This is a genomic window from Limisphaera ngatamarikiensis (genome assembly GCF_011044775.1).
GTDB classification, from domain to species: domain Bacteria; phylum Verrucomicrobiota; class Verrucomicrobiia; order Limisphaerales; family Limisphaeraceae; genus Limisphaera; species Limisphaera ngatamarikiensis.
This window is the reverse complement of record NZ_JAAKYA010000053.1, coordinates 11,734-69,404: the sequence shown is the minus strand read 5'-3', so window position 1 is coordinate 69,404 and position 57,671 is coordinate 11,734. Positions and strand designations below refer to the sequence as shown.

The following is a 57,671-nucleotide window of genomic DNA, read 5'->3' as shown; positions in this document are numbered from 1 at the left end:
GTTGACCACGTCCCAAACGTCCAGACGACCCGCAAATCGCTTGACAATGTCGCGCACGCGGGCTTCCACGAGTCGGGCCAGTTCGGCGTCGTCCCCGGGCAGCCAGCGGGGAGAGCCGGCCGGATGATCCCAAACCAGCGGATGTCCCTTGCACCGGATGCCCCTGGCGGTGGTCCAGGTCAGGACGCGTTCGATGGATTCGTGGTCGGGCTCGCCAGGTCGCGGCTCATAGCGGGCCCAGTAGAATCCGAGCGTGGCGAAGTTGAACAGTTGGGCGAACCGTTCGCGGTACTCTTGTTCGAGTGTCTCGTCGCGATTGCGGCCGAAACCGAAGCAGTTGCAGCCGAAAAGAAACTCGTGCTGCAGCATTTCAATCCGGACGTGAGCCCCTGCAAGGGGCCGGCCCCCGGTGTCCCTGAGGACCAGAACCCTTCTCCGCGTGCGGTGGCGCCGAATCCGGTTGCGGGCCTCGGCGAGCAGCTCGTCCTCGCCGGAGGAGGCGCCGAGGGCATGCCGGACCATCCAGGGAGCCGCCACCGAACCGGCCAGCCCGCACTTCAGGAACTCGCGTCGTGTCATGCGGGGATGGATGCCGGGAGGAACCGGCCGGTCAAGCACAACCGACCGGGAGTGCGGTTCGTGGAGCGGACCACAAGCCCCGGACCGGGATTTGCCGGCGTCTCGACAACCGCAACCGGATGTTTTAGCCAGTGAGGGCGCATCATGTGTGAACCGGTGATGTCCTCCGTCCGAACCGTGCAGGGTGGTCGCATCCGGGGGATCGGCTCCCTGCCCGGGAATGATTCCCGCTCCCGCGCATACCGCCGGAGTCTCTGCGCGGCGCGGTTGCCGGGTGTGCCGGCAGGTTGGCTCTGGGTGTGGGGCCTGTGGGTCTGCCTGGCCGGCGGAAGTGACTGGCCGGAATACCTCGGCGACGCGGGCCGATCACATTACTCGGGGCTCCGGCAGATCCATCGTCGCAACGTGCATCGGCTGCAGGTGGCCTGGGTGTACCGCACCGGTGATGCGCAGCGGGATCCGCCCTCGCAGATCCAGTGCAACCCGTTGATTGTGGACGGCGTGCTCTACGGGATTTCGCCGGGGCTGAAGTTGTTTGCGCTGGACGCGGCCACGGGGCGCGAGTTGTGGCGGTTCGACCCCGTGCAGGCGGGTTTGTTGGCCTCGGGAAGCGGGATCCAGCGGGGTGTGGTGTTCTGGCGGGAGGGAACCCACGCGCGGGTTTTTTACATGGCCGGGCCCTACCTGGTGGCCGTGGACGCACGCACGGGCCGGTTGATTCCGGGTTTTGGTCGGGAGGGCCGGGTGGATTTGCGGGACGATCTGGGGCGGGACGTGCGGAACCTTTACGTGGTGGGTACGTCGCCCCCGGCGTTGTTTGAGGATTTGTTGATTGTGGGGATGCGCGTGGGTGAGGGGCCCGAGCCGGCGGCGCCGGGCCACATCCGGGCTTATGACGTGCGCACCGGACGGTTGGTCTGGCGGTTTCACACGATTCCGATGCCGGGTGAACCCGGTTACGAAACCTGGCCGCCGGATGCCTGGCGCCATGTGGGCGGAGCCAATTGCTGGGCCGGGATGGCCGTGGACAGGCGGCGCGGGATTGTGTTCGTCCCCACCGGGTCGGCCACCTACGATTTCTGGGGCGGAGATCGCGTGGGACAAAACCTGTACGCCAACTGTCTGTTGGCGCTGGACGCGCGCACCGGGCGCCGGTTGTGGCATTTCCAGTTTGTGCATCACGATTTGTGGGACCGGGACCTGCCGGCGCCGCCCACGTTGTGCACGGTGAGACGGCACGGACGGCGCGTGGATGCGGTGGCCCAGGTAACCAAGTCGGGGCACGTGTTCGTGTTTGACCGCGTCACGGGCGAGCCGCTGTTTCCCGTGGAGGAGCGGCCCGTGCCACCCAGCGATCTGCCGGGGGAATCGGCTTGGCCCACCCAGCCGTTCCCGCTGCGACCGGCCCCGTTTGCCCGGCAACTTTTCACCTACACGGAGATCACCGACCGAACTCCGGCGGCGCGGCGGGCGGTGTTGGACCGGTTTGCGAAACTGCGCCCGCACGTACCGTTTCAGCCGCCCAGCCGCGAAGGAACCATCATCCTGCCCGGGTTTGACGGCGGCGCCGAGTGGGGCGGCGCCGCGGTGGACCCCGAGGGCGTGCTGTATGTGAACGCCAACGAAATGCCATGGGTTTTGACGATGGTGGAGGTGCCCTCTTCGGGCACGGCCGACCAGCCGGACGGGCCCGGACTCTATGTGCAGATTTGCGCGGCCTGTCACGGCATGGACCGCCAGGGCCGCACGGCGCACGGTCAGTCGGTGCCCTCGCTGGTGGACATTGGCCGGAAACTCGACCGCGCGGCGTTTCTGCAACTGTTGGAGACGGGCCGGGGCGGCATGCCCTCGTTTGGGTTTCTGAGCCCGGCACAAAAGGGCGCGCTGGCGGATTATTTGCTCGGCGGACCGGGCTCTGGAAGCCCGGCGTATCCGGACCCACGGGAGGTTCGCACGGTAAATCCGCTGGGCCGGGTACCGTTTGTCTCCACCGGATACCACCGGTGGTTGGACCCGGAGGGCTACCCGGCAATCCGACCGCCGTGGGGCACGCTGACGGCCATTGACCTGAACACCGGCGAATTCCGCTGGCAGGTGACCCTGGGCGAATACCCGGAGTTGACCGCGCAAGGCTGGCCGCCCACGGGCACGGAAAACTATGGCGGGCCCCTGGTGACGGCGGGTGACCTGTTGTTCATTGCGGCCACGCGGGACGAGATGTTCCGCGCCTTTGACCGCCGCACCGGCGCGCTGCTCTGGCAGACACGGTTGCCTGCAGGCGGCTATGCCACACCGGCCACGTATGAGGTCCAAGGACGTCAGTTCGTGGTGATTGCGTGCGGCGGCGGAAAAATGGGCACGCCGGCCGGTGACGCGTACGTGGCCTTTGCCCTGCCGGAGGGACGCTGACCCGCGGGCCGTAGGGTGTGGGAGATGGGCCGGGCCGGCGGCGTGCTGTCAGCGCGGACGATCGGCACCCAGATACTTCACCACCGCCTCGGTCCGCGACTGGACGTGCAGTTTTTCGTAAATCGTGTGCAGGTGGGTGCGGACCGTGCTCAGGCTGATGCCCAGCAGGTCCGCGATTTCCTTGTACAGGTAGCCGCGCGCCAGCAGGGCGAGGATTTCCTGTTCCCGCCGGGTCAACTGTTCCATCTCCGACCGCGGTTGATGGATCTGCTGGAAGTAGGCGACCACTTTGCGCGCGATGCGCATGGACATGGGGGCGCCGCCGGCGTGGACCTGTTCGATGGCCTGGATCAATTCCGAGGCCGGCTGGTTTTTCAGGAGGTAACCGGTGGCACCGGCACGAAGGGATTCGAAGATCAACTCGCTGTCCTCGTACATGGTCAGCATGAGGACCTGCACGGCCGGCCTGCGAAGTTTCATGCGGACCACGCATTCAATGTCGCTCATTCCGGGCAGGTGGATGTCCATGAGGACCACGTCCGGCCGCGCTTGTTCGAAGTGCTGGAGGGCCTCCTCACCGGTGGCGTGCGCACCCACGCAGACCAGTTGCGGTGCGTGGCCGAGCAGGGCCTGCAGGCTTTCCCGCATCCCGGGATTGTCTTCCACAATCAGCACACGGATGGGCATGGTCTCGGTTCCCGGCATGGTCTCGGTTCGGACCCGCGGTTGAGGCTGCCACGGAATCGGGTTCGACGCCATCGGGCGAATGTTCGATTCAGTGTGGCTCGGGCCGCCATGGTACAAACAGCCGTACGTTGGTGCCGCAGCCGGGTCGGCTGAGAATCTCGCAACGACCCCCCACCTCGGTCATCCGCTGTTGCATGTTCCCCAGGCCGTCGCTCCCCGCACCCGGGGGCCCGGAATCGAAACCCCGTCCGTCGTCCTGGATTTCCCAGTAGAGTCCCTCCGGTTCGACGCGTGCGCAGACCCGGACCTCGGTGGCTCCGGCATGTTTCACCACGTTGTGGAGGGCCTCTTTCACGGCCAGAAAACAATGATGGCGGAGGTCCGGCGCCATGGGCCGTTCGGGCACCGGATCGGGAAGTTCCAACCGGCATCGGATGCCGGCCGCGTGCAGGTAATCCACTGCGTACTGGCCGGTGTAGTCAATCATCTGAGCCAGCGTGTCGTTCCGCGGGTTGACCGCCCAAACGATCTCGTCGAGGGACCGCACCGCCTGGCGTGCCGTGGTGGCGATCCGGCTCAACAGAGGGCCCTCCGCAGGTTCGCTCCGGCCCTGCTGGGCCAGGTCGCACAACAACGCGATGCGGGTGAGGCTGGCGCCCACGTCGTCGTGAATGTCCTTGGCAATGCGGGCGCGTTCGCGCAGCAAGGCCGTCTGATGCTCCAGCTCACGCAACCGCCGCCGCAACCGGCGAAACGAAACCCACCGCACGGCTCCGGCCAGCACCAGGGTGAGAACCACCACCGCACCCGCCTGAAACCACCACGTCTGCCACGGGAAGGGTCGGACCACAAAAGCCACGCCGGCCTCGGATTCGCTCCATACCCCGGCTGCCGTCACGGCGGCGACGCGGAACCGGTACCGGCCGGGGGGCAACCGGGGATATCCGGCCACACGTCGCGTGCCGGCCTCCACCCACGCGTCGTCGAACCCGTCCAGGCGATACCGGAAATGCACGTTTTCGGGTGCGGCATAGGTGAGTGCCGTGAACGCGAATTCGACCTTGCGAGGGCCGGGCGGCAACCGCAGTTCGCCGGACAAACCCCGGAGGTCCGTGGGCGGCGCCCCCTCGTAGACCCGTAGGGGAAAGCGACTGTCGTACAGTGCCACGGTCCGGTCATCCACGGTGATCCGCTCCAGGACCACCGGCGGCGGCGCTGCGTCCCGTGCCAGTGCACCCGGATGGATCACCGCCAGTCCCAATCGCGTGGCGATCACCACCCGACCGTCTCGACGCCGCACGGCGGCGGGTGCGCTGTCGTACGTGGCCGGAAGGGCCGGCAACCCTTCACTCCGCCCGTAGGAGATCGAGTGCACATAGCCGGTACCCGCCGCGGCGGCCGTCAGGTCCATCAGCGAGGCCTGAAACACGCCGCGATTGCCTCCGAACCAGAGACGACCCTCTCCGTCGGAGATGATCTGGGAGATGTAATCCTCCCCCAGGCCGTGCGCGGTGGTGAGCCGGGTCCACCGGCCGTCTTTCCACCATCCCAGTCCGTAACCCGCGTAACCGATCCAGAGCGATCCGTCCGGGGTGCTGTGCAGGCAGCGTATCGAGGGGGTTCGACCCTCCACGGGTACGGTTTCATTCCGCAACCGCCCGTTCTCCACCCGCAAGAGCAGTCCGTCGGCGGTGCCGATCCAGAGCCGACCGGCGGAGTCGATGGTCATGGCCCGGATGGACCGCGTGCCCGCCGGCAGCTCAAACGTCTGCCAGTGACCGTCGCGCCAATGCTGAATCCACGGACGCGCCCCGCCGGCGATCCACACCTCCTCCGGCCCGGCCGGGCACAGCGAACGAATCGCATGGTCCCAAAGTCCGTCAGAACGTCGCAAGACGCGAACCCAACCGTCGCGCCAGCGGTACAGGCCCCGTTCGCGTGTACCCACCCAGACACCCCCGGCCGGATCGGCCGCGACGCAAACCGCCCCGCCGCCGGGCCAGTCCTCCCGTTGGGTCAGGGCCTCCCAGCCCCCGTCCCGCTCGCGGACCAACTGGCCGTCCATGGTCACCACCCAGAGCCGGCCTTCGGTGTCTTCACACACCGACCGCACGGCCGCAAATGGCAACCCATGATCCGTGCCCCACAACTCGATCCGGCGCGGTCGCAACCGGTTCAACCCGCCGCCCGCGGTCCCCACCCAGAGGTTGCCCTCGTGATCCTCCGCCAGACACAAAATCTCCGGATGACTCGTTGGAACCCATTCCCAACCTCCCTGCCCGTACCGGCCCAATCCCGCCGTGCCCGTGCCCACCCACACACCTCCGGCCTGGTCTTCCCACAGGAGACGCGGCACCCACGACCGGGCACCTGCCGGCCATCGGAACACCAGGTCGGGTTCGCGCCCCGGTGTGAACCGGTACAACCCCCTGGCGGTACCCAGCCAGAGCCCGTCCGTGCGCCCGCCCGCAAGGCATTCCACCGGCTCGCCCAGTTCGAACTGAACCCGCAACTCCCCGTTTTCCATCAAGCCGACTCGCGGCCCCTGGGCAGCCCAGAGTCGTCCCTTGCGGTCTGTGGCCAGAACAACCCGTCCGCCGGGCCGATCCGTACCCTCGGCCGATCGCTCGACCCGGTTCCCCTCGATCCGCGCCCAACTACCGCTGGCGTACATCACCCAGACAGCGCCCGACGCCTCCTCGACAAACCCGGTGATCCGCAGGTCCGGCAATCCCTCGCGCTCGCCGTACACCCGCACTTTGTCGCGGTCCACGCACACCACCGGACCGCGGTCCATCCCCAACCACAGCCGGCCCGCACGGTCCCGAAACAAAGCCCGCACCACTCGATTGGGCACTCCCGGCAGGTGGGTGAGGGAAAACTCTTCAAATCGCACGCCATCAAACCGGGCCAATCCACCATGGGTGGCCACCCACAGATAACCCACTTCGTCCCGGGCCAGTCCGTACACCGTGTTCTCCGGCAGGCCCTCGTCCGTCTGCCAGACCCGGGCCGCCCACCGCGATTCCTCCGCCGGCAATGCCACGGACCACAGCACCAGCACCGCGGTGATGCGCATCCGCGCCAAAATCCCACTCCACGGTCGCACGTGGGCATCCTACCGGGCCTGCTACGTCCGACAAGACGACAACCACCCGACCCCACCGCCGCCCCAATGCCCGAGGGATCGCTCTCGAAGGGCACACGTCCCGCCCGCCCGACACCGAATTGCACCGGCCTGCAAAGAACGTTGACCCCGGGACTCCCCCGAATGGGGCGAAGAACAGCGTCCGGTCGCACCCGGCCGGGGGATCACTGGAACCACGCGCCGTAAACCAGCCCGCTGAGGGTGGCCAGCAGGATCACCAACCCGACGTAGGTCACGGTTCGCCGGGTCCCGAAGATGCTTCGCAGCACCAGCATGTTGGGGAGCGAAACCGCCGGGCCCGCCAGCAACAACGCCAATGCCGGACCCTTGCCCATGCCGGCTCCCAACAACCCCTGCAGGATCGGCACCTCGGTGAGCGTGGCAAAGTACATGAAAGCCCCCACCACGGCGGCAAACAGGTTGGCCCCCGGTGAGTTCCCACCCACCCAACGGGTCACCCAGGCCTCCGGAATCAACCCTTCATGTCCGGGCCGGCCCAGCAGGAGCCCTGCAATCCATACGCCGGCCAACAGCAGGGGAAGAATCTGCCTGGCCAGGGCCCACGTGGCGTTGAACCATTCCCGGGCCTCGCCCTCGCCGCGCGCCAACATCCACGCCAGGCCCAGCGAGCCAACGGCAAAGGAGATTTGCGGGTGCTCCGGCCACAACCACGCCAGCGCCGTCGTCACCGCCGCCACCGCCACCACCCGACGCCAGGGAAGCCCGATCCACCGGACCAGCACCACCGCCAGCAGCACCGCGCAAGCGCCGGTAAGTCGCCATTTCCAAGCCGCCACCCATGCACTCCAGCCGGTCACGGCCTCCGCGCCGGACCAGTTGGCGAAAACCAACACGCCCACCATCGTCGCAAAAAACCAGGCCGTCTGATGCAGGGGCCGGCCGCCGGTGGGTTCCGGCAACCCGGCTGCCTCGGCCGCCCGTGCCTGTTCCTCGCGCCGGAACAGCCCGTGCATGGCCAGACCCAGCACCACGCTGAAGGACACCGCCCCCACCGCCCGTGCAATCCCCAGGTCCAGCCCCAGAATGCGCGCGGTCAGGATCACCGCCATCACGTTGATCGCCGGCCCGGAATACAGGAACGCCGTGGCCGGCCCCAGACCGGCGCCCATCCGCCAGATCCCGGCAAACAACGGCAGCACCGTGCACGAACAAACCGCCAGAATGGCGCCCGACACGGAGGCCACGCCGTACGCGACCCATCGCGGGGCGCCCGGGCCCAGGTACTTCAGGACCGACGCCTGTTGGACAAACGCGCTGATGGCGCCCGCGATGAAAAAAGCCGGTACCAGACACAGGATCACGTGCTCGCGGGCGTACCATCGCACCAGGGCAAATGCCTCCAGCACCGCCTGGTCAAATCGCGGCTGCCCCACCGGCAGGAAGTAGCACAGAAGAAACACCGCCGGCAGACCGATCCACCAGCGCCAGTCGCGGGACTGATTCGTTGTCATTTCGCTCATTCGCTTATTCCGGGTTTCAGGGTTGGCATCGGTAAGGCTCCCGACGGGTCTTTCACGCGTGCACGCCGGGACGGCGGCGGCCGGAGCCCGACCCCTTGCGGGCACCGGTGGCGATCGTGCGGGCGGGGGCCGGCCCTGCCCCCGCGCCGGCGCCCTGCGGGGCTGCGGACCCTCCGTTGGCGCCGGCGTCGATCCCGGCAAGACACTCGAAAAGCCGGAGCACACACGGGGTGCGCAGCCGGTAGAACACCCGGGCCCCGCGCTTTTCATCCTCCACAATGCCGGCCTGTCGCAACAGGGCCAGGTGCCGGGAAACGGTGGGCATCCGCACTCCCAGCATTTCCGTCAGTTCACAGACGCAACGTTCGCCCCGGGCCAGTTCCTCCACGATGCAGAGCCGTCCGGGGTGGGCCAGGGCCCTGAACACCAGGGCCACGGGCTTCCACTGTCGCACGCGTTCGGGCGCACTCATCGGCGTTACTCTTAGCGTATTGGCTAAATATGTCAAGTCGGGGGCCACCATTCCACCCTGCCCGGCAGCCCCCAGCCCGGCAAACGTTGCCAACCACAAATTGACCAGGCGATCGAATACCGCCACCTCTGGGAGGGACCTGGAAGAACCCCGCACCCGCCGGGCGGGCCCGAACGGATCGTCCGGATCCGCATTAGTCCCCCGGGGCTCGGCTCGCCACCCTGAAGGGTAATACCCGCCCGTTTTAAACGAAAAACGCCAGAGTCGGGCGAATTGTAGGCGACTCCTACGGACGGATGCCGACCGAGGCAGGCCCCGGCTACTTTTCCAGGTAATGGGCGCTGATCAAGCTCAAGGACTGCTGTCACCCGGCAAGGCGCCAATCCGAATCGCGCGGGCATAGGGTTGGCGCCGCCGGCCGCCCGTCGTGCGGCCGGGCAGGCCGTTGCTGACGGCCAGAGGTGCCACCGGCCAATGGGATCCAACGGTGCGTCGCGGGCTTACGGGTCGGGCCGCAAACGCTTCCAGAGGAATGTAGGGTGAAAGATCCCCCGGGCGACCTAACCCGGCCGGTCTCCGGCCGCGGCAAACCGGAATTTCACCAGAGAAAAGCGTGCCGTCCCAATTCATCGGCGCTTTGCGTAGCGTTTGGCCTGATCCCGGGCTGGGAAGCAATCGGTCACGCCAAAAGTTCGAGCGGACCCGAAAGGCGGATGCTGGAAAGCGCGGGCCCGCGCAATTTGCGGTTCCGCCACTCCACGGCTTCCGCAAAGGAGTGCTCTCCTCAGCGTTTTACGAGGTTATACGCGGTCGTTCCGGCTTTCCGGCATTCCCGGCGCAAAGGCCTGGGATGGAAATCCGGCCGGGAGAGCCCCGGTCGAGCCCTGCCGTGGGGCGGCCATCGTCGAACCCATATGCCGGGGGAGCACAGGAGCCCTTCGAAGCCCCCCGCGGGACCGCCCGGGGTGGACCACCTGCTGAGCCGGGCCTATTCCGGGGCAGGAGGCCAAGGGTCGAAAGGACGGTCCCTGGCTGCGTCCGAGCCGGGGACGGCGCATGACCAGTTTTGGTCATATACGGCCATGGCGGTGGCCGGGTATGGTCGGGGCTGATCACCAGTGAGCTGAGCAAAAGAACACGAGGTATGCCATGAAAAACCTGACGCTGGTACTCGTATCGTTGGTGGCAATTCCCACCCTGCAAGCAGCCACAGCCTATGTGACCCGGTCGGGGTCAACCTATACCGGTCGGGTGGATGGCACGGTGGTTTACAGCGGCCCCAGCTACAATGCGGCCATTCAAGCCTGCATCGACAACATGAGCTCGGGGACCATCTATATTCGGAACAGCGGGACCTGCGACCCCACTTATGGCATTGCCCCCAAAGACGGGTTGATACTGGATTACGGTGGGACGCAGGCCTCCGGTACCGCGTCGACCATTTCTGTGATCCAGCTGGACCGGAAAAGCAACGTAACGATCCGGAATCTTCGAATTGCCGGCAATCCCCGCTATGGCATCTGGTCGCGAAGCAGCAGTGGGATCACACTGAGCGGGTGCAGCGCCCAGGTGACCGGCGGCCTGCCCTTCCGGTTCGACGACAGCAAGAGCGGGGGTTCCCGCAATATCAACGTCAACAGCATCACATCGAATGGGCAGACCGCTCATGGTCTGGAGACCTACACGGTGGACGGCTTTTACTGGAGCACGATCACGGCCAACGACTCAACGGGTTGTGGTCTCCTGCTCAACAACACGATTAATTGGTCGGGCGGTTCGGTTTACGCGTACAACTGCTGCTACGGAGGGGGTTATGCCGGCTTTCGCACGGCCAATAGCAACGGCAGGGGCACGGTCAACTACGTGGATGCGAACCGTTGTGGCCGGGGGATCTTCAGCCTGACGCAGAGCCGGGATGCCACCATCAACAACTGCTACATCCGCAATTGCAGCGGGATCGGGATCTGGCTGCAGGACTCGTACAACACTCATGTTCGTGCGGGCACGGTGGAGAACAATGCCGGCGGATGCTTCAGCATCACCGGAGGGTCGGGGAACTCGGTGAATGTGACCTGCCGGTGAGATCGGGGGATTAACGCCGATGGGGAACGGGGCTGACTCCTGAGCGAAAGTGATCGACACAACTCTGCGGGTTGGGTTCTGAGAATGGAGTTTCCCGTCCCCGTCGGCCCCGCCGGCCGGCTTTGTTTTCGCAGCAACCTCTATGAGACTGCGAACGTTTGGCGCGCTGGCGCTTCCCTTGTTGGCGGGTGGGCTACTGGGGTGGCTCGCACGGGGTTGGATCGGAGTTCGGGAGGGCCCGCAGCCGGCTCCGGTTTCAATCGGGGCGCAATACGCCGAAGAGGCGGCGTGGACCGGTTTGGCGCCGACGAAGCCCGGGCGCGTGGGGGAAATTCTGGCTCGCATTCGGCGTGCTTGTGAGGCGGGGGTTTGGCGGAGGTCCTCGGCATGGCAGTGGCTCCTGGGGCCCCTTACGTCCTCAGAACTTGAGCACCTGGTTCGGTCCTTGGGCCCCCTGCTCCATCATCCGGCCCAGAGGGAGTTGCGGACGTTCCTGATGGAGCTCTGGGCCCGAAAGGATGCAGAGGCGGCTCTACGGCATGTTTGGGAATGGCCGGGCTCCGGGGAACGGGACAGGCTTGTTGTGCTATGCTGCCGTGAGTGGCTGGAACAAAACCCCCAAAGCGCGGGCGAATGGATCCGGGCTCTTCCCGCTTCGCCGTTACGACACGAGCTGGTAAATCTTGCGGTGGAGGTATGGTCACGCACAGACCCCGCCGGGGCTCTTGAGTGGTGCCGGGAACTGCCCGCGACCCTGCGCGGTCGCAGTTACGAAGTGGTGTTTGAGGCATGGGGGGCCACGGCTCCCCAAGAGGCATTCAATTATTTGGTGGCCCTGAACCTCCCGCCACAACAGGGTTACCAAGCCGTCAGTGGGCTCTGGCGTGCCTGGGCACGTTCCTCGCCAACCGATGCTTTGGAGAGTGCACGTCGGTTGCAGTCCGACGTCCTGCGGCACGCCGCCTGGCGTGCGGTTTTTCAGTCCTGGGCGGAGCTGGCTCCGAGAGATGCAGCCGCGCATGCCGTCCAGCTGCCCGAAGGCTTGGAGAGGAACCGAGCCGTAATGACCCTGATCGAATTCTGGCCGGAATCTGATCCAAAAGGTGCCATGAATTTGCTGGAGGAGCTGCCCGGGGGGACGGCGCGGGAAGAAGCGCTCCGGCTGTGGATGCCGCATTGGGCCCAGGTGGAGCCCGAGGCAGCATGGGAAGAGGTTAACCGGCTGCCGCGCAGTGCGGTGCAAATGGAGCTTGCAGGCCAGGTGCTTCGTCAGTGGGCCCTGGACGATCCGGAAACAGCCCTGCAGAAGGCCCAAACCTTACCCCTGGGACAGGCAAGAACCGAGCTGTTGACGGACATTTTGACCCATTTGGCACGTCAGGACCCGCAAACGGCGTGGACCCGGGCTCAACAGTGGTCGGTGGAAGGAGAGCGATCTGCACTTTATGCCGCCCTGGCACGGGCCTGGACGGACATCGATCCCGGGCGGGCGGCTGAAGTGGCATCCCGGCTCCCTGCGGGTCCCGTGCAAATGGAGGTGATCCCTGAAGTCGCCATGGCGTACGCGGCGGTGGATGGGCGGGCTGCCCGGGAATGGGTCGCAGGTTTACCGGAGGGGCCCGCTCGACGGCTGGCATTAGAGCGGTTGGCGCAGCAATGGGCTTCGTTGGATCCACGCGCCGCCCTGGAATGGGTGCTCACCACATCCGCCCCCGCCGAGCAAAGGCGTCTGGTCGACACGGTGCTTCAAGAGTGGGTACGCCAGGATTCCGCCGCGGCCATCCAATGGTGGCAACAGATCCCGGATCCGGAGTTGCGATCGCACTTTGCCGGTCCAGTTGCCCATGAACTCGTTTACTCGAATCCTTTGCGGGCCCTGGAAATGGCGGAGCAAGTTACGGACATGGCAGAGCGGAAAAGCCTCTTCGACCGGCTGGCTCATGTCTGGGGCCGCTACGACTTGGAAGGGGCACTGGCACAGGTGGAGAGACTACGCGGCTCAGAGGTTGTCGGTGCATTTCTGAACGGCCTGATTCGCGGGGCGGCCGAATCGGACCCCGCCAGGGCGTGGTCCTTGTGGCAACGGTTCGGGCCGGGCGGGGTTCCTGCGGAAGCGTTGACCCATATTTTCGATGCCTGGTCGATGCAGGATCCGGCCACGGCGGCCCGACATGTGTGGGAGATTTCCGATCCGATGATCCGGGCACAAGTGATGGAGCAGTTGACCGCGCAGTGGACCACACAAAGCCCGGATAAGGTTCTGTCCTGGCTGCAAACGCTACCGGCCACGCCCGAACGGGACCTGGCACTGGCAGTCCATCTCCGACAACGTGCTGTCACTGACCCTCAGGTGGCCCACGCATGGCTCAACGCCATTCAGGATCCTTCCTTGCGAGAACAGTTGAGGATGGAGCTGAGCGGCCGGCAGACTGGGGACGCCGGAGCGTCCGTTGCTCCCGGTGGTGGATCCGGCCCGTGAGGAGGGCCGGCGCCGAACGGCAGGGACGAGCCGGAGGATTCAAGACGAGGGATTGCCGGGTCCCACGCCCCGATATCCACGAGCCCGACTCGTTGTCACAAGCGCAGATACTCTGCGCAGTTTTGATGGCCGGGGATTTGAGGTGGGACGATGGAGGTGGTATGAGTCGGGGCCATGAGGCGAGGCAGGCAGGCATGGGAATCGGCCGCCCGGAATGCGATCGTGGTGCAGGGGGCGCGGGAACACAACCTGAAGGATGTGACGGTGGTGATCCCGCGGGGCCGGTTCGTGGTGATTACCGGTGTGAGCGGATCCGGCAAGAGCACCCTGGCTTTTGACATTTTGTTTGCCGAGGGCCAGCGGCGGTTTCTGGACTCGTTGAACGCCTATGCGCGGCAGTTTGTGGAACAGTTGCCGCGACCGGATGTGGATCGGATTGTGGGTCTGCCGCCCACGGTGAGCATCGAGCAGCGGACCAGCCGCGGCGGGGGCAAAAGCACGGTGGCGACGGTGACGGAGGTGCATCATTTTCTGCGGTTGCTGTACGCGCGGCTGGGGGTGGTGCATTGTCCGGATTGCCTCCTGCCGGTGGCGCCCCAGACCCGCCAGAGTCTGCTGGCCGGGCTGCGGGCGGAGGCGCGGCGGCGCGGGCCGTTGACGTTGCTGGCGCCGGTGGTGCGGCATCGGAAGGGTTATCACACCGAGGTGGCGGAGTGGGCGGCCCGGCACGGATTCTCAACCTTGCGGGTGGACGGGCAGATGGTGAGCGCGGGGGCGTTTCCGCGCCTGGACCGGTATCGGGAACACGATGTGGAGATTGTAATGGGGACGTTGACGGGCCGGGCCGGCCGGGCGCTGGGGGGTGGCGGTGGTGACGATGCCGCGCTGGTGACGGCGGCGCTGGAGGTGGGGCAGGGTGTGTTGTTTGCGCTGGACGGGTCGGGCCGGCTCACGGTGCATTCGACCGAGCGGGCCTGTCCGGGCTGTGGTCGGTCGTTCCCGCCGCTGGATCCCAAGCATTTCAGTTACAATTCGCCGTTGGGCTGGTGTCCGCGGTGCCGCGGGTTTGGCGAGTTGTTTTATTTGCCGGAGACGGAACGGGGGGCGGACGCGGAGGAGATCGAGGAGACGTGGTGGAGCTGGGCCGAGGAACGTGAGACCTGTCCGGAGTGTGGCGGGACGCGTTTGAATCCGTTGGCGCGGGCGGTGCGTTTGCCGGTGGAAGGCGGGGCGGAGGGGGTACCGGATCAACCGACGCTGGTGGATCTGGGGCGGCTGCCGGTGGACCGGGCGGAGGCGTTTTTTCAACGGATCCGGTTCAGCGGCGTGGCCGCCCGGATTGCGCGGGATATTCTGCCGGAGATCCGGGCCCGGCTCCGTTTTCTGCAGGAGGTGGGCCTGGGGTATTTGCATTTGGACCGTGCGGTGCCGACGCTTTCGGGCGGGGAGGCGCAACGGATCCGGCTGGCGGCCCAGCTGGGGTCGAACCTCAGCGGCGTGTTGTATGTGCTGGACGAGCCGACGATCGGGTTGCATCCGCGGGACAATGAACGGTTGCTGGCGTGTTTGGAGCGACTCTGTGCGCGGGGCAATTCGGTGGTGGTGGTGGAGCATGACGAGCAAACGATGCGGCGGGCGGACTGGGTGATTGATCTGGGGCCGGGGGCCGGCATTCACGGGGGCCGGGTGGTGGCGGAGGGGACGTTGTCGGCGCTGCGCCGGCATCCCGCCAGTGTGACGGGTCGGTATCTGCGCATGCGACGGCGGTATCCGCGGCGCGGGGCGCGCCGGCCGGTGCCATGGCCGCCGGCGGGGCCCGGGGAAACGGGGCCGGATGACGTGGCGTGGCTGCAGCTGGCGCATGCGCGGAAGCATAATCTGAAGGATCTGACGGTTTGGATTCCGTTGCGGCGGCTGGTGGTGGTGACCGGTGTGAGCGGGTCGGGCAAGAGCACGCTGGTGCAGGAGTGCTTGTTGCCGGCGTTGCGGCGCGTGTTGGGGTCGCGCGACGACCGGGCCGCGGTCGGTTCCCCGGTGGAAGCCGGGGATGGCGAGGGCGGTCCGGAGGTTTTCGGGTACGAACATTTGCGGGCGGTGTACGAGGTGGATCAGAGCCCGATTGGGCGCACGCCGCGTTCGATTCCGGCGACGTACGTGGGGTTTTTTGACGAGATTCGCGCCCTGTTTGCGGCCACGCCGGAGGCGCGGATGCGCGGGTTTGGGCCGGGTCGGTTTTCGTTCAACAGTCCCGAGGGGCGATGCCCGGCGTGTCAGGGTGCGGGCCAGATCCGGCTGGAGATGAACTTCCTGCCCGCGGCGTTTGTGCGGTGCGAGACGTGCAACGGGACGCGGTTTAATCCCACGACATTGGAGGTGCAGTACGCGGGTCGGAACATTGCGCAGGTGCTGGATCTGACGGTGGAGGAGGCGCTGGAGGTGTTTGGGGCGGTGCCGTCGTTACGGCGGGCGCTGGAGGCGTTGCGGGACACGGGCCTGGGCTATTTGAAGCTGGGCCAGACCAGTCCGACGCTCAGTGGTGGCGAGGCCCAGCGGGTGAAGCTGGTGACGCATTTGCTGGCGGGTTTGCGCGGGGTGGAGGGCGGTGCCGGGTTACGGCGATCGGAGCGGACGCGCAAGGGGCACCTGTTTGTTTTGGAGGAGCCGACGATCGGGTTGCATGCGGCGGATGTGGAGGCGCTGGTGGGGGTGTTGCAGCGGCTGGTGGATGCGGGGCACACGGTGTTGGTGATCGAGCATCATCCGGAGTTGATTGCGGAGGCGGACTGGGTGATTGACCTGGGGCCGGAGGGTGGAGACGGCGGGGGCCGGTTGGTGGCCTGTGGTCCGCCGGAGGTGGTGGCGGCGTGTCCGGAAAGCCACACGGGCCGGTTTTTGCGGCCGTTGCTGGGGCGGTAGGGTTGGGGGGGTGATGGACCGGGTTTTTGGAGGCCGGTCCGTGGGGGCGCGGTGCGGGCGGGTCTCCGGGGTTGGCCGGATCGGTTTTACGGGCCGGGTGGGTGTTTCAGGCCGTGTGTGCGGCCTCGGGGCGGGTTGGGGCCGGCTCGGGGCCGGACACGGGTTCGGCCAGTTTGCGGGTGATGAGTTCGGAGGCGTCGCGCATGTCGTAGGGTTTGGCCAGGACGCTGACGTTGAGCTGGGCGAGCCGGGCGCGGAGTGCTGGGTCGAGGTAACCCGAGGCGAGGACACACCGCATGCGGGGCCAACGTTGGAGCACGGCTTCGATGAGCTCGAGGCCGTTCATGCCGGGCATGCTGTAGTCGGTGAACAACAGGTCCACGGGCTGGTCGGTGGATTCGAGGACCTTGAGGGCTTCGGGCCCGCTTTCGGCCACAAGGACCTCCAGTCCTGCGGCTTCGAGGAAGCTGCGGGTGAAGTCGCGCAGCAGGTCGAGGTCGTCCACGACCAGCACGCGTCCGCGGCCCTGGGCCAGTGGGGAGACGGTGGGTTCGGGGATGGGCACGGGGGTCTCGGAGGACAGCGGGAAGAAGAGGTGGAAGGCGCTGCCCTGGCCCAGGACGCTTTCCACTTCGATGAATCCGCCGGCTTCCTCGGTGATGCGCTGGACGATGGGGAGGCCGAGTCCGGTGCCTTTCCCGCGGGCCTTGGTGGTGAAGAAGGGGGTGAAGATGCGGGGGAGCAGGTCGGGCGGGATGCCGGTGCCGGTGTCGCGGACGGTGCAGCGGGCGTAAGGGGTACCGGGGCTGAGGTTGTGGCGTTTCGCCTGGTCGGTGGTGATGAGGACGCGTTGGGTTTCGAGGGTGAGACGGCCGCCGTTGGGCATGGCGTCCTGGGCGTTGACGCAGAGGTTGAGGATGGCCTGGCTGGCGCGGGTGGAGTCCAGGCGCACGGGGAGGGTTTCCGGGGCGGTTTGGACCTCGAGGGTGACGTTGCCGCGGAGGGTACGCCGGACGAGGACCAGGGCTTCCTGGAGGATCTGGTTCAGGTCGAGGACGGCGCAGTTGTCGTTGCTTTCGCGGCTGAAGGAGAGGAGCTGCTGGGTGATGTCGGCGGCGCGGGCGGCGGCCAGGTCGATTTGTTCGATTTCGCGGCGGAGGCGGTGGTCGGTGCTGATTTCGCGCAGGAGGAGGCCGCAATTGCCGCGGATGGCCTGGAGGAGGTTGTTGAAGTCGTGGGCCACCCCGGCGGCGAGGGTGCCGATGATTTCCATTTTTTGGGCCTGGAAGAGCTGTTGTTGGAGTTCGTGGTAGTGGGTCTGGTCGGTGATGTTGCAGATGAGGCCGCGGACCTGGGAGCCGTCGATCCACGGGGAGACCTTGACCAGCCAGAAGCGTCCGTCGGCGGTTTGGTAACGATTATCCGCGGGCCGTCCGGTTTGGAGGACTTCGCGGAAGATGCGTTCCAGCTCGGCGCGTCGGGCGGGGTCGGGGACGTAATCGAGGAGATTGCGGCCCAGGACGGGAGGGGCTTCGATGCGCAGGCCGGCGTGTTCGGCGGGCAGGTGTCGCCAGCCGTCGTTGGCGTGGGTGAGGCGGAATTCGCAGTCGAGGCTGTAGATGGCGCCGTCGAGGGACTGGAGGATGCTGTGGATGAAATCGCGCTGGATGCGGAGTTGTTCCTGCAATTGGATGCGGAGGGTGATGTCGCGTTCGCAGGCCACGTAGCCCATGAACCGGCCGGCCATGTCGGCGATGGGCGAGATGGTGGCCTCGACGTGGTAGGGTGTGCCGTCGCGGCGGATGTTGACCAGTTCACCGATCCATTCGCGGCCCTGGGTGACGGCCTCAAGGTAGGCCTGGACCTTTTCCTGTTCGAACGGGGCGCGGAGGAATGCGTCAGGGCGGCCCAGGACCTCTTCCATGGAGTAGCCGGTGAGGGTTTGGAAGGCCGGGTTGACGAAGGTGATGCGGAGGTCGGTATCGGCCAGGAAGAAGGCGTCCGGGGTGGCGTCGATGGCGGTGATGAGGCGTTGGATGTGCGTTTCGAGTCGGAGCCGGCGGCTGACGTCCTTGAAGATGAGGAGGTAATGGTCGGGACCGAGCGGGACGTACTCGAGGTCCACGGGCAGGTGGGGGGCACCGTCGCGCAGGGTGATGACCGAATGGAGGAGGTCGGGTCGGGCGGGTCGGTGCTGGAGGGCGTGGCGGAGTTTTTGGTCGGCTGGCGGGGCGACCCACTGCCAGAGGGAGAGGGTTTCGGGTGCCGTGCCGGGCGGGATTTGGAAGAGGTGGGCGGCGCGGCGGTTGAATTGGACGATGCGGCCGTCGGAGCGGCAAACGGCCTGGGCATGCTCGGCGGCTTCGAACGCGGCCTGCCACCATTGGGCTGCAGCGTCGGTCCCGGGTTGGGTTTGCGATGGCGTCCGGTTCAGCATGCGGCACAACCCTGATCGCGGTGGTCCGGGTCAACAATAGACCACCAGCGATTGGGTTATCGGCTGAATCCGGTGATGGTTGAGGAGTTTTTCGATGAAGGTGGCGTTGAGGCGCTGGCCTTCGGGGATGAGGAGCAGCCCGTTGGCGGTGTAAACGCCGCGGGCCAAGACCATGCCGGGTCGAAGTTCGGCCAGGGTGACTTCGCGTTCTTTGCGGGGCAGTTCGACCGTTTGCAGCGCCTGAAGGAAGACGCGCACGGCCTCGGGGTCGAAGGCGCTGCCGGCCTCTTGTTTGATGCGCTCGGTGGCGTCGGTGGGTGGGAGGGGACTGGAGGCGTAGGCCACGGCGACGGCCAGGAGCCGTGCCAGCCAGGGGATGTTCTCGCCCACGAGTTGGTCGGGATACCCGGCGCCGTCAAAGCGTTCGTGATGGGCGCGGATGATCTGGCCGACCTGGTCGAGGTCGCTGGTGAAGGCGGCCAGTTCCTGGCCGAGGATGGGGTGTTGTTCGATGAGCGCCTTTTCCGCGGGGTTGAGGGAGTGTGGATCGTCCTGCCAGCGTCGGATGATGTGACGGGGGACGCCGACCAGCCCGATGTCGTGCAGGAGAGCGCTGCTTTCGAGGACGCGGCGGTCGTGGGGGGAGAGTTGTGCCACCTGGGCCATGCCCCGGCAGAGGGCGGCCACACGCCGGGCCTGGCTGCCGAGGGAGGGGTAGAAGGTCTGCATGGTGTGCACGCAGAGCTCGAGGGAACGCATGAGGTTGCGTTCCAGGGCGGCGTTGACCCGGGCCAGCTGTTCGTTTTGTTGGGCGACGAGTTTGATCTGCTGTTCGAGGGACCGGTTCAGCTCGACCAGTTGCTGGTTCATCTGCTGGGTGGCGGCCTGGAGGTGGGCGTTCTGGCAGATGAGTTCGTAGCGTTGGACGGCGTTTTTGACGGTGGCGAGGAACTCCTCACGCAGCCAGGGTTTGACGATGAACCGGTAGATTTCGCCCTTGTTGATGGCGTCGATGACGGTGTCGAGGCTGAGCACGGCGGTGATGAGAATCCGGGTGGCGAAGGGCTGGAGCTGGCGGGCGCGGGCCAGTAGTTCCAGGCCGGACATACCGGGCATGCTCTGGTCGGTGATGATGACGGAGAACTCCTGTTGTTTGAGGAGTTCGACGGCGGCCAGGGGATCGGCTTCGGTGACGACCTCGTACGGGGTTCGGCGGAGGGTTTCGCGCAGGGCGGCCAGGACAATCTCCTCGTCGTCCACCACCAGGATCGGCGGGGGAGTGAATTCCGGATCGGGGTTGAAGTCCTGGATCGGGTCCATGGCTCAACGGCTGTCGAAGAGGCGGCGGAGTCGGTTTTGCCATTCGGGGGCGGGCAGGTCCACGGGCATGACCAGGTCCACCCGTTCCACGAAAGCGGTGTCGAGTTCGTCCTGGTTGCAGGCGGTGAGGCAAAACGTCTTGAGGGGCAGGCCGATGGTGCGCACGCGGTCGAGCAAACGGCCGTAGGCGCGGCCGGTGTCCTCGCAAAACAGCATGAGGGCGGTGAACTGGAAGTAGGGCGAGTGGAGCAGTTCCAACGCCTCGGCCTCGGAATGGGCGGGCGCGACGTAGAATCCGCTCTCCCGGAGTCGTGCCACGACCTGGTGAAAGGCGGGCTGGGCGGTGCCGACGGCGAGGATCGTGTGGCGTACGGTGCGCTGTTCGGAGGCCTGGGGTGTGGCGTCGGCGTTCAGGTCGGCCAGAGGGAACCAGAAATGGAAGGTGGTGCCGCGGTTTTCCGCGGTTTCGACGGAGATGGCCGCGCCGTGCCGTTCGGCGAAGAGGCGTGTGTTGTACAGGCCCAGGCCGGAGCCCTTGCCCAGCGGTTTGGTGGTGAAAAACGGGTCGAAGATGGCGTGCAGAAGCCGGGCGGGAATTCCCACGCCGGTGTCCTGCACGGCCAGTTCCACCACCGGCGAACGCGGCATGGCCCCCTGGAGGGGTTGCACCGGCGGCTGTTGTTGATGGATGGCGGTGCGGAAGGTGAGCTGGCCGCCCTGGGGCATGGCGTCCACGGCGTTGAGGGCGAGATTGACGAGCACCTGCCGCAATTCGACGGCGTCGAGGTACACAGGGCACTGGCCCTCGGCGAGGTCGGTGGCCACGCGAACGCGCCGGGCCAGCACCTTGCGCAGGAGCTCGGCCATGGAACGGACGATGTCGTTGAGGTCGTGGAAATTTTTCTCGCCAGGGGTTCCCTGATGGAGTTGGCGGAACCGGTGGGCCAGTTGGCTGGCTTCCAGGGCCGTGGTGCGGATGAGTTCCAGCCCTTCTCGCAACCGGCTGTTGGTTTCCAGCTCGGCCTGGTAGGTCTCGCTGAGGGAGATGATGCCGGTCATGATGTTGCAGAAATCATGGGCCAGGCCGAGGGTGAGGGTGCCGAGGGTCTCCTTCCAGGACATGGTGAGCAGGCGCCGCTCGGCGATGGTTTGGCGGGTGATGTCGAGCCACAACCCTTCGTAGCCGAGCAGCAGCCCGCCGGCGGTTCGCAACGGCTGACGATACTCCCAGAGATAACTGACGCGGCCGGTCTGGAGGTGGCGGATGCGGTAGGTGGTCACGCCGCCCTCGGGGGGCCAATCCGCATGGCGGAAACGGCTCATGAGCATCTCGACGTCGGCCTCGTGAACGACCCGCCAGAAATACTCGGAGCTGCGACGCCATTCCCGGGGCGGCACGCCGGTGAGTTCCTCCACGCGCGGGCTGATGTAGCGGAAGGAAAAGTCCGGCCGCTGACTGAACAGAATCCCCGGCCAGTGATGAATGAGGTTTTCGAGCTGGGCCTCGGCCCGAAGGAGCCGTTGGTAGGCCTTGTGGGCGGCCACGCGACCCCAACGGTCCGGCGGAAAGAGTTCTTCCCATTCCCGGGCGGGCGGCAGAGCGGTTTCAAGCCGGACATGGAATTCTTTCTCGCCGCGGCAGAGGTCCAACAGAAGGTGTTCGGAGTCCGGGGACTGGTCGGCCGGCAGTTCCAGCCTGTCGAAATCGGAGGCGGTGGCGAGGAAGTCCCGCACCGCGGGTTCCCAGCCGGGATGGCGCTGGCCCAGCAACCGGGGCAGGGAACATCCGGGTAATTCCCAGGGGGACATCCGCAACCAAAGGGCGAGGCTGTCGTTGGCGCGGAGGATTCGACCCGCCTCATCGAGCACCGCCCAACCGTTTTCCAGCAAGCCGGAGGGAGCAAACCCGGACGGGGAAGGCACGGTTGCCAGGACCGGATCCTCGGGGTGACCTGCAGGTCCGGGTTGCCGCTGTCTGCCGCTCAACGCCTGCTTCATAAGTGGGTTGCTGTCGTGGCCGCATCGGTTGTGCCGCTTCAACCGTGCGTACCGCCCACCACGCACGGGCCATTCGGCTCCTGGAAGGGCCCAACGCTCTCGAGCCACGGCCCCGGGCGGGACCGCCCGGGCGCCTCTGCAGGGCTGCGCCTTCGCAAAGCGCCGAGCCCGCGCTACCCATGACATTTCTGGCAGATTTCACCGAGCCGAACAAGTGACATTTTCGCTGCGCGGTCCGCCCATGCGCCTTCACATCCCCGCCGGCCGCAGGACGCAACCTGCAATCATGGAAACACGTCCGCCGGGAGCAGCCCGTACAACTTCATCCCCGGCCGGTCCTCGACCCCGATCCGAGGCCCGGGACTTTCGTCGCCCCTTTGAGGAGATTTCCGGCAGCCATACTGCCGGCTTCCCCACACCCCGGTCCAAAGGCGGCGGCTTGATTGAAAATGAGGGACGGTCGGTGCGAATCTCCCGACCTGTTCGGAGCGGTGCGATGTGCCGCGTGCTGGCGCTCCCTCGGATGCCTCAGGGTCAGCGCCGCAATGCACTCCGGGAACCGCGGGCCATGGTTTCGTTGCAGTGGGGATGTGCCGCCGTTGCCGGCGTGCGCGGAGGCAGCCTCTGGTTCGGTTTTCCCGGGAGCGGATCGGAAACGGTTGGCGGGCTTGCCTTGTGGGTGAGCCCGGTCCGTCTCCGGCCGCCCCCGGCTTTCAAATCGGCCGGGTTCGAGGGTTCACACCCGGTGGATTCGTTCGGTAGGCCACCTGCTCAAAGAGCCCCGGGGGCGATCTCTTGCGGACCCTGCAGACCGCCTTCGACTGATCTCTCAAGACCCGCGCGGGGCTGGTCGAGCCGGGGACGCCGGCCGTTGACGGGCCGGTGGCGGTGGCCTACGGTCCGGATCGTGGAGTTCAAACTGGTGGCGCCGTATGAGCCTGCGGGCGATCAACCGCAGGCGATCGAAAAACTCGTGGAGGGGCTGGAGGCCGGCGCCCGGCACCAGGTATTGCTGGGCGTGACCGGTTCGGGGAAGACCTTCACCATCGCCAATGTCATCGCCCGTGTGCAGCGCCCCACCCTGGTCATTTCGCACAACAAAACCCTGGCCGCCCAGTTGTACGCCGAGTTCAAGGGATTTTTCCCCCACAACGCAGTGGAGTACTTCATCAGCTACTTCGACTACTACCAGCCGGAGGCCTACATCCCCAGCACGGACACCTACATCGAGAAGGACTCGAGCATCAACGAGGAGATCGAGCGCATGCGGCTCTCGACCATGAGCAGCCTGTTTGCGCGCCGGGATGTGATCGTGGTGGCCAGTGTGTCCTGCATTTACGGCATCGGCAGCAAGGAGGACTACGAGGCGATGCTCATCCATCTGCGGGTGGGCCAGACGTTGAGCCGGGATCAATTACTGGAGCGGCTCGTGGCCTTGCAGTACAGCCGTAACGACATTGCCTTCCAGCGAGGTCACTTCCGCGTGCGCGGCGACACGGTGGAACTCTGTCCGGCCTACAGCGAAGAGGCCGTCCGCGTGGAATTTTTTGGCGATGAGATCGAACGGTTGACGCGGTTTGATCCCCTGACCGGGCGCAAGCTGGAGGAGGTTCGGCAGCTGACCATCTTCCCGGGCAAACAGTTCGTGACCACGGCCGACAAACTGAAACGGGCGCTGGTCACGATCCGGGAGGAACTCGAGGAACGGGTCGCGTGGTTCGAAAAGCAGGGCAAACTGCTGGAAGCCCAACGCCTCCGGATGCGCACGGAATACGACCTGGCCATGCTCGAGGAAATGGGGTTTTGCTCGGGCATCGAGAACTATTCCCGCCACATCGCCGGCCGGCCGCCGGGTTCGCGTCCCTGCACCCTGCTGGATTTCATGCCCGAGGACTATCTGCTGGTCATTGACGAGTCCCATGCCACCATCCCGCAACTGGGCGGCATGTACGAGGGCGATCGCTCCCGCAAACAGACCCTGGTGGATCACGGGTTCCGCCTGCCCAGCGCGCTGGACAACCGGCCGCTGCGCTTCGACGAATTCCAGGCCCTGCAGGGTCAGACCATCTACGTGAGCGCCACGCCGGGACCACGCGAACTCCAATGGGCCCGCGAAGACGCCCTCCGGCGCCAGGGACGCAAGGTGATGGTTCCCGGGGCCGATCTCCCGGGCGGGGACGTCACTCAACTGCCGACCCTGGCCGGCCCGATGCCCGGCGTGGTGGAGCTGGTCGTCCGGCCCACCGGCCTGGTGGACCCCAAGGTGACCGTCAAGCCGTTGCGCGGGCAGATTGACGATCTGATCGAGGAATGCCGAAAACGGGCCGACGCGGGCGAGCGCGTCCTGGTGACCACGCTGACAAAGCGGACGGCCGAGGAACTGACCGATTACCTGCGGGAGATCGGCATTCGCGTCCAGTACCTGCACAGCGAGATTGACGCGTTGGAGCGCGTGGAGATCCTGCGCGCCCTGCGCAAGGGCGAGTTCGACGTCCTGGTGGGCATCAACCTGCTCCGCGAGGGGCTCGACCTGCCGGAGGTTTCGTTGGTGGCGATCCTGGACGCCGACAAGGAGGGGTTTTTGCGCAGCGAAACCAGCCTGATCCAGACGGCGGGCCGGGCCGCCCGTCACCTCAACGGAGAGGTCATTCTCTACGCCGACGTCATGACCGAAAGCATCCGCCGGTTCCTCGCGGTCACCGAATACCGTCGCCAAAAACAACTCGAGTACAACCGACGCCACGGCATCACACCCCGCAGCGTCCAGCGCGCCGTCGAGGAAAGCCTGCACATCCGCGAAACCACCCGACAACAGGCCGAAACCGTCCTGCGCGAAACCGGCGTGGACGTCGACCTCACCGAGACCCTTCGGGAACTGGAGGCGGAGATGTTGGCCGCGGCCGAGCGGCTCGAGTTCGAAAAGGCCGCCCTCCTGCGCGATCAAATCCAGGAACTGAAACGCGCCCTCCAACCGGCGAACCCGGCGGCCGGGGCCGAACCTGCCGGGGCGGGCAGCCGTGCCCGGGGCCGTCCGCTCAAGTATCCGCGGCCGCGCACCGCCTCACGCACACGCACACGGCGCCCGACCTCGTGAGCAGGTCCCGTGTCCGCAGTCAGCGACCGCCCGCTGCAAGGGCGGGCGCGTCCCGCCGCCCGCCGGAGCCGGCGGCCAACACCTCGCGCAAGGCACGTCCGGTGTGACTCTCCGGACAGGCCGCCACCACCTCGGGCGGACCGGTCACCACCACCCGGCCCCCCTCGGCACCGGCCTCCGGTCCGAGGTCAATCACCCAATCGGCGCACTTGATTACCTCCAGGTTGTGTTCGATCACCACCAGGGAATGCCCCCGATCCACCAGCTGCTGAAAGGTCTCCAGCAGGATCCGTACGTCGTCAAAGTGCAGGCCCGTGGTGGGTTCGTCGAACAGCAACAGCAGGGTCCGATGGTCCGACCGATCCGGTGCCGCGGCCGGTTCGGTCCCCGGCACGGCCGCCAGGTGCCGCACCAGCTTCAGTCGCTGGCTTTCGCCCCCGCTGAGGGTGTTGAGCGGTTGACCGAGCCGCAGATAGCCCAGACCCACGGCCTGCACCAACCGCAACGCCGCCAGGGCCTGACGCACCGGGGCCGAAGATTCCGGGAACCGTTCCAGCCACGCGATCGCCTCGTCCACCGTGGCCTCAAGCAGGTCGGCCACGGACCATGCCGCCGCGCCGTCCGGGGCCAGTTTGATCTCCAGGATCTCCGGCCGATAGCGGCGCCCCAGGCACTCCGGACACCGCACGAACACGTCGCTGAGGAACTGCATTTCGATCTTTTCAAAGCCCGCGCCGCGACAGCGTTCGCACCGGCCCAGGGGGGAGTTGAAACTGAACGCCGAGGCCCGGTACCCGCGCGCGCGGGCCTGGGGTGTTGCGGCAAACAACTCGCGCAAGGGCTCGAACGCACCGGTGTAGACGGCGGGATTCGAGCGCGGCGTCCGCCCCAGGGGCGATTGATCCACCCAGGCCCAACCGCACAGCGCTTCCCAACCCTCGAGCAACGCGCCCTCCCGGTCGGCCAGCGCCAGTTCATCCGGCTCGGGCACGCTCTCGGCGTCGAGTCCGTCCGGATTCCAGTCCCGATCCCGGCCTCCTTCGGCGCCGGGCACGCGGGCCGCCAGGGCCGGCACCAGGACCTCGCGCACCAGCGTGCTTTTGCCCGAACCGCTCACCCCCGTGATACAGACGAACCGGCGCAGGGGAATCGAGACCGTCAGATCCCGCAGGTTGTGTCGGGTCGCGTTGCGCACGGTCAACCAGGACACCCGCCCTGCATCGGCACCGGTCCAGGGCCGCTCCGCCAGCGCCCATGGCTCCGGGACGCGCAGCGGTGCGCCGGAAGAACCGGCCGTGGCGAGCTCCGACACAACCGGTACGGGCCGGCGAGCCGGCACGGGAATGTGGCAGCGACCACTCAAATAACGCCCGGTCAGGGAACGGGTCGAGCGGAGCATCTGCCGGTAACTGCCCTGGAACACGACCTGCCCGCCTTCCGCCCCCCGGCCCGGACCCAATTCCACCACGTGATCCGCCGCCCGGATCACCCCGGGTTCGTGCTCCACCACGACGACCGTGTTGCCGGCATCCCGGAGACGGGCAAGGATCCGTACCAGACGTTCGGTGTCCCGCGGGTGCAGGCCCACACTCGGTTCATCCAACACAACCAGCGTATTCACCAGCATCGAGCCCAGACAGGCCGTCAGATTCACCCGCTCCGTCTCGCCCCCGGAAAGCGTTCGCGTGGGCCGATCCAGGGTCAAATAACCCAGGCCGACCTCGTCGAGATAGCACAGCCGGGACAGGACCTCCTCCAGCGCCACGGTGATCGGGTCGTGGGGGCGGCTGCGGTGGGACCGGGCCAGCCGGGTCATGAGCGCCAGGGCATCCCGCACGGGCAGGGCGTAAAAGTCCGCCAGAGAGAGCCCGGGCAACCGGACTCCCTCGGCGCCCTCGGGACGGTGGTTTGCCGCTCCCGCCCCGGCGCGGTCCCCGGCCAGCGGCTCGGTCAGGCGATACAACAGCGTTTCCGGCCGGAACCGGGTGCCGCCACAGGCCGGGCAGGGCACGTACGCTCGGTACCGTGAAAGCAGCACCCGCACGTGCATCTTGTAACTTTTGCTCTCCAGCCAGCGGAAGTAACCGCGGACACCGTACCAGGCCCGGGGCCATTCATGTTCCTCGTCCTTGCCGTAATCGGGATCGCCCTCGAGGATCCACGCCTGCCATTCGGGTTTGAGCCGGGCAAAAGGCACGTCGGTGGGTATGCCCAGCACCCGGCACATCCGCAGCAGATCGCGCTGGCATTCGCGGCCCAGGCCGGTCTGCCAGGGTCGAATGGCGCCCTCGGCCAGGGTGCGGTTTGGATCCGGTATCGCACGGCGGTAATCGATGGTGATGATGCGCCCAAACCCTTTGCACTCGGGACAGGCACCCAGCGGGTGATTGAAACTGAATCGTGCCGGCGACGGCTCGGGATACTCGATGTCGCAGCGCGGACAGTGCCGGCCCAACGAAAACGGCAGCACCGCAAGGATCCCGAGGTTCGAACCGGCCGGGCCCGGAGCCGACGGCCCGGCATCGGTCGGGGCGATCAATCGAACCGTCAACCGTCCCTGACCAAAGTGATAGGCCTGCTCACACGCCTCCAGAAACCGCGACCGTGCCGCCGGCAGGAGCCGGATGCGATCCTGGACCACGGTCAATCGGGCGGGCTTGAAAGCCCCCGTCCGGGCCCGTTCGAACCATTCCTCGATGCGTTCGACACGATCCTCGTACCACAGCCGCCGATAACCCTGCCGCTCCACCAGGTGGAGCGATTCCTCCAACGACATGCGCCCGGACAACGCCAGGTCGAAGGTCACCACCGCCTCGCATCCGGGGTGTTCCCGCGCAGCGTCGGTCACCCCCTCCCACACCAGCGCGGGGGTGTCACGTCGAACGGGTTGACCGCACCCGCGACAATGCAGCACGGCCAGGTGCGGCCACAGCACCTTCATGTAATCGCAAATCTCCGTCATGGTACCGACCGTGGAGCGCGTGGTCCGCACCGTGTTGCACTGTTCCAGCGCAATGGCCGGGGGAATGTTCTCGATTTCGTCCACGGCCGGTTTGTCCATCCGATCGAAGAACTGCCGTGCGTAGGGGGAGAACGTCTCGATGTAGCGGCGCTGGCCCTCGGCGTAGAGGGTGTCAAACGCCAGGGAACTCTTGCCCGAACCGCTCAGACCCGTGATCACAATGAGCCGGTGCGGCGGCAGTTCCAGGTCAAACCCCTTGAGGTTGTTCTGGCGAACCCCGCGCAGCCGGATGGGCGGCAATGGAACGCGTCTGGCCATCGGAAGTCACAAACGTTTCGCGCCCGGCAGGTTTGTCAAGGAACGGCTCCGGCGGCGCGATCGGGCTCCCCGGCGCGGGCGCGGCCCAGCAGCCACTCCACGTACGGCACGTCCTCGGGCCGGGTCAGCTTCGGATTCGGCGCCGGATGCACCACCAGCTCCACCGGTTGACCGATCCACTCGCAGGCGGCCGTGTCGTCGGTGATTTCCAAACCGCGCCGGTTCACCTCGGCCAACGCCCGTTGCAGCACCTGCACCTGAAACGTCTGCGGCGTTTGCACCGCCCAGAGACGGGTGCGGTCCAGGGTCCGCCTTACAAACCGGCCGTCGTCGGATTCCTTGATGGTGTCCGTGACCGGCTGGGCGGCCACGGCCGCGCCGGTGCGGCGCGCCGCCTCGTAACAGGACCGGATCAGATCCGGATGCGTGCAGGGTCGCGCCGCATCCTGCACCGCCACCAGTTCCGCCCGCGGATCCAACGCCTGCAAACCGTTCCACACCGAGTCCTGACGACGTGGTCCGCCCACCACCACCCGGTACGGTTTCCGAAAGCCGAACCGCTGCGCCAGCTCCGTCACCGCGCCCGTTCGGTCCGCTCGCGTCACCACGATCACCTCGTGCACCTCCGCCAAACGGTCGAAGGTCTCCCATGCATGAGCCAACAGCGGACGACCGGCCAGGGTCAGCCAGAGCTTGTCCACCTGCCCGCCCATCCGCGTGCTGCGGCCGGCAGCCACCAAAATGGCGCTGTTCATGGCGACCAGTCTAGGCCGGGCCCGCGCCCCGCCAAGGGACAATCCGTTGTCCGCGGCGGCCCGGTGGCCCGATCGAACGCACCGGAGCGCGATTCCGGTTGCAGCCGCCCGCCGGTTCCCGTTGTGTATGAGGGCGGGTCAAGCCGGCCCGTGGCGCACGGGCCATCGAACCCGGGGACCCCAGAAGGCGAAGAAACGTGGAACTGATTCGAGATCTGGCATTGGTGTGGCTGGTGGCCGGGCTGGTCGCCTGGGCGTGTGTACGACTGCGGTTGTCCGCCGTGGTCGGCTATTTGCTGGCCGGCATGTGCATCGGACCGCACACGCCCCCGTTTGCACTGATCCGGGATCGGGCGCGGGTGGAGCTCCTGGCCGAGCTCGGCCTGGTGTTTCTGATTTTTTCCATCGGGCTGAACCTCAATGTGAACCGGTTCCGGTCCCTGGGTTGGTCGGTCGTGGTGGCGGCGGCAGCAGGGGCGATGTTGATCCTCCAACTCGTCCGCCTGCTGGGCTGGGCACTGGGCTTGGGCGGCGTGGAATCGCTGTTCCTGGCCGGTGTCCTCATGGTTTCGAGTTCCGCCGTGATCACCAAGGTGCTGCAGGAAACCCAGCAGATGCACGACCGCCCGGGCCAGCTGGCGCTGGGCATCACCCTGATGGAAGACCTGGTGGCGGTGGTGATGTTGACGGTGCTGACCTCGGCGGTGCATCTGGGCACGCATCAACCGGCGCTCGGGGACGTGTTGGGCGGGCTCCTGGGGTTTGTCGTGCTGGTTTTGTTACTGACGTTGCTGGTGGTGCCGCGGCTGTTGGGATGGTTGGCGCGCGAAGAACGGCCGGAGATCCGCACCCTGGTGGTGGGCGGACTGTTGCTGGGACTGGCCTGGCTGGCGGTCCGGGCCGGCTATTCGCTGGCCCTGGGGGCGTTTTTGTTCGGGCTGATCGTGGGCGGCACGCGGTACCGGGCCGAACTGGAACGGGTGTTCGACGGTCTGCAACAGGCGTTCGGCGCTCTGTTCTTCGTGGCCATCGGCATGCAGGTCAACCCGGGCGAAAGCCTGCCCGCCTGGCCCTGGGCGCTCGGACTGGCCGCCCTGGCCTGGGTGGTGCGACCCCTGGCCTGCGGACTGGCCCTGTTGATCACGGGCGTACGGCTGCGCGAGGCGCTGCAAGCAGGGCTGCTGCTGACGCCGCTGGGTGAGTTTTCCTTTGTGCTGGCGCAACTGGCGGTGGGGGCGGGCGTGCTGCCGGATTCCTTTTATGCAGGTGTCGTGGGCGCGGCCCTGCTGACCGGTTTCACCGCACCCATGCTGGCGCGCCGATCCGAGACATGGAGCTGGCGCGTCGTCGGCCATCACCCGGTGACCGTCGGAAAGTGGGTCGGCCTGTACGGGACCTGGCTGGGCCGCCTCCGAACCCGCATGGGCAGCCAGCTGCTCTGGCGTCTCATCCGCCGGCCGGCACTCCAGATCCTTGCCTGGACGGCCGTGTTGACCGCGCTGATGGTGACGGTGCCGCGCCTGTGGCGCGTGGCAGGTGCATGGCTGGCCGGGGCTGAACCGCCGCCCTGGTGGTGGATATGGGCTCTGGGAATGGGTGTGGGTCTGCTGGCACTGCCGATTGGACTGGCCGTTTGGCGAAACCTGGGCGTGATTGCCATGGTGGTGGCCGAGGTGGTCGCCCCGGATTCAGCCCGCCAAAAGCGGTTGCGCGCCCTGGTCGAAATGGCCGTGCGCCTGCTCGGCACCCTGGGGCTGGTTTTCTGGATGGGCCTCTGGTTGCCGCCCGGAGTTTCGCTGGTCGGCGGCGCCGGCGCAGCGTTGCTCACCCTGGTTGCGGCCGCCTGGGTGTTCCGTCGGAGCCTGATCCGCTGGCAGAGTCTTATGGAAATCGAGTTGCGGCGCGAGTGGCAACCGAAACATGGCGGTGCCCGAACTCCGGCCCTGAGCGCCTTGTCCGAGGCGGGTCCGTGGCCCCTGGACCTGGCCGAGGTGGAGTTGCCGGGGCAGAGCGCTCATGCAGGTCGCAGCCTGGGCGAACTGCGGCTGCGTGAACGATTCGGTTGCACCGTTGTGGGGATCGAGAGGCAGGATTGGCCCATTCTGAACCCGGACGGACGCACCGTCCTGTTCCCCCACGACAAACTGCTCGTCCTGGGTGGGCCGGACGCCCTGCCCCGCGCCCTGGAGTTCCTCCACCAACAAACCCCGCGCGAGGGTCCTTCTGGCTTCGATAACCTCGCGCTGGAAACCGTGGTGGTGCCCCCGGACAGTCCTCTGGCAGGGCGCACCCTGAAGGAGCTCCAACTGCTCCAACGGTTTGGCGTTCAGGTGGTGGCCATTCAGCGGCAGGGCACGCGCCGCACCGTACCCACGGGCGAAGATCGCATCCAGGCGGACGATCAACTGCTGGTCCTGGGTACCCACGAGCAAATCCGGGAATTCACCCTGGCCCTGAACCGCCGGGACTGAGGGATGGGGTCGTCCGACCGGGCCCGACGGCATCCCGGCTGCCCCGCTCAAGCAGGCCGCCAATCCAACAAACGCAGGCGCAATCGGCGTTGCCCGTTCCAGGTGTGCCATTGGGGCGCAAACGCGAGATCAAATTGCCCCACCGGTAGTTCGGCCTCCCACCCGCCGCCCCACCACAACGTCTCAAACACCGCACGCCCGTCCGTCACCCACAGGCGGACATGCCGCTGATCGGCCCCGAAGCGCTGGAGCGGCCGCTGCAGCGTCACCCCACGGGCGACCAGCTGCACCGGGGGGTTCCCCGCCCCCGAGGGCTTGAGCCGTTCCAATTCGTCCATGATCTCCGGGGTCAGGTCGGACAGTTGCACCTCCGCATCCAAGGACAGCAAGGGACGCAACGCCTCCGGCCCCAGTGTCCGGCGGGCCAGTTCGTTGAGCCGTTGACGGAAGGCGTCCAACCGGTCCGGATGCAGGCTCAACCCGGCTGCAAGGGCGTGTCCCCCGTGCCGCAGCAGGAGGTCACTGCAACCGCGCAACGCCGCCGCGAGGTCGAAGCCCGGAATGCTGCGGCCCGAACCCCGCAAACACTCTCCGTCCCCACCCAGCACCAGGGCCGGCCGATGGAACTCCTGAACCAACCGCGCCGCCACAACCCCCACCACGCCCAGGTGCCACCCGGGATCCCCCTCCACGATCACCCAGTCCTTCTCAGGATGAAACCCCTCCTGCAACCGGGCATGGATCTCCTCCAGAATGCGACGCTCCACCTGCTGACGCTCGCGGTTCCACGCGTCCAATTGCTCCGCCAACCCGGCCGCTGCGGCCTCGTCCCGCGCCCGTAACAGGTCCAGGGCGATCTGCGCCGTTTCAAGACGTCCGGCGGCGTTCAAACGGGGTGCCAACTGAAAACCCACATGAAACGTGTCGAGCGGCGGTGCGCATCGCGCCGCCGCGCACAACGCCCGCAGGCCGGGTCGTTCGGTCCGATTCAATCGTGCCAGGCCCGACCGGACCAGGATCCGGTTCTCCCCGGTCAGCGGTACCACGTCCGCAATCGTCCCCAGGGCCACCAGTTCCAGCCAATCCCGCACGTCCAGCGCATGCGCCTCCGGCCAGCCGCGACGACGACCCTGTTTCACCAGCGCATGAGCCAGCTTGAAGGCCAGGCCCACCGAACACAGTTCCTCTCCCCGTCCACGCCCCTCCCCGCCAACCCCGCAAGCCGCCCGGGGATTGACCAGCGCCACCGCCGGCGGCAAGGGCCGGCCCGGCTGGTGATGGTCCAGAATGATCACGTCCACCCCGCGGCGACCCAGCTCCTGCACCGTGTCATGAGCGGTCGAACCGCAGTCCACCGCCAACAACAACGTGGTGGGATGCAACCGGAGACAGTTTGCCACCGCGTCCGGACTGAGGCCGTACCCCTCGTCCAACCGGTGCGGCAGATACACCGAACAGGTCCACCCCAACCGTTCCAGCACCTCTTGCAGGAGCGCCGACGCGGTCACACCGTCCACGTCGTAGTCCCCGAAAACCACCACCCGCTCACCCCGGTCCCGCGCCTGCTCCAGCCGTTCCACCGCGGCCGTCATGCCGGGCAGCTGTAACGGGTCCTCCAACGCGGCCAACCGCGGTTCCAAAAACGCCCGGCACGACTCCGGATCGGTCAACCCGCGATTGATCAGGCACTGGGCCAGCAGGGGAGAAACCCGCAACTGCGCCGCCAGGCTGCCGGCCAGCAGCGGTTGAGCCGGCGCCAGTTCCCACCGCGGCTTCAGCCGGTCCGCCACAACAGTCGCACCAACAGGTCCGCCCATTCGCTCAGATGCCAGATCACCAATCCCGCCAGCCCCACGAAATAACCGATCGCAATCGCGCTCATCAGATAGGCCGCCCAGATCATCCAGCCGTCCTCTTCCATCAGGGAAAAGGCCAGCAGAATGATGGCGTAACTGGGGAGGGTGTTCGAACCAAAAAACGGCGGCGATGGCAACGGCAGCGCCAGGAGCAACGCCAGCAACGCAATCAACCACCCGTGCAACCGCCGCACCCAGGGCAATCGCAACCACCGCGTCCGCCGGGGCCGGATCACCTTCTCAATCCACCGACAAACCTTCAGTCCGCCGGTCAGAACAGCCTGGCGGGTCTTTGGGCTGAGCGGCCGGTCCCCCAGCCGCGCCGGCAGCCGCGGCACCCGGCCCCGGCTCAACCGCAACGCCAGTATGGCAATCATCGGGCCGGCCACCGTGCTCAGCCCCGGTACCGAAACCCACGCCACAAACGGCAGCGCCAGCAATACCATGACCAGCCAGCCGCCCCGACCACCCGTGGCCGCCAACAACCGGTTGGCCGTAAACGGTCCCTCGGGTTCCTGTTCCAGCAGTCGTTCCAACTGCCGGGACAGCGGCTCATGCGTCTCATTTCCGGCCGGGGAGGTCATGGGATCCTCCCTTTCCGCCCCTCATGGCATTTCGTTCATCCGGCCCCTGCCCTCGCGCCGTGACTCCCGATCAGGTTGCGGGCGGTCCACCGGGCCGGTCGGTCTCCGCCGTGCGCCGTTCCAACAAGCCGTGAACCACCGAAGCCAGGATGGACGTGACGAGGATCCCGGCCACCACCACCAGGGCCACCGTGGTGGGCACCTCCACCTGCCACCAATGCTGCCTCGGACCGTGCGGGTCCAGCAACATCTTCACCCCGATAAACACCAGCACCACCGACAAACCCGCCTTCAGATACCGGAACAGCGCAATCAGGTTCGCCAGCACAAAATACAGCGAACGCAACCCCAGGATCGCAAACACGTTCGATGTAAACACAATGAACGGCTTCGTGGTGATTCCGAAAATCGCCGGAATCGAGTCCAGCGCAAAGATCAGATCCGTCGTCTCCACCATCAACAGCACGAGCATCAGCGGCGTCATGGCCGGCCGATCGCCCTGGCGCACAAAAAAACGCTGGCCCACGTAATCCGGCGTGATGGGAAACCAGCGTCGCGCCGCGCGGATCACCGGATTCCGCTCCGGATGCACCCCCTCCTCCCGGCTGAACAGCATCCGGATCCCCGTCACCACCAAAAACGCGCCGAACACGTACAGTGTCCACAAAAACCGCTGTACCAGGGCCGCCCCCGCCGCGATCATGATCCCCCGCATCACCAGCGCCCCCAGAATCCCCCAAAACAACACCCGATGCTGATACTCCCGCGGTACCCGGAAGTAGGCGAAGATCATGGCGATCACAAACACGTTGTCCATCGAGAGGGACAACTCCACCAGGTAGCCCGTCAGATACTCGACCGTTTCCCGGTGGGTCCACCCATCCACCATCCGGGGTGCGACGAAGAACCCGAACAGCAGGGACAACCCAACCCACAAACCCGTCCAGGCCAGAGCCTCCCGAAATCCCACCACGTGGGCCTTGCGATGAAACACCCCCAGGTCCAGCGCCAGGAAGAACAGCACGCACGCAACGAACAAGCCCCACTGCCAGGGCGGTACTCCGATCCATGCTTCCATGGTTCAGGCGCGGCTGGGAGCCGCCCCGCGCAAAGGCGACGCTGCCGCCGTGGCCGACTGTCCGGCCACGGGTTGTCCGGCCACGGGCTGCCCTATGGCCGGCCGCTGCCCCTTGTACCACCACAGGACCAGCGCCGCGGCAATGTAAATGCTGGAGTAGGTGCCCGTGATGATGCCCACCATGAAGGTGAAGGCAAAGTCGTTGATCACCGGACCGCCCAGGACATACAGGGCCAGCGTGGACAGAAACGTGGTCCCCGAAGTGATCAACGTGCGGCTCAACGTCTGGTTCAACGCGTAGTTGATGATGTCACGGAACGAGCCGCGCACTCCCAACTTCAGGTCTTCGCGGATCCGGTCGAAGATCACCACCGTGTCATTGATGGAGAAACCAATGATGGTCAGCAACGCCGCCACCGTGGTGGCGTTCATCTGGTGCTGGGCCAGGAAGTACCAGCCCAGCGTCATCAAAAGGTCATGAACCGTCGCCACCACCGCTCCCAGCGCAAACGGGAATTCATAGCGGAAGGCCAGATACACCAGGATGCCAAACATGGCCAGGGCACTGGCCACGATGGCCGAACGCAGGATCTCACGGCCCACGATGGGCCCGATGGTGTCCACGCTCAACACCCGCCAGTTGGCCTCGGGGAACTGGCGTCGCAGCTCCTCCACCACCCGCTGGGCCAGGCCTTCCACCTGCTGTTCCGGCGCATTCCGCGGCAACCGCGCGGTGATCCGCAGCGTATCCGTCCCGCTGCCCAGATCGCGTTGGTAGCCCACCAATACGTCGCCGCCGCTGGCCGCCGTGGCGGCCGCACGCAGTCGATCCACCTCCACCCGGTGGGCGGGGTCGAAGGCCAGCGTGATGTTGGCGCCGCCGGTGAATTCCACCCCCAGCACGTCCTGACCCCGGATGAACAGCCCGTAGGCGTTGCCGATCAGAATCAGCACCCAGGAGGCAATGAACGCCGGTTTGGCCCACCGCAGAAAATCGATCCGGGTCTGCCCGATCAACCGCAGCATCCGCAACGACCGCAGCCAGCCCCGGTCCAGCAGCGTGTCAAAAATCAACCGGGTCACAAACAGCGCGGTGAACATGCTGACCGCCAGACCGATCGTCAGCGTCACACCGAACCCCTTCACCGGGCCGGTCCCCATGTTGATCAAAATGACCGACGCAATCAGCGTGGTCAGGTTGGCATCCAGGATCGTCCCGAACGCCTTCTCATACCCTGCGGCAATGGCGCCGCGCAGCGACTTGCCCGCGGCCATCTCCTCGCGGATTCGTTCAAAGATCAGCACGTTGGCATCCACCGCCATCCCCACCGTCAGCACAATGCCCGCAATACCCGGCAGGGTCAGCGTCGCCCCCAGCGAGCACATCACCCCCAGCAACAACAGCAGGTTCAGAAACAGCGCCACATTGGCCACCACACCGGCAAACAGGTAATACACCACCATGAACGCACACACCGCAATGCCGCCGGCAATGCAGGCGCGGATCCCGCTCCGGATGGAGTCCGCCCCCAACGTGGGATCCACATCCCGCGTTTCCACCACCCGCAACGGGGCCCGCAACGGATTCTCCAGCACGTTGGCCAGCTCGATGGCCTCGCGCAGGTCGAAATTCCCCGTGATGCTCCCCGAGCCCGTGAGGATCGGCTCACGGATCACCGGCGCCGAATACAACACCCCATCCAGGACGATGGCCAGTTGCCGGCCCACGTTCTCCCGCGTGATCTGCGCAAACAGCTCCGCCCCCTCCCGCGTCAGCTGAAAATGAATTTCCGGCTCGCCCAGGTTGCCCCGCACCACCATGGCGCTCTTCACATACGCGCCGGTCATGCCCCGTTCCGGCCGCTTCTTCACCAGGTACCGCCGGATCGTCTTGGTCCCGTCCGGGTTCCGGCGTTCCTCCGTCAGGACCTCGTAGCCGGGCTCGATCAACCCCTCGCGCAACAACTCGTCGCTGCGGGGATGCACCAGCCGGAACTCCAAAAACGCCGCCCGCTGCAACTGCCGTTGCGCACTCAGACGGTCCGCCTCCGACAGGCCCGGCAGCTGTACCAGGATCCGGTTCCGCCCCGCCGGCGCAATCACCGGCTCGGCCACACCGAACTTGTCCACACGCCGCCGCAGGACCTCCACCGCCTGCGCCAGCGCCGTTTCCACCTCGGTCTCGCTCAAATAATTCGTGCGCGTTTCGATCTGGCCGGCCCGATTCGTCACTGTCTCCACACTGGCCAGCCGGTTGGTGTCCATCTCCAACAGGAACGACGTCCCGCCGCGCAGGTCCAATCCCAGCCGGATTTTCCCGGCCGCCTCCCGCTGCAACCGGTTCAAAATCGCCAACGTGGGGTTGACCTCGCCCTCCACGTTGTAGAACGGGAAATAGCGCCGGATGTCGTTGGTGCCGATGGCCTCCAGCAGGTTCGCGTAGGCCCGATCCGGACGCTGCTGCTGCAGTTGCACCACCTGGTACCAGAGGTTGGAAAACGTGGTGTCCTTGTTGACCGCCCTCTCGCGAAAAACCTGCGCCAAATCCCGGGCCGATGGCGGATAAAGACTGTACAACGACCACGCGGTCACCAGGACCACCACAATCCACTTCCAGGTGTTACGCCTCATGGCAGGTACCCCGCGAATCCAACCAAAAGCCGCGCCCGATCACGAGGAGCCCGAGGGCTGCCGGATCTGGACCACCGAGGACTTCAGCACCTCCAGCTTCGCGTCCTCCGAGCGCAAAATCACACGGTCATCCTTCACCGAGGTGATGCGCCCGATGATCCCGCTGCTGGTGACGACCTCGTCCCCCGGTTTGAGCCGCTTCAACAGCTCCGCATGTTCCTTCTCCCGCTTTCGTTGAGGGCGAATGAACAGCAGATAGAAAATCACCACAAACAGCACGATCGGGACCAACGAGGTCCAAATCGGCGCTTGTGCCGGCTGAGCCTGGGCCAGCAAAACCACACTTTGCACGATGGACGCCTTCATCACGATGACCACAAGTAACCGCCAAGGTACCGGGCGCCGGCACTTTGGCAAGCGTTATACGGCGAAACCGCACGTCCCCGCCCGGGGTCACAGTTCCTTTCGGCACACGCCGCCGCGGCGCATCACCGCCATCCCGGGGACCCTCCTGCCCCGGTGGCAGCCCCCGCACGGCTCCACTCCGCCCGAATCGGTCCTTGTCAGCCAACCCCGGCAGGGATATCCACTACATGCGGCTGCGCACAGCCGGTGCCATGACCGACACCCTCGTCATCGTGCCCACGTATAACGAGCGGAACAACCTGCCCCTCATCGCCGGCCGGTTGTTGGCCCTGCCCGTTCGGGTGGACCTGCTCGTCGTGGACGACAATTCCCCCGACGGCACCGGAAGGATCGCCGACGAATTGGCAGCGCAACACCCGGAAATCCACGTCCTCCATCGCCCGCAAAAAGAAGGACTCGGCCGTGCCTATGTGGCCGGATTCAAATGGGCCCTGGCCCGGCACTACGAGTTCGTCTTCGAAATGGACGGCGACTTCTCCCACAACCCCGACGACATCCCCCGGTTCCTGGCCGCCGCCGCCCACGCCGACCTTGTCCTGGGTTCGCGTTACCTCGGCGGCATCCGCATCATGAACTGGCCGCTCAGCCGCCTCATGCTCAGCAAGGCCGCCGCCACCTACGTGCGGCTCATCACGGGCATGCCGTTCACCGACCCCACCAGCGGCTACAAATGTTTCCGGCGCCGCGCCCTGCAGGCCCTGGACCTCGATGCGGTGCGTTCCAACGGCTACAGCTTTCAGATCGAGCTGACCCACAAGCTCTGGCGTCAGGGCCTGCGCGTGGTGGAGATCCCCATCGTGTTCACCGAACGCCTCCAGGGGCATTCCAAAATGAGCGGACACATCATCCGGGAGGCCTTTTTCATGGTCTGGCGCCTCTGGTTGCAAAACGGAATGCGCCGCCGACCCCGCGTCACCCCGCCCCCAATTCCGCCCGGGACCATCGAGACCGTGCCGCCCCCGGCACCCCCGCCACCGCCGGCCCTCTGACGCCGGCCCCGGCGCGCCGTGCTCCGCCGGACAGCGCCCCGCACGCCCCGGCGCCGGTCCGGCAGCCCAACCCGATCCATCGGTCAACGGCGCCACCAGCTCGTCTTGGTCTTGATCTGCTGGGTCGCCGATTTGGAGGTGAATTGCTGCACCAACAGGTGACTGCGCGCGGCCGTCAGCGCCATGATCAGGTCATCGTAGCTCAGAAACCGGTCCGACGGGTTCTTCGCCATCATCTTGCAGATGGCGTCGCTGGTGGCCTGCGTGATCTCGGGCACCACCAGGTTCGGCGGCGTCAGCGGGGTGTGGACATGCGCCGCCACCAGCTCCTCCACCGTCGGCGCCTCAAACGGTACGTGGCCCGTGATGGCGTGATACAAGGTCCCGCCCAGACTGTACATGTCGGACAGGAACGTCTCGCCCTCCCGCTTGACCTTCTCCGGCGCCACGTAATAGGGCGTGCCCCACGCGCCGTCCTCGTCCGTGATCGGGGCATCGGCCCGCCGGGCCAGCCCGAAATCCACCAGCTTGGGTTCGTTGTCGGCGTTGAACAGGATGTTCCCCGGCTTGATGTCCCGGTGGATCAGGTTGTGCTTCAACATCAGATCCAACGCCGAGGCGATCTTGATCCCAATGTCCAGCACCTGGAGCTCCGGCAACCGATGCTGCGCCTCGATCCGCGAGTCCAAACTGCCCTGGTCCGCCAGTTCCATCACCAGATACAACTGGCCGTGCCAGTTGCCAAAGCTGTAAATGTGAATGATGTTGGTGTGATTGAGCGAGGCGCAAATGCGGGCCTCCCGGTAAAACGCCTCCAACTGCTTGGGATCCTCCGCCAGCTCCGGCCGCATCAGTTTTATGGCCACCATCCGCTGCAACACCGTGTCATAGGCCCGATACACCTTGCCCATCCCGCCCTTGCCAATGACACTGCGCAACTCGAAGTGCTCCAGCATCATCGGCATCATGATGGGATGACCGCACTTCGAGCAGGGGATGGTGGACAACGGCTCGAGGTCACCCGGGATGAACACCTTGGTGTGACAACCATCGCAGGTGACCATCTTCAGGGGCTTGCTCGCGGTCTCGCTCACAGGAGCATTCTAACACCGGACGCCCGGCGAACAAGCGCACCCTGACCTCCAATTCCCCGGACCCGAGGTCCAGCCCCCTTGCGATCCGCCACACCGCCCCGATCACCGGCGCAGCAGCCGATAGAACCGCGGCGAACTCCCGGCACTGGAATCCGTCACCGTCGCGCCCGTGTAGAACGGACCCCCTTCCATCACCGGCGTCACCGTCGTCAATGTCTGCCACTGCCGCAAATCGCCGGAAACCTGCACCTCATAGGTCGTCCACGGCAAACCGTGGATCTGGAACCGGAACTGCTGCGGGCCCGACCAAACCGGCTGGCTCAACACCGGGGCCGGCTGCGGGAAAACCACAAAATCCACCCCGGTGTTCCGGCCCGCCACGGTAACCGTCTGCATCGGCGCGCAATTGTAGCCCGCGTCCTGCAGGTCGTAACACAGCAAATGCACCTCCCACGAACCGCCGATGACCGGCATCCGATATCGCCCTTCCGGATCCGTCATCCAACCGCTGCCGTAAAAAACCTCGCCCCCCAAACGGCATCGCCCCAGCACGCTGATCTCCCGAACCGGCAGGCCATTCGCGTTTCGGACCGTTCCCACAATCTCGTTGGTGGCCACCACAACCCGCAAATCCTGGGCCCGTGCCTCACCCGGAGCCATGGGCTCGGCAAACCGGAAGCCCGAAATCACGTGGTTGCTCAGCGACCGGTTCAACATCGGATCCACAAGGACCTGCCACCAGGAAGACTCGCCCCCCACAACCATCCCCGTGTACCGCCCTTGGTCGTCCGTAACCGGGTCGTCCCCGTCATAGTCCAACCCGCCCGTCTGCCCGCTCACGCGCAACCGGATCCCGGCCATGGGACGGCCTTCGGCGTCCACAACCCGACCATAAAACGCAGCATTGGCCGGATCGACCTCGACGCGGATGCCGCTGACACTGCCGGTCGAGGTCCCATAACTCTGTCCCCGGGAGGCAAACAGACAACCACGGAGAGCCAGATCCTCCAACGCAGGTCTCACCGTCCACGTGCCAGTCCGAACCGGCACAACAAAGGAACCATCCGCGTCCGTCCAGGCCACCGCCAGCAAACCCGCATCCGACTCAACCTGCAAAAACACGGCCGGCAACCCAACGTCGCCCCGGTCCGCCCGCACCAGTCGACCACTCAGCGTCCGAGACGCAGACAACAGTTCCAGGTCCGCGGACACCCATCGTCCGGCGTCCAACTCCGCGAAAAATGCCGCGTCCATGTCAGTAACCCAGCCCGGCTTCACCGGGATCACGGCGTAAACCCCCGGCGGCAATGGCAACTCGTACCGGCCCTGGGAATCGGCCACGACCAGGGCGGCCAACGAAGCGTCCGCCATCAGGTCCAAAGCCACAACCATGGCCGCCGGTTGATTGGTCGAACCGCCCCGGACCACGCCCCGGACGCCCTGGCCCAACGCCGGCGGGGTCAACCGCTGGATCGCTTGGATCGGACTGAATCGGCCCGTGGGACTCACCAGCTGCCACACATGCGTCCCCGCCGTGTGGCCCAACCATGTCTGGTAATAGTTGATCCGCACCCGCAGGGCGCCCACGGCCGGGTCCTGATCGAATGGGATGTTCCAGTTGGTTACACCGGCAAGGATGGGCACCTCATTGTCCGTCACCTCGATGTGTAGGGTGACAGGCTCGCCCGGGTCGAGCGCGCCGTTCCCGTTCAAGTCCAGTCCGCGCCGGATGATCACCGTGCTCTCCTGCAATCCTTGCACGGTCAGCTCCACCATCCCCGAAAACGACGTCGAGGCCGACGCCGGACTGACGTCGAACGTCACGGCGCCCCACGCGCGGTCCAACCCGGGTAACAACAGGAACCCAACCAGGGCCGGAAAGAATCCGAACACGCAACCGCCACGCCGAGAGGTGCTTGAACGCCCTTGCATTTTCATAACGCCCCAGAATGTTTCCCCCGCGATTCAGTGAATCGCCTTACACAGGCGAGCCTGACAGGGCCAGCCAACTGTGTCAAGCGATCCCCCTGCAACCGTCCCGCCGGCAAAAGCGCTAACCCATCGTGATTAGGGAAGGTCAAAGCCCTGAACCGAGGGGCCAGGCTCGCGCGGAGAATCCGGTGCTGAACCCTCCCGTGGACTGCACTTGCCGGGGCCGGCTGCGGTTCTGGCCGCCGGTCGTTACAGTCCCGGCCCGGCCTCCGGCGTCCGCAAGCGCAACGGGCCGCCCAACCGGTCCCATGCGGAAGCCTGCCCGGGCCCCCAACGGCGCCCGCACCCGGCCCCGCCGTGCCCTGCACCACACGCCTTTTCTTCTCATCGTCACAGAACCTTCACTTGCAACGAGGCCGTTCCTGCGCAGAATCCGGTTGTCATGAAACGAGGTGGATGGACCGCGTCACTGGTGATCCTCTGGCTGTGGGGAACCCTCGCTCCGGCATGGGCGGAGCCACGCACCGCGCACGTCGTCATCGTAAGCATGGACGGTGCAGCCCCCTGGGTGCTTCGCCACACCCATCTGCCGGTGCTCCACCAACTCTATCGCGAAGGGGCCTCCACCTGGGACGCCGAAACCATCCGACCGCCCGTCACCCTGCCCTCCCACACCTCCATGCTGACGGGCGTGGAACCGTCCCGACACCGCATCACCTGGAACGATTGGCGGCCCACCAACGGGGTGGTCCGGGTGCCAACCATTTTTGCAGCAGCCAAACGGGCCGGATTCACCACGGCCATGTTCGTCGGCAAGGAAAAATTCCAGCACCTGTTCCAACCGGGCACCCTGGATTACTTCGACTACGGGGGCCAGTGCCTCACAAACCCGCGGGTGGCCGTGAACGGCTCGGACGGCGACGACTGTTACACCAGCGCCCCGGCAGAGTCGCTGTCGGCCCGGTCCGTGGCCCGCCGCGCCGCTGCCTACCTGATGCAACACAAACCCAACCTGTGTTTCATCCATCTGGCGGATCCGGACGTGGTGGGCCACAAGTACGGATGGGGATCGCCGGAACAGCGTCGTTCCCTTGAGGAGGTGGACCGGGCCCTGCACGACATTCTGAGCGCGCTTCGCAAGGGTGGACTGCGCGGCAACACGGTACTCATCGTGACCGCCGACCACGGCGGCCGCGGCAAAGGACATTCCGAGGATGTACTCGAAAACGTTCGGATCCCGTGGATCGCATGGGGCGCCGGAGTCCGCCACGGGACGGAACTGACCCGGCCCATCAACACCTGCGACACGGCCGCCACGGCCTTGTGGCTGCTGGATATAATGCCCCCGGAACGGTTGGACGGCCGGCCGGTACGGGAGGCATTCCGTACACGCTAATCGGCGGGCAACGGCGTAACTTTTTCCCACGACCGGACGGCCCACCCCAACGGGACGCCGCGCCCCGGTGCCGGCGCCGTCCTTGTCGTGCCCGACTTTCCCCGGTCGGCACCGCAATGCCGTGGACCCAAACCACAAATCCGCAGATGCGATAAACCCCTGTTCACCTCGCCCGTTCGGCTCCGATCAGGCACAATCCTGTGCGGGGCCCGCCCCCTGCCCCCTTGGATCCCGCGAGCGTTCCAACGGGCCGGATGCCATGGCTGCCCGGCCGGGAACAGGGTCCTGTCGAACAAATGTTCGATCGACGAACCCTGCATCGCTCGTCATGCTGCCTTCGAAAACATGACCCGGGACCAAGCATGGCAGAAGCCGAGCCGGTGGCGTTTGACGGGTGGTCCCCGCCGCGGAGGGCGAAGGTCCGTGTCCGAACCGGCCGGCCCTGCGGTCACGGGTCGTCCATCCACCAACCCTTTTGTTGTCCCGGAGGTTCCCATGAAGTCGCGATCCCTCGCCTCGATTCGTCCGGTCCTGCCCCGCATCGCCCTGTGCCTGGCACTGCTGGGTGCGCTGGTGAACGTGCCGGCCCCGGCCGCCGTGTTCCAATGGTCCGGCGCGGGCGGCGATGTCTTTTGGAACAACCCGGCCAACTGGGTGCCCGTCGGTGTGCCGGCTGCGGGCGATGATGCGTGGTTTTTCGATCCGGGCGCGGCGGCCGATCCGTCCACACCCACCGCCATTCTCGGCGCCGACACCACCCTGCAATCGCTCTGGATCGGACAGACCAACGGTTATCACCGATTGGAACTCCAAAACGGTGCCACCCTCACCCTCACGGGCAGCACCACCCAAAACCTGCTCCTGGTGGGGACGGAAACCGACAACGGCAACACACAAACCGTCACCGCCACGATCACCGGTGCAGGCGCGCGCCTTGTCGTGTCCAATCTCGCAGGGTCGGTGGCCGTCCGACAATCCAGCGCCAACTCCGGTTCGGCCCTGCGGGCCTCGTTGGATCTGTCAGGCCTCCAGGAGGTCCAAATGAATGTCGGCCGACTGCTGGTGGGTTCTGAATCCCCCGTGGCGCCCCGGCCCGCGGGCACCCTGTGGCTGGGCGCCACCAACAAAATCCGCCTCACCGGGTCCGCACCTGCCCTGGCCATCGGCGGCCGCGGCGGCAACAACAACGGCGGCAACTCGAGCTATCTCTACCTCGGCGCCGTCAACGAGGTGTTTGCCGACACCATCATGGTGGGCCGGGGCAAACAGGGCGGGGACAGTTCCATCCTGTTTCAAACCAACTTGTTCCCCGCGCCTTCTGCCATCTTCCGTGCCGCTGACGGTCAGGGGCGGGTCGCCCTCTGGACGGTGGCCGATTCCGAAGGGATCAGCGGCACCGTCAATACACGCGGATCGTGCCAGTTCCTGGGTGGCCTGGTGGACGCCCTGGTGGACACGTTGTTCATCGCGCGCAGCAGCACCGGCAGTGGCAGCGGTACCCCGGCCGGGTACTTCGTGCTGGATCGCGGCGTGCTCGATGTGAACCAGCTGTACGTGGGCTATCAAAGCCAGCCGGGGGGCAACGGCGCCCGCGGTACGCTGAACCTGGTGGGACCGGGGCTGATCCGGGTCAATGATCGGCTGGAACTGGCCCACGTCAGCGGCGGCACCGGCGCCGCCCAGGTCGAGGGCACCTTGAACATCACCGGGGGCAGGGTGGAGGTCTTGGGCCGGTTCGTCTCCGGTGGCGGCCGGATCACCGTCACCGTGACCAATGGCAGCCTGACGCTGCCCGCAGGCTCGACGCTGTACGCGGACACGCTGATCCTCGACGGCGGCCAGCTCACCAATGCCACTGTGCTTTCGGTCACCAACCAATGTCTGGCCCTCAACGGCAGCCGGTTGGCCGGCGTGCAAACCTGCGACCTCGGCAACACCGGCCTGGCCTACTGGGACCTCGGCGGAGCGGTGGACGGTCTGACCCTCAGCGGCGGACTGAGCGGTGCCGGCACGCTGATCGGTCCGGTCTCCCTGCAACCGGGAGCCGTGCTCGAGCCGGGCGGTCCCGGCCAGGCAGGCTTCCTGACCCTCAGCCACCCGCTGACGCTGGACCAGGCGACCCTCAAACTCGATCTGGCCGCCAATGCCTCGGGCCTGAACGACCTGGTCCAGACCTTTGACCAACTGCGCCTGCGCGGCAAACAACGGGTGCGCCTCAACGCCCTCGAAGGCACTTTTGACACGGCCAATCCCTACACCCTCTTCACCGCCACGGCGGTCGTGCAGGAGAACGCAAGTTTTGAAGTCGTCGGCCCGCTGGCCGGCAGCCGCTACACCTTCAACTTCGACACCTCGCAGCCGGGTGCGGTCCGGTTGATCGTCGGGGGCAGCCCCCCCAGGTCCCTCACCTGGCGCGGCGATGGCGTAGCCAACCGATGGGCCGTGGGCGGAGACGCCAACTGGAACAACGGGCTGGGACCCGACCGCTTCTTCAACCTCGACGCCGTGCTGTTTGACGACACCGGCAACGCCGACGCACCCGTCGAGCTCGTGGGCGCGCTGGTTCCGGGCACATTCACGCTCCTTGGCACCAGGCCCTACCGCTTCACCGGCTCCGGTTGGTGGGAAGGCGGCCAGTTGATCATGAACGGCCCCGGCACGATCCGAATCGAAAACACCGGCTCCAACCGGTTCGACTCGCTCACGGTCGCCGGCGGTACACTGGTCTTCGCCGGTGAACAGGCCAACAGCATCGGCGGGAGCATGCTCTCCATCGCCGCCGGCAGCACCTTGGTGCTGAGCAACAGCGGACCCAACGAGCTCCCCGACACCGTGGGCCTGGAGGGCACACTCGTCTGGGCGCCCTCGGTCCCAACCCTCTTCTCCGGCGCCTTCACCGGCATGGGCAGGCTCGTCAAGGACGGCCCCGGGCCATTGACCCTGTCCGGCGACAACACCGGCCTGATGGGGACCGAACCCGTGGAGATTCGGGCCGGGATTCTTCAGGTCACCTCCCTCAACAGCCTGCCGGTGGCCGGCGCGGCCGTCCGACCCGGAGGCACCCTGGACGTCAACGGCATCAATCTCGAGGACCGGCCCATTGTGTTGGCCGGCTGGGGTGCCAACAACCAGGGCGCGCTGGTCAACAACAATGGCAACCCCAATTACGTCAGCCCCAACGTCCGGGACGTCACCCTCACCGCCGACACGGCCGTGGGCGGTACCGGCCGGCTCGACATCCGCTCGCCCGGCGGTAGTTCCGGCGACCCCGCCACGGCCCGACTCAGCACCGGCGGCCAGCCGTTCAACCTGCACAAGGTCGGTACAAACGGCGTGTACATCGTCAGCGTGACCTTCGACCCCGCCCTGGCCGACATCGAAATCCATCAGGGCATCCTGGCCTTTGAAGGCACCACCACCTCCATGGGCGACCCCAACCGCACCCTCACCGTGCACCCGGGCGCCACGCTGCAGTTCTATCGAACCACCAACGCATGGAACAAACAGTTCGTCCTCCACGGCTCCGGCACCAACATCACCGTCAACAACGCCAGTTGGACCAATCGCATCGTGGGACCGATAACCCTGCACGGCCCCTGCTGGTTCAATGCCGGTGGCAACCTGCTCATCCTGGACGGATCCATCACCGGCGACGGTGACCTGATCAAACAGGGCGGAGCCACCTTGCAACTCGGCGGCGTCAGCACCCACACCGGCGACACCATCATCAGCAACGGTATCTTCCAGCTCGAAGGCCGGCTGGAACGGACCCGACGCGTGCTCGTGGCCGGCGGTTCCCTCACCGGCCAGGGCACCATCCTCGCACCACTGGAAGTGCTCGCCGGCGGTTCGCTGGCCCCCGCGGGAGCCGATCGGGGCACTCTCACCGTCAACGGCCCCGTCACGCTCAACGGCCTGGCCCGGTTCGACGTGTTCCGTTCCGACACCGGCGCAATCGAGTGCGACCAACTCCGGGGCGCCACCGAGATCCGACTGGGCGGCACCCTGCAACTCAACCTGACAGGAACCGCCCTGCAGGAGGGTGACGTCCTGCAGCTCCTGCAGGCAGGTTCTTACTCCGGAGCCTTCGAGGCCATCGAACCGCCCACGCCGGGACCCGAGCTCGCATGGGACACCTCCCGTCTCACCGTGGACGGCACTCTGCGGGTCGCCCTGCCCGCACCGGCCCGGCCCACAATTGAGCAGGCCCACCTCGTGGGTGCGGAACTGCGACTGGCAGGTTCGGGCGGCCTGCCCGGACTGACCTACACCATCCGCGCCTCCACAAACCTCGCCCTGCCCGCAGCCCAATGGTGGCCGGTGCTCACCAACACCTTCGACCCGTCCGGCCGGTTCCAGGTGGCGTTGCCCGTGGATCCCGCTGTGTCGCCGATGTTCTATCGGATCAGCATCCCGTGACCCGCGCCGCTCGCTGCCCGGTAAGAAGGAAGCCCGGATCGCAGGGAGAGAGCCCGGGCGGGGTCTGCCGATCCGGCGCCGGCCAACCCGGCACGTCCCGGAGAAAGGCGTCGGATCCGGCGCGGCACGGGATGGGGGTCGCAGCGGGACCACTGAACGTGCAGCCTGCCAGGTGGCGGCCCCGCCCGGAGTGGGCCGAATCCCACGCGCGCCTGTGCAAGACGACCTGGCACGGGGGCCGTCGGTTGTGCGTCGTTCCGGTCGTCCGGCGGTCCGGCCCGCCTTGGAACCCGGCGCGGGCTGTCGCGCACGGCTCCGCCATCCCGCCGAACCCGTAAATTCAGTTGTGTCGGCTGCGCGGGCAGTGGTAATGTTTGTGCACGCGGTGCGGATGGCACCGCTCCGATCGGTCGGGGCGTAGCGTAGCCTGGCTAGCGCGCTTGCTTGGGGTGCAAGAGGTCGCGAGTTCAAATCTCGCCGCCCCGACCATCTTGCTTTCGCACCCGGCCAATCAGCCGGCCCGCGGAATCCGGGCAGCCTTCCGCAGACCTTGCCGCGCAGACCTTGCCGGCCCCTCAGGTCAACCAGTGCCAGAACCGGGCCACCAGGAAACACACCGCAAACCCCAATCCCAAGGGCAGCAACGCCGCCCACGCGGTCCAGCGAAGGCTCCCGGTCTCCTTGTAGATGGTGTACAGGGTGGTGCTGCAGGGGTTGTGCAGCAGGCTGAAGAGCATGAGGTTGATCCCGGTCAGGGCCGTCCATCCGCCCTGGGTCAATACCTGTTTGAGCACGTTCTGATCCTCCAGTTCGAACATCACGCCCGTGCCAGCCCCGACTTCCGGGGTCCCGCCAACCAGCACCGTCAACATCAACACGGTGGGGATCACGATCTCGTTGGCCGGGATGGCCAGCACGTAGGCCAGGAGGATGACCCCGTTCAACCCGATCCAGAGCCCCAACGGATCCAGCAGTCGGATCAGGTGGGCTGCCACGCTCTGGCCGCCCACGTGCACGTTGGCGCTCAGCCAGATCACCGCGCCCGCCGGCAGGGCAAACACCACGGCCCGCCACAACACAAACAGGGTCCGGTCCAACAGCGAGGTGTAGAGCGTCTGCCACAAACGCGGCGGCCGGTACGGCGGCAGTTCCAGGCTGAACGCCGAGGGCTCACCCTTCAGCACCGTCCGGGACAGTGCCCATGACGTCAACAGGGCCAGGACCACCCCCAAAGCCGCAACGCCCGTCACAGCAGCCGCGGCCGCCACACTCGACCACGGCGCCGGCACCAGCGCTCCCACAAACAGTGTGGCCATGAGAAACTGCGTCGGCCACCGCCCGTTGCACAGGGAAAAGTTGTTGGTCAGAATCGCCAGCAGCCGTTCCCGCGGACTGTCAATGATCCGGGTGGAGACCACGCCCGCGGCGTTGCAGCCGAACCCCATCATCAGGGTCATCGCCTGTTTGCCGTGAGCGCCGGCCCTGCGGAACAGGGCGTCCAAATTGAACGCCACCCGCGGCAAATACCCGAAATCCTCCAGCAGGGTGAACATGGGGAAAAAGATTGCCATGGGAGGCAACATCACGCTCACCACCCAGGCCGTGGCCAGATACATGCCGTCCACGGTCAGGCCGCGCAACCAGTCGGGCCATCCCAGCTGCAGCGTCAGCTCCCGCAACCATGGATGGCCGCGTTCCACCAGCCACCCGGCCAGCCAGCTCGAGGGAATGTTCGCCCCGCTGATGGTGATCCAAAACATCACCGCAAACAGCGCAAACATGATGGGGAACCCCCAGACGCGACTGGTAACAATCCGATCCAGTACGCGATCGAACGTGGGCCGGGCCGGTGCCGCCGGCGTGGAAACGGCCCGCGACACAATCCGTTCGGCCTGGGCGTAGATCGCCTCCACCATGGATTCATGCAAGTCCCCCTGAAGCCGCTGGCGATGCTCCCGCGCCACGCGCAGCAGCTCGGCCACCTCCGGGGGGAGCGACGGGGCAGAAGTCTCGTTCATGGTCGGGTCAGGTCGGGCCCGTGGCCGCCGCCGCGGCGGACACACCGGTACCGGAGGTCTGGCCGGATCGGCTCAGGGCGGCCAGTTCACCCGAACGAATGGCGTTGAGGATGCTCTCGTCCCCCGCCAACAGGCGCACGGCCACCCACCGCGCGTTCGGCAACCCCGGATAGATGCGCTGCAGACGACTGACCAGGTCCTCGATCGCCCCGCGCAACGCAGGTGGCGGTTCGGGCAGCCGAAACGGCCGGCATCGAACCCGGCCGGTGGCCACGTCTTCGATCGCCTGCAACAGCTCCGGCAGACCACGGCCGCGCCGCGCAGCCGTGCCCACCACGGGTATCCCCAGATCCCGCGCCAGTTGCCGGGTGTCCACCTGGATGCCGTGGCGTTCGGCTTCGTCCAACAGGTTCACACACAACACCGCCCGGTCGGTGATCTCCAGCACCTGCAATACCAGGTTCAGGTTCCGTTCCAATCGCGTGGCGTCGGCCACCACCACGGTCACGTCAGGTTGCCCAAACAGCAAAAAATCCCGCGCCACCTGTTCGTCGGGACTGGCGGACAACAGCGAGTAGGTCCCGGGCAGGTCCACCAGCTTGTAACGCCGCCCGTTGTATTCAAACGCGCCCTCGGCGCGGGTGACCGTTTTGCCCGGCCAGTTGCCAGTGTGCTGGCGCAGGCCGGTGAGGGCATTGAACACGGTGCTCTTGCCCGTGTTCGGGTTTCCGGCCAGGGCCACCACGAAATCGGCGCGGCCCACCTGCACGCCCAGCTTCTTGAGACGGGCCGCACGAAACACGGCGCAGCTCTCACAAGCCTCGCCGGCCACAGCCACGCTGGCCCGGGACAGGGAGGTCGGTTCGCTCATGCTGCCTCCTTTTCCAAAGGTTCCACCCGAATCCACCGGGCCTGATCCTGCCGCAACGCCACCAGCGTGCCCCGCACCCGGTACGCCCGCGGATCACCCAACGGGCTGGCCATGTCCACCGTCACCCGCGTCCCGGGTACAAACCCCAGGTCGAGCAATCGGCGCCGTTCCATGCCCCGACAGGCCGGCGACAACTCCACCACCCGGGCACTCTGACCGGGCGCCAACTGATGCAGAAAAACCTCGCCCTGCAGATCCCGCAAGCTGGTGTCGGGCAGCGGTTCCACGCCAATGCTCTGGGCCTCCACAGGGGAAAGAACATGTTCCCGATCATGACCCCACAATCGCACCGAGGTCGGCGTGCGCTCCAACACGCACACCTTCACCCCGGGACGCAACCCCTCGCGTGCAAGCCGGGCGTACAGCGGCTGCGGTTCATCCTCCACATGCGTGATCACCGCCGGAGCGTCCGGCCGCAGGCTGTTCAACGAAGCCCCCCGGTCCGCGGGCAGGGCCGCCCCGGGCTCGGGAATCGCGTCGCCATGAGGATCCACCCGGGGATGCCCGAGCTCCGCGGCCAGCGCCTCGGCCTCCTGCCGGCTGAGCAGGTGTTCCTGCCGCTCCGCCAAACGGTGCCACTGATCCTCCGTCAGCCCCGTGCGATCCGCCAGGTAACTCTCCCACAACCGGTGAGCCCGAACCACATGCGTCGCCAGCTCACGCCCCTGCGAACTCAAATGCATCCGCCCACCCTCGAAGGAAATCAGCCCGCACGACTCAAGTTCGGACAACAAACCCGCGGTCTTCTGCGGCGACATCTGCAGTGCGCCGCTCACGCTTTCCAGCGTGGCCTCGCGTCCGTTGGCCTCCGTCTTCAGGATGTGTTTCAACGCGTCTTCCCGCCGGGCACGCGCCGCCAAATGCCGGGCTTCCCGCAAACGGGCCCACAACCCCCGTCGCGGCCAGAACCACCACCCGACCAACCCGAGGGCGACCACGATCCAAATCACCCAGCTCATGGCTGCCTGCCCCGCCGGCAACCCGGCGCCCGCAACCTGCCCGGTCCACTCGAACGGCCCGGCAACCCGTTTCCGGACACCCTTCGCCAGCTTCGGTTCAGTTTTGCCCGTCCCGATGGAAAGTCAAGGAACCCGGACCCCGGATGACAGCCGGACACCGGCCCCCGGCACACAACCCGACCCCCGGATGCATCCCCCTCAGACCGGTCGTGCAATCAGGTCGTAATCCGTCCAACCCACCACCTCCACCGTGGCAAACCGGCCCACGGGCAGTTCCCCCCGAACAAACACCCGGCCGTCCACTTCCGGCGCATCCGCCTCCGACCGCGCCACCGACCACAAACCACGCCCCAACCGGGCCGAACCGCCATTGTCTTCCCGCACCAGACCGTGCTCCCAGGACCGGATCTCGGCCGGTACCGCCCTCCCGCCCCTCAACTGCCCCTCGACCAGCACGCGAAGCCGCCGGCCCACCATCCCCGCATTGCGTTCGCGAGAAATCCGCCGCTGCAACTCCATCGCACGGTCCCGCCGCCGCTGCTTCACCTCCGCCGGCACCTGCTGCGCCATCCGCGCCGCACGCGTCCCCTCCTCCCGCGAGTAAAGAAACACTCCGGCCCGGTCGAACCGCACCCGCTCCATGAACTCCAACAACGCCTCGAAACAGGCCTCCGTCTCCCCCGGAAACCCCACAATGAACGTCGTGCGCAGGGTCACGCCGGGAATCCCCGACCGGATCCTTTGCAGCAGCTCTTCAATGTAAGCCCGGCTCGTCTCGCGCCGCATCCGCTCCAGCATCAGGTCGTGAATATGCTGCAACGGCATGTCCACGTACCGGACCACCTTGCGACATTGGGCAAACGTGCGGATCAGCTCCTCCGTCCAATGCGCCGGATGCGTGTACAGCACGCGGACCCAGAAATCCCCCGGCAACCCGTCCAACACCTCCAACAACCGCGCCAGCGTGGGCGCCTCCGGCGGTAGATCGCGCATCGCCTCGCGAAACTTCGCCGGTGAGGCAACCGACCCCGCACGACGCGGCCGCAGGTCCAGGCCATAGTAGGTGGAATCCTGCGAAATCAGATTGAACTCACGCACCCCCTGGTCCAGCAGCGCACGCACCTCCCGCACAATGTCCTCCAGGGGCCGGCTGCGGTGACTGCCGCGCATCTGCGGGATGATGCAAAACGAACAGGGATGATTGCAGCCCTCGGCAATCTTCACGTACGCATAATGGGCCGGCGTGAGCCGGAACCGCGGTGTGTCGTAATCCGGAATGTAACGCGGCCGGGCCCGCACCACCACCGGTGCCGTCAAGTCCTCCGCAACCCGCCGGCCGTTCACCGACCCCGCCGCGGTGTCCGGCGCGGTTTCCTGCAGGCGCAGCAGATCCTGTCGCCGTTCCGCACGGGACCGCCCCTCTCGCACCCTCTCCAACCCCAGCCGCGCCGCCCGATGCGCCAGCGCCTCCCGCACGATCTCGCTCACGCGCGGCACCTCGTCCACTCCCATGAACGCGTCCACCTCCGGCAGCAAATCCCGCAATTGCGCCCGAAACCGCTGCGGCAAACACCCGGACACAATCAGCGCCTGCCCCCGCGCATGCGCCTCCCGAAACGCCGCCGACTCCAAAATCGTGTCCACGCTCTCCTCCTGCGCCGCGTCAATGAACGAGCAGGTGTTGATGATCAGGGCGTCCGCCCGGGCCGGGTCGTTGGTGATCTCAAACCCGTCCCGCAACAACGTGCCCAGCATCACCTCGGCGTCCACCAGGTTTTTGGCGCACCCCAGCGACACCAAACCCACGCGCCGGGGCGACTCGGCTTGATTCTTCGGCTGCATTTTGGACCGCCGAATGTAGGTCGGTCACCGCCCCTTGGCAACCGCTCGACGCCGCCCGAACACGGTGTCCGCCCCGGTCCTTCGGACGGTAAAAACCGCCAAAACGACACGCAGACCGAGACGGTTCACCCCGATCCCATCCCGGGCCGGCCCTGCGCAAGCGCCGGTCTCCCCCGTCCCAACCGGAACCCTTCAGCCGCGCCGGCTCAACACCTCGCGCTCATAAGCCCGCACCTCCTCCAGCCACGCCGCCCCCACCGGCACGCCCGACCGCAAACAGTGGTAGTCCCACACCGCACCAAACGGCAGGTTCTTCGCCTCCTCCATCCAAGCCAGCCGCCCCGTGTAATCGCCCGCCCGCTCCAGCTCCTGATACCGCGGCCACGGCTCCAACAACGCAAACAACAACGCCCGCAACAAACTCCGCGCCCCAATCACCCACGCCGCCACCCGGTTGATGCTCGCATCAAAAAAGTCCAACCCCAGGTGCGTCCGGTCCAGATACCGGCCCCGCACCAGTTCCTGCGCAATCGCCAACAAATCGTCGTTCACGATCACCACATGGTCACTGTCCCACCGCACCCCGCGGCTCACATGCAACAGAATCCCCGGCACGTAACACAGCACGGACGAAATCTTGTCGGCCAGGCTCTCGGTCGGATGATAATGCCCCGCATCCAAACACAACAGTTTCCGCCGCGTCACTGCGTATCCCAGGTAAAACTCGTGCATCCCCACCGTGTAACTCTCGGCCCCAATCCCGAACAACTTGCCCTCCACGGCATCCAGGTTGTATCGGGCCGGAATCGGCTTGCGAAACACCTCGTCCAGCGATTCGAGGAGCCGCTCGCGCGGGCCGCGCCGGTCGGCCGGCGTGTCCTTCATCCCGTCCGGAATCCACACGTTCGTCACCGTCGGCGTCCCCAGCGCACGACCCATCGCCGCCCCAATCTCCCGACACCGCTGACAGTGCTCGATCCAATACCTCCGCACCGACCGGTCCGGATGCGACAACGTAAACCCATCCGCCGCCAGCCGATGCCCGAAACAGGTCGGATTGAAATCCAGCCCAATCCCCAGCCGCCGCGCCCAATCAATCCAACCCCGAAAATGCTCCACGCCGATCTCGTTCCGCTCAACCTTCCGCCCGCCGAACTCCCCGTAGATCGCATGCAGATTAAACCGATGCCGACCCGGAATCAGGGCAAACGCCTTCTCCGCGTCCTGACGAAGTTCATCCGGCGTCCGTGCCCGGCCCGGATAGGCCCCCGTCACAGCCAAACCGCCCCCGGGCGCATCCGCACCCCCCTCAAACCCGCGCACATCATCCCCCTGCCAACAATGCAGGGACACCCGCAAACCCGACAGCGTCGCCAGCGCCGCCTCGGTATCCACGCCCACCTCCGCATACCGCTCCCGTGCCCACCGGTAAGCCTGCTCGATCTGCCTGCTCGATTTCATGTCGTCCACCTGTAATCACCGCGCAGTGCCGCACCATCCGCAACATCCCGCAAAGCCAACCCGCCCGCACGGCCGGCCGGCCCGCCCGGAAGGCGCCCTGCGCCCGCCCCTCAGCCTGAAATGCTCCCCGCACCACTTTCCAGCCCAAAATCAGTCCACAAAAACGGCACCCCAAAACCACCCCAACAGCCCCCCAACAGACCCGCCCCGCCGTTCCCGGACGCCATCCCACCTCGCTCCAGCCCACAGCCCGTCGGAAAAGGCAGGCGGCTCACATCTGCGACCCAAGGGGCCTCGATCCCTCCTCTGCCGGACCTCAATGGCAACGGCCGGTTCGAGCACATCGGAAGCGCCCGGCAGCCGGGTATAAACACGCGCAGTCACCCCCGCCCCCAACACCCCCACACCGTGCCAAATTGCTCACCCCCATTCGGTTACCCCCGCCAGCACCAACCCCGCCCGACTTTTGGTTTGTCAACCCACGCCGGGAGGCTTACTGTGCGGCGTGAAGCTGGAAGGTTCGCCTATGTCCAAACCTGCCATGCCGGAGGATACCAAAGAACTGGACGGGGACGACCTGCTACGGAACTCGACCCTGTATCGCGAGTTCCAAGCCGAGCGGGAGGAGATCCTCAAACACAAGTGGATCGAGTCCGAAAAAGCAGGTTACGACATCGGCTTTGAGCGGGCGTTGACCGACTGGATTTTGAAGCACCGCTCCAAATGGCGGGCGTATCGCCAGGCGCTGGCCCGCCAACAACAAGCCGCCAACAGCGCCTCCACCGCCGGTCCCGCCCCTCAGCCCTCCTCTCCCCAAGAACCCAAGTCCTCCACCTGATCGCCCCGGAATCCCATGTTCGGTCGCCTCAGGCATTCGCGTTCCCAGATTCCCTGGAGGCCCGGCACCCGGTCACCCGGGCCGGTTCTCGTACCCGGTGACCCGGTTCCGCACGAACCGCCCATGCATCCCGCCCCAGCATGAGCCAGCGCATCCTGATCCTTTCAGGTCCCGCCGTGGGGCGCATCCTGGCCCGCATGGCCCACGAAATCGCCGAGGCCAACGAAGATTCCAGCCAGGTCGCACTCGTTGGCATTCAGCGCGGCGGCGTCCGGCTGGCGCACCGGTTGGCTGCCCACCTGGCCAACATCTGGGGACACCCCGTCCCCGTGGGCGCACTCGACGTCTCACTCCACCGCGATGACCTCGACCAAAGAATCGCCCCGGAAATCCAACCCACCATCATACCGTTCGACGTAACCGACCGCACCGTCGTGCTGGTGGACGACGTCCTGTTCAGTGGCCGCACCATCCGCGCCGCCATGGACGCCCTCAACGATTTCGGCCGCCCGCGCCGCATCCAACTGGCCACCCTCATCGACCGCGGCCACCGCGAACTGCCCATCAAAGCCGATTTTGTCGGCAAAGAAGTGCCCACCACACCCACCGAACGCATCGAAGTCATCCTGAGTGAGTCCGGCACCGAGGACGCCGTCTACCTGGAACGGCCATGAACTGGACCCGACGCCACCTCCTCGACATCGAATCCCTGACGGCCGCGGAAATCGTGACCGTCCTGGACACCGCACGCGCCTTCAAGGCCATCGGCCAGCGCGCCATCAAAACCGTCCCCGCCCTCCGCGGGAAAACCGTCGTCAACCTCTTCGTCGAACCCTCCACCCGCACCCGCACCAGCTTCGAACTGGCCGAACAACGCCTCTCCGCCGACATCATCAACTTCACCGCCGAAGCCTCCTCACTCCGCAAGGGCGAAACCCTCAAGGACACCGCACGCAACCTCGAAGCCCTCAACGTGGATTTCATCGTCATCCGCCATTCCGCCGCAGGTGCCCCCCACTTCCTGGCCCGCGTCCTCCAGGCCCACGTCATCAATGCCGGCGACGGCGCACACGAACACCCCACCCAGGCCCTCCTCGACCTCTTCACCATCCGCGAACGCAAAGGCCGCATCGAAGGCCTCAACGTCACCATCATCGGCGACATCCTCTACAGCCGCGTGGCCCGGTCCGACATCTGGGGCTTCACCAAACTCGGCGCGCGCGTCACCCTCTGCGGTCCCCCCACCCTCGTGCCCCGCGAATTCGAACAGCTCGGATGCCGCATCACCTACGACCTGGAAGAAGCCATTCGCGACGCCGACGTCATCAACCTCCTGCGCATCCAGCACGAACGCCAGCGCCGGAGCATGTTCCCCAGCCTCACCGAATACACGCAGTTCTTCGGCATCAACCCGGCCCGCATGACCGTCACAAAACCCGACGCCCTCATCATGCACCCCGGCCCCATCAACCGGGGCGTCGAAATCGACAGCGAAACCGCCGACGGCGAACGCTCCGTCATCCTCGAACAGGTCAACAACGGCATGGCCGTTCGCATGGCCGTGCTCTTCCTCCTCAACGGCGGCCGCGGCCCCCAGGAACTCCTCGCC

The 57,671-nt window shown here is 66.3% G+C and carries 31 protein-coding genes, 1 tRNA gene and 2 pseudogenes (1 of these 34 running past the window's edge); 13 read left to right on the top strand and 21 right to left on the bottom strand.

Annotated elements, in window-relative coordinates:
- Nucleotides 1-579 carry the beginning of an endo-1,4-beta-xylanase gene (locus G4L39_RS08200; RefSeq protein WP_165107364.1) on the bottom strand. 741 nt of this gene lie to the left of the window's left edge, so only the first 579 of its 1,320 coding nucleotides appear in the window; the start codon lies at nt 577-579; the stop codon falls past the left edge of the window.
- Nucleotides 580-738: 159 nt separating this feature from the next.
- On the opposite strand from G4L39_RS08200, the gene G4L39_RS08195 reads away from it, so the two are divergent.
- Nucleotides 739-2,988, top strand: a complete 2,250-nt coding sequence (locus G4L39_RS08195) for an outer membrane protein assembly factor BamB family protein (protein ID WP_165107686.1) — start codon at nt 739-741, stop codon at nt 2,986-2,988.
- A 48-nt stretch (nt 2,989-3,036) separates the two neighbouring features.
- Here G4L39_RS08195 and G4L39_RS08190 read toward each other — a convergent pair whose 3' ends face one another.
- The 4 genes from G4L39_RS08190 to G4L39_RS08175 form a co-directional block, all read right to left on the bottom strand.
- Complete coding sequence (locus G4L39_RS08190) at nt 3,037-3,675, bottom strand: response regulator (protein ID WP_165107362.1); 639 nt, start codon at nt 3,673-3,675, stop codon at nt 3,037-3,039.
- 88 nt (nt 3,676-3,763) lie between these two features.
- Nucleotides 3,764-6,784 (bottom strand): two-component regulator propeller domain-containing protein, encoded by a 3,021-nt coding sequence (locus tag G4L39_RS08185; RefSeq protein ID WP_165107360.1) that lies wholly within the window; start codon nt 6,782-6,784, stop codon nt 3,764-3,766.
- A 203-nt stretch (nt 6,785-6,987) separates the two neighbouring features.
- Nucleotides 6,988-8,304, bottom strand: a complete 1,317-nt coding sequence (locus tag G4L39_RS08180) for a permease (protein ID WP_165107358.1) — start codon at nt 8,302-8,304, stop codon at nt 6,988-6,990.
- 52 nt (nt 8,305-8,356) lie between these two features.
- A complete protein-coding gene (locus G4L39_RS08175) occupies nt 8,357-8,776 on the bottom strand; it encodes an ArsR/SmtB family transcription factor (RefSeq protein WP_165107356.1) in 420 nt (139 codons plus the stop codon).
- Nucleotides 8,777-9,925: 1,149 nt separating this feature from the next.
- Here G4L39_RS08175 and G4L39_RS08170 point away from each other — a divergent pair.
- The 3 genes and pseudogenes from G4L39_RS08170 to G4L39_RS08160 form a co-directional block, all read left to right on the top strand.
- The gene (locus G4L39_RS08170) at nt 9,926-10,858 is read left to right on the top strand and encodes a right-handed parallel beta-helix repeat-containing protein (RefSeq protein WP_165107354.1); all 933 of its coding nucleotides are present in this window, start codon (nt 9,926-9,928) and stop codon (nt 10,856-10,858) included.
- 142 nt (nt 10,859-11,000) lie between these two features.
- Nucleotides 11,001-13,337: a hypothetical protein gene (locus tag G4L39_RS08165; RefSeq protein WP_205880873.1), complete on the top strand. Its 2,337-nt coding sequence runs from the start codon at nt 11,001-11,003 to the stop codon at nt 13,335-13,337.
- A gap of 204 nt (nt 13,338-13,541) precedes the next feature.
- Nucleotides 13,542-16,253, top strand: a pseudogene (locus G4L39_RS08160) (excinuclease ABC subunit UvrA); the annotation flags it as partial.
- Between the two features lie 106 nt (nt 16,254-16,359).
- Here the strand turns inward: G4L39_RS08160 and G4L39_RS08155 are convergent.
- Genes G4L39_RS08155 through G4L39_RS08145 form a run of 3 tightly spaced genes read right to left on the bottom strand, consistent with a single transcriptional unit; the run spans nt 16,360 to nt 22,008 of the window.
- Complete coding sequence (locus G4L39_RS08155) at nt 16,360-18,690, bottom strand: PAS domain S-box protein (RefSeq protein WP_165107350.1); 2,331 nt, start codon at nt 18,688-18,690, stop codon at nt 16,360-16,362.
- Nucleotides 18,691-18,720: 30 nt separating this feature from the next.
- Nucleotides 18,721-20,010, bottom strand: coding sequence for an HD domain-containing phosphohydrolase (locus G4L39_RS08150; protein WP_165107348.1), 1,290 nt, complete (start codon nt 20,008-20,010; stop codon nt 18,721-18,723).
- 3 nt (nt 20,011-20,013) lie between these two features.
- Nucleotides 20,014-22,008, bottom strand: coding sequence for a hybrid sensor histidine kinase/response regulator (locus G4L39_RS08145; protein ID WP_165107346.1), 1,995 nt, complete (start codon nt 22,006-22,008; stop codon nt 20,014-20,016).
- A gap of 904 nt (nt 22,009-22,912) precedes the next feature.
- On the opposite strand from G4L39_RS08145, the gene uvrB reads away from it, so the two are divergent.
- On the top strand, nt 22,913-25,102 hold the full coding sequence (gene uvrB / locus G4L39_RS08140) for an excinuclease ABC subunit UvrB (RefSeq protein WP_425485741.1): 2,190 nt from the start codon (nt 22,913-22,915) through the stop codon (nt 25,100-25,102).
- Between the two features lie 19 nt (nt 25,103-25,121).
- On the opposite strand, the gene G4L39_RS08135 is transcribed toward uvrB, so the two are convergent.
- The gene (locus tag G4L39_RS08135; RefSeq protein WP_165107343.1) at nt 25,122-28,382 is read right to left on the bottom strand and encodes an excinuclease ABC subunit UvrA; all 3,261 of its coding nucleotides are present in this window, start codon (nt 28,380-28,382) and stop codon (nt 25,122-25,124) included.
- A 35-nt stretch (nt 28,383-28,417) separates the two neighbouring features.
- Nucleotides 28,418-29,137, bottom strand: a complete 720-nt coding sequence (ispD, locus tag G4L39_RS08130; RefSeq protein WP_165107342.1) for a 2-C-methyl-D-erythritol 4-phosphate cytidylyltransferase — start codon at nt 29,135-29,137, stop codon at nt 28,418-28,420.
- 197 nt (nt 29,138-29,334) lie between these two features.
- On the opposite strand from ispD, the gene G4L39_RS08125 reads away from it, so the two are divergent.
- Entirely contained in the window at nt 29,335-31,608 is a 2,274-nt protein-coding gene (locus G4L39_RS08125; protein WP_165107340.1) for a cation:proton antiporter domain-containing protein, read from the top strand.
- A gap of 47 nt (nt 31,609-31,655) precedes the next feature.
- Here the strand turns inward: G4L39_RS08125 and recJ are convergent, their stop codons facing one another.
- The 5 genes from recJ to yajC form a co-directional block, all read right to left on the bottom strand.
- Nucleotides 31,656-33,425, bottom strand: coding sequence for a single-stranded-DNA-specific exonuclease RecJ (recJ, locus tag G4L39_RS08120; RefSeq protein ID WP_165107338.1), 1,770 nt, complete (start codon nt 33,423-33,425; stop codon nt 31,656-31,658).
- Nucleotides 33,383-34,048 (bottom strand): exopolysaccharide biosynthesis protein, encoded by a 666-nt coding sequence (locus tag G4L39_RS08115; protein ID WP_165107336.1) that lies wholly within the window; start codon nt 34,046-34,048, stop codon nt 33,383-33,385. Before G4L39_RS08115 ends, recJ begins: the two co-directional genes overlap by 43 nt.
- Before the next feature lie 70 nt (nt 34,049-34,118).
- Nucleotides 34,119-35,126: a TerC family protein gene (locus G4L39_RS08110; RefSeq protein ID WP_165107335.1), complete on the bottom strand. Its 1,008-nt coding sequence runs from the start codon at nt 35,124-35,126 to the stop codon at nt 34,119-34,121.
- Nucleotides 35,127-35,129: 3 nt separating this feature from the next.
- Complete coding sequence (gene secD / locus G4L39_RS08105) at nt 35,130-37,757, bottom strand: protein translocase subunit SecD (RefSeq protein WP_165107333.1); 2,628 nt, start codon at nt 37,755-37,757, stop codon at nt 35,130-35,132.
- 39 nt (nt 37,758-37,796) lie between these two features.
- Nucleotides 37,797-38,123: a preprotein translocase subunit YajC gene (yajC, locus tag G4L39_RS08100; RefSeq protein ID WP_165107332.1), complete on the bottom strand. Its 327-nt coding sequence runs from the start codon at nt 38,121-38,123 to the stop codon at nt 37,797-37,799.
- A 227-nt stretch (nt 38,124-38,350) separates the two neighbouring features.
- Between yajC and G4L39_RS08095 the strand changes: the two genes are divergently transcribed.
- Nucleotides 38,351-39,172 carry a polyprenol monophosphomannose synthase gene (locus G4L39_RS08095; RefSeq protein ID WP_240893875.1) on the top strand — a complete coding sequence of 274 codons (822 nt, stop codon included), beginning with the start codon at nt 38,351-38,353 and terminating at the stop codon, nt 39,170-39,172.
- Nucleotides 39,173-39,255: 83 nt separating this feature from the next.
- Here G4L39_RS08095 and G4L39_RS08090 read toward each other — a convergent pair whose 3' ends face one another.
- Both G4L39_RS08090 and G4L39_RS08085 read right to left on the bottom strand, forming a co-directional pair.
- Nucleotides 39,256-40,266: a serine/threonine-protein kinase gene (locus tag G4L39_RS08090; RefSeq protein WP_343203319.1), complete on the bottom strand. Its 1,011-nt coding sequence runs from the start codon at nt 40,264-40,266 to the stop codon at nt 39,256-39,258.
- Between the two features lie 102 nt (nt 40,267-40,368).
- On the bottom strand, nt 40,369-42,204 hold the full coding sequence (locus G4L39_RS08085; protein WP_165107330.1) for a carboxypeptidase-like regulatory domain-containing protein: 1,836 nt from the start codon (nt 42,202-42,204) through the stop codon (nt 40,369-40,371).
- Between the two features lie 436 nt (nt 42,205-42,640).
- On the opposite strand from G4L39_RS08085, the gene G4L39_RS08080 reads away from it, so the two are divergent.
- The 3 genes from G4L39_RS08080 (at nt 42,641) to G4L39_RS08070 (ending at nt 48,502) form a co-directional block, all read left to right on the top strand.
- Nucleotides 42,641-43,594 carry an alkaline phosphatase family protein gene (locus G4L39_RS08080; protein ID WP_165107329.1) on the top strand — a complete coding sequence of 318 codons (954 nt, stop codon included), beginning with the start codon at nt 42,641-42,643 and terminating at the stop codon, nt 43,592-43,594.
- Nucleotides 43,595-44,089: 495 nt separating this feature from the next.
- Nucleotides 44,090-48,013 carry an autotransporter-associated beta strand repeat-containing protein gene (locus G4L39_RS08075; protein WP_165107328.1) on the top strand — a complete coding sequence of 1,308 codons (3,924 nt, stop codon included), beginning with the start codon at nt 44,090-44,092 and terminating at the stop codon, nt 48,011-48,013.
- A 411-nt stretch (nt 48,014-48,424) separates the two neighbouring features.
- Nucleotides 48,425-48,502: transfer RNA gene (locus G4L39_RS08070), tRNA-Pro, on the top strand.
- Nucleotides 48,503-48,588: 86 nt separating this feature from the next.
- On the opposite strand, the pseudogene feoB reads toward G4L39_RS08070, so the two are convergent.
- The 4 genes and pseudogenes from feoB to G4L39_RS08045 all read right to left on the bottom strand — a co-directional run bounded on the left by feoB (nt 48,589) and on the right by G4L39_RS08045 (nt 55,224).
- Nucleotides 48,589-50,902 (bottom strand): annotated as a pseudogene (gene feoB, locus G4L39_RS15790) (ferrous iron transporter B).
- On the bottom strand, nt 50,899-51,921 hold the full coding sequence (locus G4L39_RS08055) for a metal-dependent transcriptional regulator (protein ID WP_165107323.1): 1,023 nt from the start codon (nt 51,919-51,921) through the stop codon (nt 50,899-50,901). Before G4L39_RS08055 ends, feoB begins: the two are co-directional and overlap by 4 nt.
- A gap of 198 nt (nt 51,922-52,119) precedes the next feature.
- Entirely contained in the window at nt 52,120-53,763 is a 1,644-nt protein-coding gene (gene rimO / locus G4L39_RS08050; RefSeq protein WP_165107322.1) for a 30S ribosomal protein S12 methylthiotransferase RimO, read from the bottom strand.
- A 192-nt stretch (nt 53,764-53,955) separates the two neighbouring features.
- Nucleotides 53,956-55,224, bottom strand: coding sequence for an L-rhamnose isomerase (locus G4L39_RS08045; RefSeq protein ID WP_165107321.1), 1,269 nt, complete (start codon nt 55,222-55,224; stop codon nt 53,956-53,958).
- Between the two features lie 541 nt (nt 55,225-55,765).
- Between G4L39_RS08045 and G4L39_RS08040 the strand changes: the two genes are divergently transcribed.
- From G4L39_RS08040 to G4L39_RS08030, 3 genes are all read left to right on the top strand, one after another.
- Nucleotides 55,766-56,062 carry a hypothetical protein gene (locus G4L39_RS08040; RefSeq protein WP_165107680.1) on the top strand — a complete coding sequence of 99 codons (297 nt, stop codon included), beginning with the start codon at nt 55,766-55,768 and terminating at the stop codon, nt 56,060-56,062.
- Nucleotides 56,063-56,202: 140 nt separating this feature from the next.
- Complete coding sequence (gene pyrR, locus G4L39_RS08035) at nt 56,203-56,736, top strand: bifunctional pyr operon transcriptional regulator/uracil phosphoribosyltransferase PyrR (RefSeq protein WP_165107319.1); 534 nt, start codon at nt 56,203-56,205, stop codon at nt 56,734-56,736.
- A partial coding sequence (locus tag G4L39_RS08030; protein WP_165107318.1) for an aspartate carbamoyltransferase catalytic subunit occupies nt 56,733-57,671 on the top strand: 939 nt, incomplete at its 3' end. The genes pyrR and G4L39_RS08030, both read left to right, overlap by 4 nt.

Bases quoted from the DNA above. Each gene is read 5' to 3' on its own strand.
- G4L39_RS08195 (WP_165107686.1), top strand. From the start codon at position 739: ATGTCCTCCGTCCGAACCGTGCAGGGTGGTCGCATCCGGGGGATCGGC.
- G4L39_RS08190 (WP_165107362.1), bottom strand. From the start codon at position 3,675: ATGCCCATCCGTGTGCTGATTGTGGAAGACAATCCCGGGATGCGGGAA.
- G4L39_RS08180 (WP_165107358.1), bottom strand. From the start codon at position 8,304: ATGAGCGAAATGACAACGAATCAGTCCCGCGACTGGCGCTGGTGGATC.
- G4L39_RS08175 (WP_165107356.1), bottom strand. From the start codon at position 8,776: ATGAGTGCGCCCGAACGCGTGCGACAGTGGAAGCCCGTGGCCCTGGTG.
- G4L39_RS08170 (WP_165107354.1), top strand. From the start codon at position 9,926: ATGAAAAACCTGACGCTGGTACTCGTATCGTTGGTGGCAATTCCCACC.
- G4L39_RS08165 (WP_205880873.1), top strand. From the start codon at position 11,001: ATGAGACTGCGAACGTTTGGCGCGCTGGCGCTTCCCTTGTTGGCGGGT.
- G4L39_RS08155 (WP_165107350.1), bottom strand. From the start codon at position 18,690: ATGCTGAACCGGACGCCATCGCAAACCCAACCCGGGACCGACGCTGCA.
- G4L39_RS08150 (WP_165107348.1), bottom strand. From the start codon at position 20,010: ATGGACCCGATCCAGGACTTCAACCCCGATCCGGAATTCACTCCCCCG.
- G4L39_RS08145 (WP_165107346.1), bottom strand. From the start codon at position 22,008: ATGAAGCAGGCGTTGAGCGGCAGACAGCGGCAACCCGGACCTGCAGGT.
- G4L39_RS08135 (WP_165107343.1), bottom strand. From the start codon at position 28,382: ATGGCCAGACGCGTTCCATTGCCGCCCATCCGGCTGCGCGGGGTTCGC.
- ispD (WP_165107342.1), bottom strand. From the start codon at position 29,137: ATGAACAGCGCCATTTTGGTGGCTGCCGGCCGCAGCACGCGGATGGGC.
- recJ (WP_165107338.1), bottom strand. From the start codon at position 33,425: ATGGGCGGACCTGTTGGTGCGACTGTTGTGGCGGACCGGCTGAAGCCG.
- G4L39_RS08115 (WP_165107336.1), bottom strand. From the start codon at position 34,048: ATGACCTCCCCGGCCGGAAATGAGACGCATGAGCCGCTGTCCCGGCAG.
- G4L39_RS08110 (WP_165107335.1), bottom strand. From the start codon at position 35,126: ATGGAAGCATGGATCGGAGTACCGCCCTGGCAGTGGGGCTTGTTCGTT.
- secD (WP_165107333.1), bottom strand. From the start codon at position 37,757: ATGAGGCGTAACACCTGGAAGTGGATTGTGGTGGTCCTGGTGACCGCG.
- yajC (WP_165107332.1), bottom strand. From the start codon at position 38,123: ATGAAGGCGTCCATCGTGCAAAGTGTGGTTTTGCTGGCCCAGGCTCAG.
- G4L39_RS08095 (WP_240893875.1), top strand. From the start codon at position 38,351: ATGCGGCTGCGCACAGCCGGTGCCATGACCGACACCCTCGTCATCGTG.
- G4L39_RS08085 (WP_165107330.1), bottom strand. From the start codon at position 42,204: ATGAAAATGCAAGGGCGTTCAAGCACCTCTCGGCGTGGCGGTTGCGTG.
- G4L39_RS08080 (WP_165107329.1), top strand. From the start codon at position 42,641: ATGAAACGAGGTGGATGGACCGCGTCACTGGTGATCCTCTGGCTGTGG.
- G4L39_RS08075 (WP_165107328.1), top strand. From the start codon at position 44,090: ATGAAGTCGCGATCCCTCGCCTCGATTCGTCCGGTCCTGCCCCGCATC.
- G4L39_RS08055 (WP_165107323.1), bottom strand. From the start codon at position 51,921: ATGAGCTGGGTGATTTGGATCGTGGTCGCCCTCGGGTTGGTCGGGTGG.
- rimO (WP_165107322.1), bottom strand. From the start codon at position 53,763: ATGCAGCCGAAGAATCAAGCCGAGTCGCCCCGGCGCGTGGGTTTGGTG.
- G4L39_RS08045 (WP_165107321.1), bottom strand. From the start codon at position 55,224: ATGAAATCGAGCAGGCAGATCGAGCAGGCTTACCGGTGGGCACGGGAG.
- G4L39_RS08040 (WP_165107680.1), top strand. From the start codon at position 55,766: ATGCCGGAGGATACCAAAGAACTGGACGGGGACGACCTGCTACGGAAC.
- pyrR (WP_165107319.1), top strand. From the start codon at position 56,203: ATGAGCCAGCGCATCCTGATCCTTTCAGGTCCCGCCGTGGGGCGCATC.